We start from the raw sequence: 52,310 nt of genomic DNA, 5'->3' as shown, positions 1-52,310 counted from the left end.
GTTGTCCCTTTGGCATACAAAAACACCCCATTTCCTAAACAGTATACCATACTGTCTAACAAATAGGGTGCAGTTCAGTAAGGCTGAGAGGGGATTTTTCCTTTATTGGGGCACCCTCCTTGAGGGAGTTTACTTGACGCAGGTCGAACAGGGCGTATACCCCGCCGCCACCGCCTCATCGTAGCTGGAGAAAAGGATCTGGTTCTTCTCCGCCGGGAGGTTCGGGCAGGTGGGCAGGTGGAACTTTTTCGAGTTCACATTGCCGATGTACGCTTGCTGGGCCGTGCCGGACGCCGCCGGATCGGTGGGGTTCAGCTCGGCATCGGTGGCCGTCTTGTCGGTGCGGATGGTGTAGTTCTGCCCATCCGACCCGATGACGACGGTGCCCAGCAGGTCGGTGCGGTAGACGTCCACCCCCGCATCCCGCAGGATGCTCAGGGTCTCCTCGTGGGGGTGTCCGTACTTGTTGTTCACGCCGCAGGAGATGACGCCCATTTCGGGCAGGACCGCGTTCAGGAAGATGTAGCTCGTCGAGGTGCTGGAGCCGTGGTGCCCCACCTGAAGGACATCGGCCTTCAGGTTCGCCCCGCTGTTCACAAGGTCGCGCTCGGCGTCGGCTTCCATGTCGCCGGTGAGGAGGAAGCTCGTGGAGCCGTAGTCTACCCGCAGGACAAGAGAGGTGTCATTCGTCTCGCTGTATTGCGCCACCGGGCCCAGCAGGGTGATGGTCGCGCTGCCCAGCTGCCAGACGGTGCCCACTGCGGGCACCTCCACCTGCAAGCCCTGCTGCTGCGTGTATTTGACGAAATCTTGGAAGCACTTGGTGGAGGCATCCGTCACCGGGCTGTAGACATGGTTGGCCGGGAAGTAGGCCAGTGCAGCGGCCAAACCGCCCACATGATCCTCGTGGGCGTGGGAGCAGAAGACGTACTGCAATTCCTCCACGCCCTGATTCTGCAGGTAGCTGACCACCATGCTGCCATCGTCCACATTGCCGCCGTCGTAAAGCATGTATTGCCCGTCGCACTCCACCAGAACGCTCAGCGCCTGTCCCACATCGAGGAAGTGCATCTGGAAGCTGTCGTTGGCAGGGTCGCCGTCGGTCTGGGCTGTGCTGGACGGGTTCGGGATGACATCGGCGCTGCCGCCGGGCACCACCGAGGAAACATCACAGGCGGCCAGCCCCAGTGCCAGCGCCGCCGCCAGCGCAAGAGCCGCAAGGCGGCGGAAGGGGGTTCGCCAAAAGCTTACTTTTTCCGTTTTGTAGTTTTCCACGTCGTATTCTCTTTCTGTTGATTGTTTTTCGGCTTGTGGCCGGGGGCCGCGTGGGGCGCGAACCGCGCACCGGGGCTGGGCTGGCGGCCCGCCGGGGCAGCAGCACGATTCGCGGTCTTCCCCTTCCCGCCCTTGCCGTTGGGCCGGACGGTATAGGTGCCGTCGTTGTGGATGGTCACCTCTGCCGCCTCGGCCCGGCGTGCCGAGCGCTGGACGGCGCGGCGTCCCTCGGCGGGGACCAGCAGCGGGATGAGGTCCTCCCGGTGGGTCATCTTGAGCGCCTTGATGACCTTTTCGGCGTTGCGCGGCTCGTAATACTGGAGCAGCGCCCGCTGCAGCGCCTTGCCCTCGGCGGTCTTCTCCACGAAGACCGGCTTCAGGGTGTAGGGGTCAAGACCGGTGTAGAACATGCAGGTGCTCACGGTGCCGGGGGTGGGATAAAAATCCTGCACCTGCTCCGGGCGCATGTGGTTCTTATAAAGGTACTCGGCCAGATAGACCGCGTCGTTCAGGGTGCTGCCGGGATGGCTGGACATCAGGTAGGGCACGAGGTACTGCTTCTTGCCCGCCTTCTTGCTCAGCTCATAGAACTTGTCCTTGAACTTGTTGAAGGTCTGGATGGGCGGCTTGCCCATGTAGGCCAAGGTGTTGGGGGCGCAGTGCTCCGGGGCCACCTTCAACTGGCCGGAAACGTGGTACTCCACCAGTTCCTTGAAGAAGGTGTCGTCCGGGTCGGCCATCAGGTAGTCGAACCGGATGCCGCTGCGGATGAAGACCTTCTTGACGCCGGGCAGCTCCCGGACACGGCGGAGGATCTTCAGGTAATCGCTGTGATCCACGATCATGTGGGAGCAGGTGGTGGGGGCCAAGCAGTGCTTGCCGCCGCTGCACATGCCCCGCAGCATCTGCTCGCGGCAGGACGGGAACCGGAAGTTGGCCGTCGGGCCGCCGATGTCGTGGATGTAGCCCTTAAAATCCGGTTCATGGGTCATCCGCTCCGCCTCGGCCACGATGCTGTCGGCGCTGCGGCTGGTGACGCGGCGGCCCTGATGGAGCTGGATGGCGCAGAAGTTGCAGCCGCCGAAGCAGCCGCGGTTCTGGATGATGGAGAACTGCACCTCCCGGATGGCGGGCACGCCGCCCATGGCCTCGTAGATGGGGTGATACCGGCGGGTGTAGGGCAGGGCGTAGACCTTGTCCAGCTCCCAGCGCACCAAGGGCTTTGCCGGGATGTTCTGGACGAGGTACTTCTCACTCTGCTTCTGGACGATGATCTGGCCGCTGACGACATCCTGATTGTCCATCTGGATGCGGCACGCCTTGGCGTAGGCCACCTTATCGGACGCCACCTTCTTGAAGCCCGCGCACTCCACGTACTTTTCGGGCAGGTGGTCGAAGTCGGTCAGGTAGCAGGTGCCGTCCACATCGGTGATGGAGCTCACAGGCTCCCCCGCCGCCAGCCGCTTTGCGATGGCGACGGTCTGGTGCTCGCCCATGCCGAAGCTGATGAGGTCGGCCCCGGAGTCCTCGGCGATGCTGGGCAGGACGGTATCCAGCCAGTAGTCGTAATGTGCGAACCGCCGCAGAGACGCTTCCAGACCGCCCAAGATCACGGGCAGATCGGGGTAGGCCTCCTTGGCGAGCTTGGTGTAAACGGTGGCGCTGCGATCCGGCCGGGCCCCGCCGATGCCGCCGGGGGAGTATTCGTCCTCGGCGCGGGGGATCTTGGCCACCGAGTAGTGGCTCACCATGCTGTCCACATTGCCGCCGCCGATAAAGAAGCCGTATTTCGGCTTGCCGAACCGCTTAAAGTCCTCGCAGTCGGTATAGCGGGGCTGGGCCAGCACGCCCACCTTGTAGCCCTCGGCTTCCAGCAGACGGCTGATGATGGCAGTGCCAAAGCTGGGGTGATCCACATAGGCGTCGCCGCCCACGACCACAAAGTCCAACTGGTCCCACCCCCGCGCTTCCATGTCCGCGCGGCTGATGGGAAGGAATTCGGTGTAGACCGATTGGGAAGAAGGGGTGTTCTGCTGCATTGTTTTATTTCGTATCCTCATCCACTTTTGTATGTGTATTGTTATGTAGAATTATACGGACAAATCCAACGGGAGATCAGAAATGTCCTTGAGTCTTTTCCCTTGTACCAAGGTGTTCAGTATCTCAATTGCATCTTCTGATCCTACCTCTTTAACCGCACGAATCAATTCATAGAGAGCAAAGTGATAAACACAATCAATATCTCCGGTTCCCAATGCAAGCGACGCCAAACGCCCCGGCATCGGTTCTGCTGTTACAACGACAATGTGCGGCAGATGTCCTTTTCGATTTCGAATCAGGTTCAGAGCTTCCGTCCGACTGTTCTGTGCGCGGTCACTTCTCATCGTGTATTTGGCAGAGATACTCGCATGAAGGATTGGTTTTCCACCATTTCTTTTTCGAATATCTGCCATTTTAGAAACTGTATCATCTACGATTTTTCTGCTCTCGTTGATTTCTTCATCTTCACACAGATCTCTGTATATGACCACATCTGGAGCAACAAGGTAATCGTTCCCTAACGCTGCCGCTAACTGTGCGTTCTGTTCCGTGAGCGCATTCAGATATGCAAGGTGTTCATACTGAGCGAAGTCACTCGTCTTTAGTCGATTGTTATTTCCAAGCTGGAGAATCGTCCATTTACCGGGGCGCAGCGACTGCATCTGAGGAAATGTGTCCCGTAAAAATTCCATTGTCAGTTTTTCAAACTGTTTACCGAGCGTCTGCCCCGATACTTTGTCAATCACTGCCACTTCATGATGCTGTTCATCCACCAAAATATCTACAACTTTTCGCGAGATCGCCTTTGACGGACGACTGCTTGTATCTGCATTTGATGCCACACCCGATGTTGTCAAAGTTAACGTGTTCGTTTCAAACAGCCTTTTGTGAAACTGGTGTCTCGCTGCCGCAATCAACGCATCCATATTCTAAACACTCCTTTATTTTTTTTCCAACTGCTTCAGCAACCGGTGGCGGAAAAGCATTTCCAATCATTCGGCACGCAGCAGTCTTTTTTGTTCCAAACGTCCACGTATCTGGAAATCCCTGAATCCGGGCCATCATCCGGCTGGTCAATCGCGGCATCCCTTCAAAATCAGGCGCGGGTGCTTCATTTGCAATGCCTTTACCATCCACGCCCAATTCAGCCCATGCAGTCTTTGCTCTTGTCGGCCCCAAATCGGGTCCTCCATGTTTCTTGGAACCACCAACTAAGGTTGGAGCGATTTTATTTGCGCCCACTGCCCACTGCTTAGCTTTTTTCCATCCATTCCCAGCCATCAAATCACAAAGTGTTTCCCCGACAGATTTTGCTGCATCTGGCTTTTCCTCTGGATATTCGAATGCTCCGCACTGATCTTTTCGTATCCCGATAATCACTACCCTAGGTCGAAGCTGAGGAACTCCATAATCCGAAGCGTTCAAAAGTTTTATGTGCGTAGCATACCCAAGCTTCTGAATCGAAGTGAAAATGTGATTCCTGTACTCGTCAAAGTCTGCATCTAAAAATCCACGAACATTTTCCAACATCACCGCACGTGGCCGAATCTCTTCAATCAAACGGATTGCCTCTGGAAAAAGATCGCGCTCATCATCCTTTCCCAGTTGCTTTCCCGCTATGGAAAAAGGTGGGCATGGAACACCACCCGCTAAAAGATCCACTCCTCTATAAGGCTTTCCATCAAAGTCATGAACATCTGAACAAAGAACGTTCCATTCAGGGCGATTCATTTTTAATACATCACAATATTCCGGTTCATACTCCACAAGCGCAACATGGACAAACCCTGCCATTGCAAGGCCCAATGCCTGTCCACCTGCACCAGCACATATTTCAACACAAGTCAATGGTCGTTGCATTTGGCTCTCCTGTTTATGATTCATCCGGCTGGTTCATCTGCATTTCCAGCCACTGCTGGCGGCTGATGAGGACGGCGCGGGGCTTAGCGCCCTCGTAGGGGCCGATGATGCCCTTCTGCTCCATCTCGTCCATGATGCGGGCGGCGCGGGCATAGCCCAGCTTGCACCGCCGCTGCAAGAGGCTCGTGGAAGCCTGACCGGCGTCGATGACCACTTCCACGGCCTGTTTCAGCATCGGGTCGCTGCCGGTTTCCTCGTCGGCGTCGGCAGAGGAGGTGCCCTTCTTGCCGTCCATGATGGCGTGCTTCTCCATGGCTTCGATCATGGCCTCGTCGTACTGCACGGTGGCGCTCTGCTTGATGAAGTCCAGCACGCGGCTGATCTCCTCATCCCGCACGAAGGTGCCTTGGATGCGGATGGGCTTCGGGGCACCCACGGGCATAAAGAGCATATCGCCCATGCCCAGCAGCTTTTCGGCACCGGCACCATCGAGGATGGTGCGGCTGTCCACCTGACTGGACACCGCGAAGGCGATGCGGCTGGGGATGTTGGCCTTGATCAGGCCGGTGATGACGTCCACGCTGGGGCGCTGGGTAGCCACGATCAGGTGCATCCCGGCGGCACGGGCCTTTTGGGCGATGCGGCAGATGGAGTCCTCGACGTCCTTGCCCACCACCATCATCAGGTCGGCCAGCTCGTCGATGATGATGGCGATGTAGGGCATCTTTTCCAGCATCGGGTCGGTGGCAGCCAGTTTATTGAAGGATTTGATGTCGCGGACATTGTTCTCCGCGAAGAGGTGGTAGCGGCGCTCCATCTCCTGCACGGCGCTGCTCAGCGCACCCGCCGCCTTTTTCGGTTCGGTGATGACCGGCATCAGCAGGTGCGGGATGCCGTTGTACTCGGCCAGCTCGACCACCTTCGGGTCGATGAGGATCAGCTTGACGTCCTCCGGGCTGGAGCGGAACAGCAAGCTCATGATGATGCTGTTGACGCAGACAGATTTGCCGCTGCCGGTGCTGCCCGCGATGAGCAGGTGGGGCATCTTGCACAGGTCGGCCACCTGTGCCACACCCGCGATGTCCTTGCCCAGCGCAATGCCCAAGGGCGAGGTCATCCGCAGGAAGGCCTGACTCTCAAACACGCTGCGGATGTAGACCGGGGTCTTTTTGTGGTTGGGTACCTCGATGCCCACCGCCGGTTTGCCGGGGATGGGCGCTTCCATGCGGACATCGGCCACGGCAAGGTTCAGCGCGATGTCGTCGGCCAGCGAGGTGATGCGGCTGATCTTGACGCCCGCCATGGGCTGCACCTCGTACCGGGTGACCGAGGGCCCGCGGGAGATATCCAGCACGCGGGTGCGGACGCCGAAGCTTTCCAGCGTGTCCACAAGCTTCTGGGCGTTGGCCTTCAGCTCGTCCTGCGCGTTGGGGTCGCTCTCCTCCGGGGCCTTCTCAAACAGGTCGATGCCGGGGTATTGGTACTGGTAGCTCTCCGCCGCTTCCGGCTCCTCGGCGGGGGCCGTGGCGGCGGCCTGTTCGCCCACGGCGGGCTTCTCCATAGCCGCTGCCACCAGCGTATTGATGTCCTTTTCCTCCACCGGTTCGCTGGTGATGCTGATCCAGCCGTCCTCATCCGGTGCCGAGCGCATAGCCATCACGTTGTCGGCCATCACCCGCACCGGCACCGACGGCTCGTCGGTGGTGGGCAGGGTCGGCGTCCGGAAGATGCTGTCCGGCCCTTCGGCTTCGGGCTGTTCCGCCGCCTCAGGCTGCACCGGGATGCCGGGCGTCACCACCGGGGCCGGAGCCTCTGGGGCCACGGTCTGCACCGGCTCCTCCGGCTTTGCGAAGAAGTCCTCCGCCGCCGTCTCGACGGCGTCCGGCACCACCGGCTTCACGATGGCGCGGGGCGCGGCCTTGCGCAGGGGATCCTGCCCGAAGGTGCCGCCGGGCCCGACGATGAAGGGTTCGATGGGCTCACTGCCCCCCTCCACGACGGGGGTGCTGTCCGGGCCGAGGTCGATGTCAAAGGAAGCGCGGGGGTGGGGCGTGCCCACCTGAACCGGCGTAAAGGCCGGGGCTTCCTGCGGTGCGGCGGGCGTCGGCGCGGGAGCGGGGGCCGGTTCCTCGTAGCCGAGGGAGTCGTCCACCGGTTCGGGTTCCGCCTCGCCCTCCAGTTCTTTCGTCACCTTGTGGCCCCAGCTGAAAACGCCGGACAGCCAGCCGGGGGCCGCAAAACCGGACGGTTCCTCCGCGTCGTCGGATGCTTCCGGCTCCTCTCCGGCTTCCAGCGCGGCAGCTTCCTCCTCAGCCTGACGGGCTGCGGCCCGCTCGGCGCGGCGGGCGGCGTTCTGCTCGTAGACGGCCACGCCCTTTTCATGGACGCCGCCGCCCAGTTCGCACACCCACTGCCACAGCTCGGCGGGGGTGATATCAAAAATGTACAGGCTGGCACAGAGCGCCAGCACGACCATGACAAGGTTCGCCGCCGGACGCCCGCAGAGCAGCAGCAGGTTGCCGCCCAGCAGAGCCCCCAGCGCGCCGCCGCCCAGCCATGCGGTCACGCCGTTCTGGTAGCACTCAGCCACCATCCGGGCGGCAGGGATGTCGGCGGGGATGTCCGAAAATACGATGACCGTGCCGCTGGCGAAGATCAGCCCCAGCAGCAGCTTGAACACCTGCCCCAGCAGGTCTTCGCCCCGCGTGTACAGAATGGCCAGATAACACACCGCCGCGCCCAGCACGAAGCTGCCACAGCCAAACAGGCCGAACAGCACCTCGTGGAGACTCTTCCACACCGAACTGCCCTCCACAAAGGCCAGCACGATGAGCAGCAGCCCCGCAAACAAGGTGCCCAGCCCTGCGGGCATCCGCTCCTGTGCCCGGCTCTTTCTCCGCGCAGGTGCGCGTCTTGCTGTCGATTTTCGTTTTTTTGTTGCCATCTTCCGTTAAAACCCTGTATCCTTCTCGCAGATTATTCGATTCTTTTATTGTACCACGGAAACAGAAACTTGGCAACGAAAACAGAGCCCGCTTATGCCCTTTTGCGACCAAGCAGCCAGCAGGGCCGACCCGATATGCCAAGGGCCCCCCTACTAGGGGAGCTGTCGAGCGAAGCGAGACTGAGAGGTTATTTCCCTTCGATTTCCCGATACAGCCACCCCAGCGCATCCGAGATGCCGCCGAGGCTGTCGATGAGCTTTTCACGCACGGCCTTGCGGCCATCCAGCACCGTGCCCACATCCATGACCAGCTCGCCGGTGCGGAGCATCAGCTCGGTATAGCGCTCGGCGGAGATGCCGCTGTGGGCCGCCACGAAGCCGGTGATCCGCTCCTGCATCTGCTCGAACCAGCGCATCGTCTGGGGCACACCCAAGATCATGCCGGAATGCCGCACCGGGTGGACGGTCATGGTGGCGGTGGGCACGATGAAGCTCCGCTGGGCGCTGACGGCCAGCGGGATGCCGATGGAGTGCCCGCCGCCCAGCACCACGGCGGCGCTGGGCTTCGAAATGCTGGCGATGAGCTCAGCCAAGGCCAGCCCCGCTTCCACATCGCCGCCCACAGTGTTCAAGAGCACCAGCAGCCCTTCCACCGCCGGGTCCTCCTGCACCGCCACCAGCTGCGGGATGACATGCTCATACTTGGTGGTCTTCTGGCCCTGCGGCGCTTCCACGTGGCCCTCGATCTGGCCGATGACGGTCAGGCAGTGGATGGCGTGGGCCCCTTTGGTGCGGTATACGCTGCCCATGTCTTCGATCTGCTCTTTTTCCAGCCGCCGTTCTTCGACGGGGGCGTTTTTTTCGTCTGCCATATGCTCCTCCGGATCTCTTTTTTTCAGTGTCCCCCGCCCGCCGGATGGTTATGCGGCAGCTAAGATTTCTTAAGTTTGCAAAAAATTGTCCCAATCCATTTGACATTCTGCGCATCCGCTGTATACTTTAGATAAGAAATAGATTGACAAAGATGTATCATTATTGTGCAAAACTCTTTGAATCTGCCGGTGCGCCACGATGGGCGCAGGGAACCCGGCACCTTAGGATGAAAGGAGAACCCATCCATGAACACTCCCGGTAAAGCATCTCTTCCGGTGATCAAGCGTCTGCCCAAGTATTACCGCTATCTGCGCACGCTGAAGACCGACGGCATCACCAGCATTTCGTCCCGTGAGCTGGCCGCCCAGATGGGCACCACGGCCTCGCAGGTGCGGCAGGATTTCAACTGCCTCGGCGACGTGAATGGCCGACAGGGCATCGGCTACTCGGTCGAAAACCTGCTCAACATCTTGGAGCACCTGCTGTTCGGCAACGGGGACCTACTGCCCACCATCCTCATCGGCTGCGGCCGCTTGGGCAAAGCGGTCAGCCGCTTCATCACCACCGACACCAACGGCTACAAGCTGATCGCTGCCTTCGACAACTCCCCCGAAGAGGTGGGCAAGGAGATCAATGGCATCCAGATCCTGCATGTGGACCAGTTGGAAGACTTCTGCGCCGAGCACAAGCCGGAAGTAGCCGTTCTCTGCGTGCCCCGCAGCGGAGCCGAGGAGCTGAGCGGCCGTCTGGTCGGCATGGGCATCAAGGGCTTCTGGAATTTCTCCCACTATGACCTCTCGGTGCCCTACCCCGAAGTCGTGGTCGAGAACGTCCACCTCGGCGACAGCCTGATGAGCCTCGGCTATCGACTGCGCAATCAGGATTGAGTCTATACTGTAATAGGAACGATCGGCTGTTGCAAACACTCCTTCCGTCATCGCTTACGCGATGCCACCTCCCTCTAGGAGGGAGGCAAGGCCCTCTCTCCGAGGAGGCTGTCACGGCAGGTGCCGTGACTGGGGGAGTTTTGCAGCAGCCTCTTTATAAGGAGACTTCATGGCAAAGCTATATTTCCGTTACGGCGCAATGAACAGCGGCAAGAGCACCGCCCTGATGCAGGTGGCGCACAACTACGAAGAGCAGGGGATGCAGGTGCTGATCCTGAAACCGCAGGTGGACACCAAGGGCGGCGACGAGCTGGTGAGCCGCCTCGGCGTGCGGCGCAAGGCCGACCTGCTGGTTCCGCCGGAGGTAGACGTCTTCGAGGCGGTCCGCACGGCCAGCCGCCAGCAGAAGCTGGCCTGTGTTCTCTGCGACGAGAGCCAGTTCTTCACCCCCAAACAGGCCGAGCAGCTCTTCATGGTGACGGTGGATCTGAACATCCCGGTCATTTGCTACGGTCTGCGGTCGGATTTTTCCCTCAAAGGCTTCCCCGGTTCCACCCGGCTGCTGGAGCTGGCCCACACCATCGAGGAGATGAAGACCATCTGCACCTGCGGCCGCAAGGCCACCTGCAACTGCCGCAAGGTCAACGGCCAGTTCGTGTTTGAGGGCGAACAGGTCGCCATTGATCTGGAAAACGACGTCCAGTACGTCAGCATGTGCCCCCAGTGCTACTTCCGGGAGCGGCGCGCCTTCTACGCCCGCCGCGCCGCAAAGTAAGCGGTCTGGCGTTCTTGTTTGGCCTTTTCATGAAAATTCTATTCGTTTTGGAGCGTTTCCCTTTTGCGTGGGAAACGCTCTTTTTCATGTCCTTTCCGCAAGGTGATATATCAGTTGTATCCAACTTCGCGCGTTTTTTGCGCTATTGATATATCAGTTTGCGTTTCGCGCGTGTCGTAAACTTTTCCACATGTTGTACACAACACAACCACGCATTTTTCTGAAAAGATTACAAAAATATTGCATTTTTAGGGGGTTTTCCCGACTCTCTTCCCCATTTTCTATGCAATCTGTCGAAGTATACATGTTGCACAGTTTTTTCGCTCAAGTTTATTCATTTCGGCAATGACGTCAAATCAGCGAATTTTATGAGAGCAATATTTGTTCGTTTTTTGAGAGCTTCTCTTCAATTTACATCTTTCTTTTTCCAGTTTCTTTTGTTATCATAATTGTATACAACGAGCCTTTTGCAGATAAGGCCGTGAACAATGTTTTCTGTATTAGGAGGAGAACAAAAATGAGCAAGGCAATTTCTCGTCGTGATTTCCTGAAGGTCACCGGCGCTGTGGGCGCTGCCGGTCTGCTGGCCGCATGCGGCGGCAGCTCCAACTCCACCGCAGCTTCTTCTACTGCTTCTTCCGCAGCAGCTGCTGAGTCCGTTGCCGGTCTGAGCACGGATCCTGTCACCCTGACGATGAGCTGGTGGGGCGGTGAGTCCCGTCACAACGCTTATCAGGACGCCATCAAGGCTTTCTCTGCTGAGCACAGCAACATCACCGTCAACCCCACCTTCGCTGCATGGTCCGGCTGGGAGGACACCATGTCCACCAAGTTTGCAGGCGGCGTGGCTGAGGATGTCTGCCAGATCAACTGGAACTGGCTGTACAACTACTCCGGCAACGGCCAGACCTTTATTGATCTGAACAGCGTCACCGATTACCTTGATCTGACCCAGTGGGACGACGCCAAGCTGGGTGCCTGCAATGTGGCAAATGCACAGCAGTGCGTGCCCATCTCCATGACCGGCCGTATCTTCTACTGGAACATGACCACCTTTAACAAGGCCGGCATCACCGAGGTTCCCAAGACTCTGGACGACTTGATGAATGCCGGTAAGACCTTCAAAGAGAAGCTGGGCGATGATTACTATCCCCTGCACCTCGGCGCATACGACCGTATGATCCTGATGGTGTTCTACCTCGAGTCCAAGTACGGCAAGGACTGGGCAGATCCCACCACCTCTACCCTGAACTACACCGCTGATGAGATCGCCGAGGGCATCGACTTCATCAAGAGCCTCGTCGATGGCCACGTCATCATGCCGCTGCCCACCTACTACGGTGCAAACGGTGACGGTGCTACCCACCAGTCCAACGAGTGGATCACCGGCAAGATTGCCGGCATCTTCGAGTGGGATTCCGCTGCTTCCAAGTATCAGGACGCTCTGGACGAAGACAACAAGGCTGGCTTCACCGTTGGTGAGGAGATCAAGTTCGGCGATTACAACGGCGGCTTCTCCAAGGTCTCCATGGGCATGGCCATCACCAAGACCTGCAAGAACCCCGCTGAGGCTGCTACCCTGATCGAGTACCTGTGGAACGGTGACGGCGCTGCCATCATGGGCTCCGAGTGCGGTGTCCCCGCTTCCAAGGCTGGTCTGGCTACCGCTCAGGCTGCCGGTAAGATCAACGATCTGGTCGCCGAGGCAAACGACAAGGTCATGAGCTTTGTTTCCTGCCAGCTGGATCCCCTGTTCGAGTCTTCCGATCTGAAGGCTACCGGCACCGGCGTGTATCAGGAAGTCTTCGATACCGTCGATTACGACAACGCTTCCGGCGCAGATGTCGTTGACACCCTGCTGGATGGCATGTCCGCTGTGGGTTACAACGTGTGATCTCTGCACTCCTGACCTGATTTTTTAGGTACATACAAGGGGCATCGACCGCCCGTAGGCCCGATGCCCCTTTTTTGTCAGGAGCTTGTAACAATTCTCTGACAAATCTGTTTCCAATGTGTGACGCGCGGAATTTGTCACACATGAATTCCCACAAAAAGGAGGATTCCCGGATGAAAGAAAGCAAAGCCCCCTCTCTGGGGCGCACCCCGGCCCAGAAGTTCTTCGATAAGTGGCAGGGCCTGTTCTACCTGATCCCTTGGATCATCGGCTTCGTCGTGTTCAAGGCCATCCCCTTCGGTCAGTCGCTGTACTACAGTTTCACCGACATGAACTTCTTCAACGGCATCCATGAGTACGGCGTGATGAACTACATCGAAGCCTTCACCGATGCCAAGATCACCAAGGCGCTGATCACCACCTTCAAGTACGCCTTCGTCACCGTGCCCCTGAAGCTGATCTTCGCTCTGTTCATCGCCTACATCCTGAACTTCAAGATCGCATGCGTGAACCTGTTCCGTACCGTCTACTACATCCCGTCCATTCTGGGCGGCTCCGTTGCCATCGCCGTTCTGTGGAAGGCGGTCTTCCGCGATGACGGTCTGGTCAACACCATCATCCGCGCCGTCACCTTCGGCAACGCACAGGGCCCCTCTTGGCTGAGCGACCCCAACTATGCGCTGTGGATCATCTGCTTCCTGCGCATTTGGCAGTTCGGCTCCGCCATGGTCCTGTTCCTCGCTGCTCTGAAGGGCGTGCCCGCAGACCTGTACGAAGCAGCCACCATCGACGGCGCTGGCAAGTGGAAGCAGTTCTTCTCCATCACCGTTCCCATGATCACCCCCATCATCTTCTACAATCTGGTCACCCAGATCTGCCAAGCATTCCAAGAGTTCAACGGCCCCTTCATCATCACCAACGGCGGCCCGCGCAACTCCACCACCCTCATTTCCATTCTGGTTTACAACTACGCCTTCAAGTCCAACCAGATGGGCATGGCTTCCGCTCTGGCATGGATCATGTTCGTCATCGTCTGCATCCTGACGATCATCGCCTTCACCAGCCAGAAGAAGTGGGTCTACTACTCGGATGAAAGGTAAGGTGTGACAGTATGGGAATGAAAGCATCCAACGCCATCGCGACGTTTTTCAAGTACTTCGTCCTGATTTTGGTCGGCCTCATCATGATCTATCCCCTGCTGTGGATGGTCAGCGCCACCTTTAAGGACAACAGCGAGATCTTTGCAGGCATCGGCCTGTGGATCAAGAACCCCACGCTGGAGGGTTATAGGAACGCGCTGAACAACTTCGGCGGTTCCATCAACATCCTGCAGGCCATGCTGAACACCTACTCTTACGTTCTGCCCAAGGTCATCTGCACGGTGGTCTCCTCCTGCATCGCAGCCTACGGCTTCGGCCGTTTCGACTTCCCCGGCCGGAAGATCCTGTTCAGCATCATGCTGGCCACCCTGTTCCTGCCGCAGGTCGTTCTGAACGTTCCTCAGTTCCTGCTGTACACCAAGTTCGGCTGGGTCAACAGCCCGTTCTATCTGGCCATCTGGGTCCACTGTGCATTTGCAACTGAGACCTACTTCGTCTACCAGTTGGTGCAGTTCATGCGCAACGTCCCCCGTGATCTGGACGAGGCTGCCGCCATCGACGGCTGCAACTCCTTCCAGACCCTGTACAAGGTCATCGTCCCCATGCTGATGCCCGCTCTGGTGTCCTGCGCACTGTTCCAGTTCATGTGGAGCTGCAACGACTTCATGGGCCCGCTGCTTTATGTGCAGACCCCCGCAAAGTACCCGATGTCCCTGTTCGTCAAGCTGTCTATGGACGGTGATACCGGTTTTGCATGGAACCGCATTCTGGCTCTGTCCCTGATCTCCATCCTGCCGCAGCTGATCGTCTTCTTCTGTGCACAGGATCAGTTCGTCGAGGGCATCTCCGCCGGTGCTGTCAAGGGCTAAGCGCTCCTCTTCCTGCGGAACTTTCTGACGTAACGCAAAACGCCCCCTGTGCACACGGCACAGGGGGCGTTTCTTTTCAGCGGTTGCTCTTGCGGTACTGCAATGGCCCCACGCCCATCGTCTCGCGGAAGACGCGGCGGAAGTGGGCGGCGGAGGCAAAGCCCGTCTGCTCGGCCACGGCGCTGATGTTCAGGTCGGTGGTCTCCAGCAGGTGCTGCGCCGCCTCGATGCGGCGGCCATTGATGTAATCCACGATGGACTGGCCCGTGACCCGCCGGAACAACCGGCTCAGGTAGTAGGGCGAGAGGTAGAACCGCGCCGCCACATCGGTAAGGGAGAACTTCTGCGGATAGTTCGCGGCGAGGTAGGCGCAGATCTGTTCCACCGTCTCGTTCCGTGGCCGGGCCGAGGAGCGCTCGGCCTTGCACTCCTGCTCCACATAGTGCAGCAGCAGCGACAGGTAGATCATGCCGGGGCTGTCCGGCTCGCCCGCCGCGCTCCGCATCAGGTTCAGCAGGGTGCGCAGACGGCTGGACCACTGCACCGGCCCGTACAGCACCATCTGGCTGCCCGGCTCGAACAGTGGGCCGAAATCCCGCTGCATCACGCCCTTCAGCTCCGGCAGCACCGCCGCCGGGAACCGGCAGCCCGTCAGCTCCGGGGGCAGATGGCCCGTCTGGCGCAGCACGCCGCCCCCCGGCCCCAGCAGCAGCACGCAGCCGGGGTTGACCAGCACCGCTTCCTCCCCCCGCTGGAGAGTGCAGCTGCTGGCGGACACCAGCAGGATGCGGCAGATATCCTCCCCTTCCTGCAGCTGGTATTCGCCGTTGGTCAGCCGCAGCTGGGCCGCCACGGTCTTTGCGTTCAGTTTTTCGCGTTCCGCCTTCATTGGTACTTCCCCGCTTTTCGCATTTTCTTCAGTGTATCACGTCCGCCCCGTGCGGGCAAGCCGAAACCCCAAGGAGGTTCTGATTTTATGAAACTGTCCCTGATCCGCTCCATGACCCGCAGCGCCGTTTTCGAGCTGGAAAACGGCCTGTGCTTCCGCCCCGCCCACCCCTTCCGGGTGCTGCTGAACGGCGAGGCCGTCTATGAGGCGCAGAACACCAACGTGTTCTCCCTCTTCTCCCTCGCCCCCGCCACCGACTACACCGTCTCCGTGGAGGCCGAGGGCGAGACCCTGACCCTTGCCTTCCGCACCGAAGACGAGAGCTTCTTCGTGGATGCCTCCCGCTACGGCCTCGTGGCCGACGGCGAGACCGACAACACCGGCAGACTGCAGGCGGCCCTCTCCACCTGCCCCAAGGGCGGCACAGTCTATGTTCCCGCGGGCCGCTACCGCACGTCCAGCCTGTTTCTGAAGAGCTGCACCACCCTCTACCTCGAAAAGGGCGCGGTGCTGCTGGGCGACAACGACCGCACCCACTACCCCATCCTGCCCGGCGTTCTGCCCAGCGAGAACGAGGTGGACGAATACTACCTCACCGGCTGGGAGGGCAACCCCCTGAGCAGCTTTGCAGGGCTGCTGAACATCACGCAGGTGCACGACGTCGTGGTCACCGGCGAGGGCACCCTTGACTGCGACGCCCAGAACGGCGACTGGTGGGTGAACCCCAAGGTCAAGCGGATCGCATGGCGGCCCCGCGCCGTCGCCATGGTGGACAGCGAGAACGTCTGCCTCCACGGCATCACAGTGCAGAACAGCTACTCGTGGACCATCCACCCCATCTTTGTCAAGCACCTTGATCTGCTGAACTTCAACATCAACAACCCCTACAACGCCCCCAATACCGACGGCATCGACCCCGAAAGCTGTGAGTACACCCGCATCATCGGCGTGAACATCCACGTCGGCGACGACTGCATCGCCATGAAGGCCAGCAAGGTCTTCCTCGGCATGAAGCTGAAAAAGAGCTGCGAGCACACCGTCATCCGCAACTGTCTGCTGGACAAGGGCCACGGCGGCATCGTCATCGGCAGCGAGATGAGCGGCGGCGTCAAGGATATGGTGGTCACCCAGTGCCTCATGGACCACACCGACCGCGGTCTGCGGGTCAAGACCCGCCGGGGCCGCGGCAACACCGCCGTCATCGACGGGCTGGTGTTCCGCAACGTGGAGATGCGGGGCGTCAAGGCCCCCTTCGTCATCAACATGTTCTACTTCTGCGACCCGGACGGCCACAGCCCCTATGTCCAGTGCCGCGAGGCCATGCCGGTGGACGAATACACCCCCAAGCTGGGCAGCTTGACCATGGAGGACATCGTGGCCACCGACGCCCAGTTCGCGGGCTGCTACTTCGACGGTCTGCCCGAACAGCCCATTGAGCGGGTCTCCATGAAGAACGTCACCATCACCTTTGACCCCAACGCCGAGGCCGGTCAGGCCGCCATGGCGGACAACCGCCCCCACGTCAAGAAGCTGGCCGTCTACGCCGAAAACGTCAAGGAAATCGACCTGCACAACGTCAAGATCGAAGGCTACGAGGGCGAGCGTCTGCGCTTTGCCAACGTCGGCCATTTTGAGGAGGACTAAGCTATGACCCACGAAGAGATTCTCACCATGCTGGGCGATTATGTGGACTACCTGATCGCCAATTCCAGCGCCGAAGCCCCCCTGTGGAACATCGAAAAGGTGCGCAGCGGCAAGCCGAACAAGTGGAACTACATCGACGGCTGCATGGTCACCGCCACCCTGAGCCTTTACCACACCACCGGCGACAAGAAGTACCTCGATTTCTCCAAGCAGTTCATCGACTACTTCGTCCAGCCGGACGGCTCCATCAAGACCTACGACCCCAAGGAATACAACCTCGACAACGTGAATCAGGGCAAAAACCTGTTTATTTTGTACGATCTCTACGGAGAGGAAAAATACCGCAAGGCCATTGAGCTGATCCGCAGCCAGCTTGCCACCCAGCCCCGCACCAAGGAGGGCAACTTCTGGCACAAGGACATCTATCCGTGGCAGGTCTGGCTGGACGGCACCTACATGGCCCAGCCCTTCTACATGGAGTACGAGACCCGCTTCAACAAGATGCAGGGCTGCATCGACAGCTACAAGCAGTTCATGAACATCCAAAAGCATATGCGGGACGAGAAGACCGGCCTGTATTACCACGGCTACGACGAGAGCCGCCAGATGTACTGGGCCGACCCCGTCACCGGCTGCAGCCCGAACTTCTGGCTGCGGGCGATGGGCTGGTTCATGGTGGCCATGGTGGACGTGCTGGAGCGGATGGACGAGCAGTTGTACAACGAGTACCGCGGCATTCAGGCCATGCTGAAACAGACCATTGAGGATGTGCACAAGTTCCAAGACGAGGAGACCGGCATGTTCTGGCAGGTCATGGACCACCCCGGCATCGAGGGCAACTACCTTGAGACCAGCGGCACGGCCCTCTTCGCCTACGCCGTGCTCAAGGGCGTGCGGCTGGGTCTGCTGCCCAAGCGAATGGCCGCATGGGCTGAGAAAGCCTTCTACGGCACCTGCGACAAGTACCTGTCCAAGAACCCGGACGGCAGCTTGCAGCTGGGCGGCATCTGCCTCGTCGCCGGCCTCGGCGGCAAAGACCACCGCGACGGCTCCCTCGCCTACTACTTCAGCGAACCCGTCGTCTGCAACGACGCCAAGGGCGTCGGCCCCCTCGTGCTGGCCTATACCGAAATGATCGCCAGCAAATAAACTGATTCTAGCAGAAAAAACCCCGTACAGCGGCCCTCCGGTCGTCTGTACGGGGTTTTCTTGCTTGTTGATAGAGGGGAAAGGATCAGCCGCCCAGATAGGCGCTGCGGACCCGCTCATTGGTCAGCAGCTCGGCACCGGTGCCGTCCATGACGACGCGGCCGGTCTCCAAGACGTAGGCGCGGTCGGCCACGGAAAGGGCCATCTGCGCGTTCTGCTCCACCAGCAGGATGGTCATGCCCTCCTTGTGGATGTTGCGGATGATGTCGAAGATCTCCTGCACCAGCAGGGGCGACAGGCCCATGGAGGGCTCGTCCATCATCAGCATGGAGGCGTTGCTCATCAGAGCGCGGCCCATGGCCAGCATCTGCTGCTCGCCGCCGGACATGGTGCCGGCCAGCTGCTTACGGCGCTCCTTCAGGCGGGGGAACAGCTCAAAGACCTTCTCCTTGTTGGGGCCGATGGTGGAAGCGGGCTGGGTGTAGCCGCCCATGTCCAAGTTCTCCTCCACGGTCATGTGCAGAAAGACGTGGCGGCCTTCCGGCACATGGGCAAGGCCCGCTTCCACGATCTTATGGGCGCGGACGCCCTTGATGCTCTTGCCCTTGTACAGCACATCGCCGGTCTTCGGGTGGAGCAGACCGGAAATGGTCTTCAGGGTGGTGGACTTGCCCGCACCATTCGCGCCGATCAGGGTGACGATCTCGCCCTCGTTGACTTCGAAGGAGACGTTCTTGACGGCGTGGATGTTGCCGTAATAGACGTTGATGTTCTCCACTTTCAACATAGATTCTGCCATCTGTCAGCCCTCCTTCTTGCCCAGATAGGCCTCAATGACCTGCGGGTTGTTGCGGATCTCGTCCGGGGTGCCCTTGGCGATGATGCGGCCAAAGTTCAGCACCGCGATGCCCTCGCAGATGCCCATGACGAGGCTCATGTCGTGTTCGATCAGCAGCACGGCGATGTTGAAGTCGTCACGGATGCGGCGGATGGTCTCGGTCAGCTCAGCGGTCTCGGAAGGGTTCATACCGGCGGCAGGCTCGTCCAGAAGCAGCAGCTTCGGGCTGGTGGCCAGCGCGCGCATGATCTCCAAGCGGCGCTGTGCGCCGTAGGGCAGACTGCCCGCCGGAACGTTGGCGAGGTCCGCCATGTGGAAGATGTCCAGCAGCTCCAGCGCACGCTCGGTGCACTTCTTCTCTTCCTTCCAATAGTTCGGCAGACGGAGGAGGGAGGAGGCCAGATCGTACCTCAGGGACTCGTGCAGACCGACCTTGATGTTGTCGATGACGCTCAGTTCCTTGAACAGGCGGATGTTCTGGAAGGTGCGGGCCACGCCCATCCGGTTGACCTGATAGGTCTTCTTGCCCGCCGTGGGCATCCCGTCGATCAGGATGGAGCCGCGGGTGGGCTGATAAACGTTGGTCAGCAGGTTGAAGACGGTGGTCTTGCCCGCGCCGTTGGGGCCGATCAGGCCGGTGATCTCGCTGCGGCCGATCATCAGGTTGAAGCCGTCCACAGCGGTCAGGCCGCCGAAGTCGATGCCCAGCTCACGCACATCGAGGATAGGCTTTTTGTCCTTGTCGCGGTCGGTCAGGAAGCCGCCGGAGGGGACACTGTTCAGTCTTGTCTGGAACTCACTCATGGTCTTCGCCCTCCTTTTCCTTCTTGCGGAACAGCTCACCGTTCATGATCTTCTCCACGATGCGGCTCATGGAGAAGTCGTAGCTGCCCAGCAGTCCGCCGGGGCGGAAGATCATCATCAGGATCAGCACCAGCGAGTAGACCACCATGCGGTAGCTCTCAAAGCTGCGGGTCGCTTCGGGCAGGATGGTCAGCACGGTAGCGGAGAGGATGGAACCCAGCATGGAGCCCATGCCGCCCAGAACCACCATGACGAGGATCTCGATGGACTTCATGAAGCCGAAGGTGGAAGGGTCCAGAACGCCCAGATAGCAAGCGTACAGGCCGCCCGCCAGACCGGCAAAGGCTGCCGAAAAGGCAAAGGCCATGACCTTATAGTAGGTGGTCTGGATGCCGCAGCTCTCGGCGGCGATCTCATTGTCGCGGATGGCGAGGACCGCGCGGCCATGGCGGCTCTTCATCATCGCATGGATGGCGAAGCAGGTGATGACCACGCAGAGGAAGACGTTCCAGTAGTTCGAATATTTGGGGATGTTCTTCAGGCCCTTGGCACCGTAGAACAGCTTGAAGCCCAGCACGTCATCGATGTTGTTCAGGGTGATGCGGATGATCTCGCCGAAGCCCAGCGTCAGGATGGCGAGGTAGTCGCCGGTCAGGCGCAGAGCCGGGATGCCGATGAGCACGCCGAACAGGCCCGCCACGACGCACGCCAGCGCCAGACCGAGGGCGAAGGAGATACCGCCCGGCAGCGGGCAGTACTTGGTGAACAGGGCGCAGGTGTAAGCACCCACGGCCATGAAACCGGCGTGGCCCAGCGGCAGCTGGCCCAGATAGCCGGTGGCAACATTCAGGGAGACCGCCAGAATGATGTTGATGCCCACGGTCAGCAGGACCTTGTTCTGGTAGGTGGACAGCACGTTCTGGGTCAGGTAGGACAGCCCCACGAAGAGCAGCGCCACCAGCACTGCGTTCATCAGGTAGCGGACCGGCATTTTCAGGGTTTTGCGTTTCGTATTCATCTTCCAATCCCCCTTACACCTTTTCCTGCACCTGACGGCCAAGGAAGCCCGTGGGCTTGACCAGCAGCACGATGATCAGGATCGCAAACGTGACGGCGTCCTTCCAAGCGGAAAGGCCGATGGCGGAAACAAAGCACTCGCACAGGCCGATGGCGATACCGCCGATCATAGCGCCCGGCATGGAACCGATGCCGCCCAGAACGGCGGCAACGAAGGCCTTCAGGCCCAGCATGGAACCCATGGTGGGCGTTGCCTGCGGGTAGGAGCAGCAGTACAGCACCGCGCCGATGCCGGCCAGCGCCGAACCCACCGCAAAGGTGAAGGAGATGGTGCTGTTGACGTTGATTCCCATCAGGCGGGCGGCGTCCATATCCTCCGAGACGGCGCGCATGGCCTTGCCGAGCTTGGTCTTCTGGACAAGGAAGGTCAGCACCAGCATGGACAGCACCGTGACCACCAGCGTGATGATGGAGGTCAGGCCCACAGGCACCTTGCCGACATAGAAGGTCTTGGGGGCGAAATAGGCCGGGATGACCTTGGCACCGGACCCCATGATGAGCTCTGCGGTATACTCCAAGAAGAAGGAGACGCCGATGGCCGTGATCAGCAGCGAGATGCGGGGCGCGCTGCGCAGCGGGGTGTAGGCGATCTTTTCGATCACGACGCCCAGCAGCGTGCAGACGATGATGGTGGCGCAGACTGCGGTCACCGGGCCGAGGCCAAGCTGGTTCATCACGAACCAAGACATGTACGCGCCCACCATAATGATATCGCCGTGGGCAAAGTTCAGCAGCAGGATGATGCCGTACACCATGCTGTAGCCCAGCGCGATCAGTGCATAGATGCTGCCGAGCGAAAGACCGTTGATCAGCTGGCTAAAAAACACTGTCATGGATGGATACTTCCTTTCTTTTCGGCGTTTTCACGCCTTCGGGGGATCACACTTTTTTACCAAAAAAGCGGAGACAACCCGTTCCGGCGGTCTCCGCAAATGGTTCGATGGGAAATCAGAACATTTCCTTCAGTTCCGGCTTGCCATCAATGTAGGTCAGGATGGCGGTGCTCTTAACGGGGTCATGGTGCTCGTCGAAGGTGAAGGTGCCGGTCAGGCCCTCGATGGTGCCGCCCGCGATGGCGTCGATGACGGCCTGCTTGTACTCGTCGGAGCCAGCCTCCAGACCGGCGTCCTCCGCAGCCTGAATGCCGTACAGCACGGTGGTGGCGGCGTCGTAGCCCAGAGGAGCGAAACCGTTGGGGTAATCCTCGCCGTACTCAGCCTTGTAAGCGCTCTCGAAGTCGGCAGAAGCGCCCTTTGCATAGTTTGCGCAGAAGTAGCTGTCCTTCAGCTGCTCCGCGGTGGCGTAGCCTTCCAGACCATCCCAGCCGTCGCCGCCGAGGAAGGGAACAGTCAGGCCGATGCTCTCAGCCTGAGCAAGGATCTGGCCCACTTCCTGATAGTAGTTGGGGCAGAAGACGGTCTCCGGGCCCTTGCCGAGGATGCTGGTCAGCTGGGTCTTGAAGTCCACGTCGCCGTCGGAGTAGCTCTCCTGATCGACGATGGTGCCTCCCTGTGCCTCAAACTCCTTGACGAAGTTCTCCGCCAGACCCTCGTTGTAGTCGGCACCCTTCTTGAAGATGACGGCAGCCTTGGTGTAGCCGAGCTTCTGGCAAGCGTAGTCCGCCATCTTCACACCTTGGAACGGGTCGGTGAAGGTGGCACGGAAGACATTGCCATTCACGGTGTCGGTCTCGGCATCGTAAGTGACGGACTCTGCGGTAGCAGAAGCGGTGACCATGGGCATGTTGTAGTCCGCGCTCTCAGCAGCAACGGCCAGCGTGGGGGCGGTGGTAACGTCGCCCACCAGAGCGGTGATGCCCTGATCGCACATCTTGGTGAAGCAGGTGACAGCCTGCGTGGGGTCGCCCTGCTCATCCATGGAGATGATCTCGATCTGCTTGCCGTTGATGCCGCCTTCCTCGTTGGCCTGCTTCAGGCGCAGGGTCGCACCGTTGACAACGGCCTGACCGTAAACGGAAACATCGCCGGTCAGGGGTCCGAGGACGCCGACCTTGATGGTGTCGCCGGAAGCAGCAGCACCGGAAGCAGCACCGGAAGCAGCAGCGCTGCTGGAAGAACCGCCGCATGCAGTCAGAACACCGGCAGCAGCCACAACACCGGCAGCAGCCAGAAAGTTACGACGAGTGATCATCTTTTTCATAGTGAATATCCTCCTGTTTGGAAGTATTTGCAGAAAATGCAGAAAGCAGAGCCCTTCCCTCAAAGCGGCTCTGCTCTCGGTGGTTTCATTATAGCCCCCTTTGGAAAAGTCCGCAATTCACAAACCGTCCATACTTTCGGCGGACATTTCCGTCAAATCATGTGAAAATAAACAAAATTTCCCTGTTGCTTTTGGATGTTTTTTCATCTTGTTCACTTTGTTTCACCCTGAAATGAACGCTTTTCACGGATGTCAAAAAAGTTACAGCGCCGTATTTTTGTCCTTCCGGGTGCAGATGGAGGTACGATAAAATACCATGAGAAGCCATTTTCATGCAAGAAGCGTACAAAGCCGCTGGATAGCTCCCGGTGCGGCGGGGCACTCTTATAATGTTTACAGCCGCAAACATCCGTTTTCCCTCTTGCGCCGGGGCGCAGGACGTGGTAGGATAAAGGCGGTTAGTTAGTACTGACTATCTATAGCTTTCAAAACATTACCGGGAGGTTTTCGTATGAACTATCTGGAAATCGAATCTGTTGTCGGCCGCGAGATCTTGGACTCCCGCGGCAACCCCACTGTGGAAGCCGAGATCACGCTGGCCGATGGCACCGTGGCCCGCGGCTGCGCCCCCTCCGGCGCATCCACCGGCGAGTTCGAGGCGCTGGAGCTTCGCGATGGCGACAAGGGCCGCTATCTTGGCAAGGGCGTGACCAAGGCCGTTGAGAACATCAACACCGTCATCGCCGATGCTGTGGTGGGGCTGGACGCTTCCGACATCTACGCAGTCGATGCTGCCATGCTGAAGGCCGACGGCACCAAGGATAAGTCCAATCTGGGGGCAAACGCCATTCTGGCCGTGTCCATCGCTGCATGCCGCGCCGCTGCCGCTTCGCTGGACATGCCCCTCTACCGCTTCCTCGGCGGTGTGAACGGCAACCGTCTGCCCGTCCCCATGATGAACATCCTGAACGGCGGCGCACATGCCACCAACACTGTGGACACGCAGGAGTTCATGATCATGCCCGTGGGCGCACCCTCCTTCAAGGAGGCCCTGCGCTGGTGCGCTGAGGTCTTCCATGCCCTCGCCGCCATCCTGAAGGCCAAGGGTCTGGCCACCTCCGTCGGCGATGAGGGCGGCTTCGCACCCAACCTCTCCAGCGACGAGGAGACCATCGAGACCATTCTGGCCGCCATCGAGAAGGCCGGTTACCTGCCCGGCAAGGACTTCATGCTGGCCATGGATGCTGCCTCCTCCGAGTGGAAGAGCCCCAAGGGCAAGGGCTTCTACAAGCTGCCCAAGGCTGGCACCGAGTACACCTCCAGCGAGCTGATCGCCCACTGGAAGAGCCTCGTGGAGAAGTACCCCATCATCTCCATTGAGGACGGTCTGGACGAAGAGGACTGGGAAGGCTGGCAGGAGATGACCCGCGAGCTGGGCGGCAAAGTCCAGCTTGTCGGCGATGACCTGTTCGTCACCAACACCGAGCGCCTTGCCAAGGGCATCCAGTTGGGTGCGGGCAACGCCATCCTCATCAAGCTGAACCAGATCGGTTCCGTCTCCGAGACCTTGGAGGCCATCAAGATGGCACACAAGGCCGGTTACACCGCCATCAGCTCTCACCGTTCCGGCGAGACCGAGGACACCACCATTGCCGATCTGGCCGTGGCCCTGAACACCTGCCAGATCAAGACCGGTGCTCCCAGCCGCACCGAGCGCGTGGCCAAGTACAACCAGCTGCTCCGCATCGAAGAGCATCTGGGTGCCAGTGCCGTTTACCCCGGCATGTCCGCCTTCAACGTGAAGTGGTAACATTTTCCAGCAATCGAGGGGCTGTTTTCTTCGTATTCATCACGGGGTGCCTGTTGCGGGCCGCTCCCAAATCGAATGCAAAGGAGACGCTCCCCCATGCTGTCAGTTTCGTCCTCGATCCTGCTTTGGCTGCTGAAACAGGCCGGTGTGCCCGGCTTTCTGCTCTGGCTGCTGGAAAAGATTTTAGGATAACAAAAGAGGCTGCTGCAAAACGCCTTCCGACATCGCTTGCGCGATGCCGGAGGGAGTATGCAGCAGCCCCTTTTTCGTTATAGCCGGATCTGCCGTTTCGCCGTTTGCAGCGCAGTGCGCAGGGGGCGGTAGAGCAGCAGCATGATCACGAAGTTGCCCGCGCCGTGCATGACGTCGTAGGACAGGCCGCTCAGCCACCAGCTCAGCGCGAACGCCGGGGTCTTAGCCACCAGATACACCGCTGCGCACAGCCCGCCGAAGCAAAGGCCGTAGGCCCCGCTGAACACGGCCCAGCCGAAAGCGTTGTCCATCCGGCGGAGCAGCCACGCCAGCACCGCCAGCAGATACCACACATACAGGTACATCGCCCACCACAGCCCGAAGCCGTACAAAACGCCCTGCAGTACCAGAAAGACCGTAACGGCCCCCGGCGTCTCGCGGGGGAGCTCCAGCGCGAAAAGGATGATGAGCAGGGTCACCGGCTCTACGTTCGGGATGCCGCTCATGGCCTGTTTGCTGACCACCAGCAGCGCCCCCATCAGGCCGCTGAGCACCAGCCGCAGCACCTTGTTGTGCATCGGTTCCTTACTTCGTGTAGGTGAAGGCATAACTGTCTCCATCGTGCAGCTGGATGTCGGCCACGCCCACGGCGGTCATCTCGCCGGAAGCGTCGGTCAGGCACCACCAAGCGGCGTCCTTGTCCCAGTCGGCGGTCTCGCCGTTCACGGTGGTGACGAAGCCCGCAGCGGCCTCGTCCTCGCTGATGATGCCCGCCTCGGCCAGCGCGTCGCTCAGCTTCTCGCCGTCGGTCGCCTCAAGGTCGAAGGTCTGGCTCTCGCCATCGGCACCGGTCACCGTGAACTGGGCCTTGATCTTGGCGTCCGAAGCCTCAGAAACCGCCTCGCCGGATGCGGCCACAGAGGAAACGGCTTCGCTGGACGCAGCGGAAGAGGCGGTGCTGCTGGCAGCCGAAGACGCGCCGCAGCCCACCAACAGGCTGGCCGCCAGTGCGGCCGCTGCCGCAGCGAAAAAAATACGATCCATGATCTTCATAAAAAGAATGCTCCTTGGTCTTATTTTCACATGTACAGAACATGCAGTGCTTATCATATCATCCGCCGGGGAAAATTGCAAGAGGAAGCGTTCGACGTCTTGACAATCTCCCCAAATTCGATAGAATGGGATCAGAAAAGGAGAACCGTTGCAAGCAATTGCAGCAGTGCGATCACAGGATCACAACACAAAAGCCGCCGTGCAGCGTTCTGAACTGCACAGCGGCCTTTTTGTTTGATATAGGGTGTGCCTTACAGCTTCTTGCCGGTCAGCATCTCATAGGCTTCGAGGTACTTCTCGATGGTCTTATCGATGACATCCTGCGGCAGGTCATAGTTGCTGTCGGGGTTGGCCTTGAGCCAGTTGCGGACGAACTGCTTGTCGAAGGAGGGCTGGCCGTGGCCGGCTTCGTAGCCCTCCAGCGGCCAGAAGCGGGAGGAGTCGGGGGTGAGCATCTCGTCGCCCAGCACCACATTGCCGTTCTCGTCCAGACCGAACTCGAACTTGGTGTCAGCGATGATGATGCCGCGGCTCAGGGCATACGCGGCGCACTTCTTATACAGGGCAATGGTGTAGTCGCGCAGCTTGGTGGCGTACTCCTCGCCGTGGCCGGGGAACTGCTTCTCCAGCACGGTGATGCTCTGCTCGTAGGAGATATTCTCGTCGTGGTCGCCGATCTCAGCCTTAGTGGAAGGGGTGTAGATCGGCTCCGGCAGCTTTTCGGACTCCTTCAGCCCTTCGGGCAGCTGGATGCCGCAGACCTTGCCGGTCTTCTGGTAGCTGGCCCAGCCGCTGCCGGTGATGTAGCCGCGGACGATGCACTCGATGGGCAGCATGGTCAGCTTGCGGCACTTCATGCACTTGCCCTCGAACTGGGGCTGCTGGAAGAACTCCGGCATATCCTTGGTGTCCACGCTCAGCATATGGTTGGGCAGGACATCGCGGGTGTAGTCGAACCAGAATTTGCTCATCTGGGTCAGGACCTTGCCCTTGTTGGTCACTTTATTTTTCAGGATCACGTCGAATGCGGAAATGCGGTCGGTCGCGACCATGATCAGGCTGTCGCCATTGTCATAGATCTCGCGAACCTTTCCCTCTTTGATAGGCTGAAACTCCTGCATAGCAAAACACTCCGTTTCCTTAATAGTGGTTTTCTTCTGCTTAAAGTCTACCATACTTCCTGTCCGTTGGGAAGAAACAGAATGGAAGGAAAATCGGGCCGTTTTTCAGATTTTATCGTGAAAACTGCAAAAATTTCGCTCTGATTTTCGTCAAAATGACGGAAATAGTCATACTTTCGTCCTTGAATGGCCCCGCAGAACATGGTAAAATGAGGGTAACGACATTATGAACAGGAGGTAATTTTCCATGGGCAGATTCCCGAAAGACTTTTTGTGGGGCGGTGCCACCGCCGCCAACCAGTGCGAGGGCGCATACAACGAGGGCGGCCGCGGGCCGGCCAATGTGGACGTGGTCCCCTTCGGGGAGGACCGCTTCCCGGTGATGTTCGGCAAGCTGAAGATGCTGGACTGCGACGCGGAGCACTACTACCCCTCCCACGAAGCCATCGACATGTACCACCATTTCAAGGAGGACATCGCTCTCTTCGCCGAGATGGGCTTCCGGTGCTACCGGCTGTCGATCGCGTGGACCCGCATCCTGCCGAACGGCGACGACGCCGAACCCAACGAGGAGGGCCTCGCCTTCTACGATGCCCTCTTCGACGAGTGCCACAAGTACGGCATCGAACCGCTGGTGACCATCTGCCACTTCGATGCACCCATTGCTCTTATTAAAAAGTACGGCGGCTGGAAAGACCGCCGGATGGTGGACGCCTACGTCCACTACTGCGACATCCTCTTCCACCGCTACAAGGGCAAGGTCAAATACTGGCTGACCTTCAACGAGATCAATATGCTGCTCCACATGCCCTTCATGGGGGCCGGTCTGCTCTTCGAGCCGGGCGAGAATGTGGAACAGGCCAAGTATCAGGCCGCTCACTACGAGCTGGTGGCCAGCGCCAAGGCCGTCAAGCTAGCCCATGAGGTCATGCCCGGTTGTATGGTGGGCTGTATGCTGGCTGCGGGCGAATTCTACCCCCGCACCTGCGCACCGGAGGACGTTCAGGCCGCTGCCGAGGCCGACCGCGACAACTACTTCTTCATCGACGTCCAGTCCCGCGGGGCCTACCCCGTCTGGGCCAAGAAGCGGATGGAGCGGGCCGGCATCGCGCTGCGCACCGAGCCGGAGGATGACCAGACCCTGCGGGAGGGCACCGTGGACTTCATCTCCTTCAGCTACTATTCCAGCCGCTGCATCACGGTGAACAAGGAGCTGATGGAACAGGCCGACGGCAACGCCATCGGCGCGGCCGCTAAGAACCCCTACCTCAAGACGAGCGAGTGGGGCTGGGCCATCGACCCGGTGGGCCTCCGCATCACCATGAACACCCTCTACGATCGCTACCAGAAGCCGCTGTTCATCGTGGAGAACGGTCTGGGCGCTGTGGATACCGTGGAGCCGGACGGCTCCATCCACGACTCCTACCGCATCGACTACCTCCGCGCCCACATCGAACAGATGGAAAAGGCCATCAACGAGGACGGGCTGCCCCTGCTGGGCTACACCACATGGGGCCCCATCGACCTCGTTTCCGCCTCCACCGGCGAGATGAAGAAGCGCTACGGCTTCATCTATGTGGACAAGGACAACGCCGGAAACGGCACTCTGACCCGCAGCCGGAAGGACAGCTTCTACTGGTACAAGAAAGTCATCGCCTCGGACGGTGAAGACCTTGCCTGAGATCATCGCGCACCGTGGGGCAACTTACCTTGCACCCGAAAACACCCTGACCGCCTTCCAGAACGCCATCGTCCTCGGTGCCGACGGCGTGGAGATGGATGTGCAGCAGACCAAGGATCAGGGTCTTATCATCCATCACGACTACCTCATCGACCTCGGCACCAAGATCTCGGCCAAGATCTACGACCTGACCCTCGGTGAGCTGGAAGACATCGACCTGACCAAGTGGAACGGGGTGGACTTCACCACCGAAAAGCTGCCCACGCTGGCCGAAGCGCTGGCTTTTTGCAGCGGGCTGGAGGGCTGCACCGTCCAGCTTGAACTGAAAGCTCCCATCCTGCCGGATCCGGCCTTCGTGCCCCGCGTGGTGGAGCAGATCCGGGCCTCCGGCCTTGGGGAGCGGCTGCTCCTCGTCTCCTTCCGGCACGACCTGCTCCAACAGGCCAAGGAGCTGATGCCGGAGCTCCGGGTCGGCATCCTGACCCTCGGCTCCCTGCCCAGCATGATGCTCCCGCCGCCAGTCCTCTGGAAGGACCTCGGCCTTGTCAACAGCATGGACGGCGAGCTGGACGAGGAGAACTGCCCCTCGCTGAAAAAACAGGCCGGGCTGGTGGCCAGCACCATTTCAGACAAGCTGACCCTCATTGCGGCCCTCTACCCTCAGATGAGCGTCCGGCAGATCGTGGGCACCTTGGCGGATCAGGCCGACCCCGCCGCCTATGTCCAGTCCCTTTCCTTCCCGGTGGACTACGTGAGCTGCGAGTACCACACCGCGTTCCAGAACCCGGAGCTGGTCAACCAGCTCCACGCCGTCGGCTGCAAGGTCGCGTTCTGGACCGTGAACAGCAAAAATGTGGTCCGCTCCCTCCTCCCGCTGGGGCCGGACTGCTTCGTGACCGACCGCCCCGACAGCATCCGGGTGTGGATCGCGGAAGCCGAAGCAGAATAAATTCAACTCCCCCCGTCACAGCTGCGCTGTGCCAGCCCCCTCGGTGAGGGGGCCTAAAAAGCCTCCCTCCTAGAGGGAGGTGGCATCGCGCAGCGATGACGGAGGGAGTTTTCTTGTTTCCTCTTGACTTTCTTGTATCCAAGCGCTAGAATAGTATTGTATCGAACAGTTTTGTTCAAAACAATCCATTTCCCAACAATTCAGAGGATGAACCATCATGTGTGACGAAACCACGAACCACGGCTGCTGCGAGCCGAACCCGCCATGGGAACCGCCGCAGGTCATCCCGGCCCAGATGCGCCGGGTCAACAACCTGATCTTCCGCAAGATCAACCAGTTCCACCGCGAAAACGGGGTCGAGAACGTGACCCCCATGCACGACTGGATCATGAGCTACCTGTACTGGCACAAGGAGGAGCCCGTCTACCAGCGGGACATCGAGCGGGAGTTCTCCATCACCCGCTCCACCGTGACCAACATCTTACAGCTCATGGAGCGCAAAGGCTACATCGAGCGCCAGAGCGTGCCGCGGGACGCCCGGCTCAAGCGCTTGGTTCTGACTGAGGAGGGGGCCCTGCTCCACGAAAAGACCATGCATTCCCTCCACCAGACCGACGAATTCGTCTCCGGGCTGCTGACGCCGGAGGAGAACGCCGAGCTGCTCCGCTTGCTGAACAAGCTGCGGGAAGGTCTGCGCTGAAAAACGGAACCGTATGATTTTTCAGCTTTCATGACATTTTTACGAACTTTGGAAAATCGTATTGACATTTTAATTGTTCTGTATAGAATTGTTCCATGTCAAACAAATTATTTCACAGGAGGTCTACCAGATGATCAAAAAGCTCGTGTCACATCTGGGCGAGTACAAGCGCGCCGCGATCCTGACACCCCTCTTTTCCGCGCTGGAAGCGATCATGGACGTTCTGCTGCCCACCATCATGGCCTTTATCATCGATCAGGGCATTGAAAAGGGCGATATGAACGCCATCATCAAATACGGTCTGCTCACCTTCTTGGTGGCAGCGTTGGCGCTGCTGCTGGGCGTGCTGGCCGGTAAATTCGCCGCAGAGGCTTCCACCGGCCTTGCCGGCAACCTGCGCGATGCAATGTACGAGAACATCCAGCATTATTCCTTCTCCAACATCGACAAATACTCCACCGCGGGCCTTGTCACCCGCATGACCACCGACGTGACCAACGTGCAGAACGCCTTCCAGATGATCGAGCGGATGTGCGTGCGCGCCCCGGTCCATCTGGTCTTCGCCCTCATCATGGCGTCGGCCATCAGCGGCTCGCTGACCATGGTGTTCGTGGTGGCCATCCTCTTCCTCGTGGCGGTGCTGGCTTCCATCATGATCCCCACCTTCGGCATCTTTGACCGGGTGTTCAAGAACTACGACAACCTGAACGCCTCGGTGCAGGAGAACATCTCCGCCATCCGCGTGGTCAAGAGCTTCGTCCGCGAGCACTTCGAGAACGAGAAGTACACCAATGCCTGTGAGAGCCTGTACAAGCAGTTCGTCCGCGCCGAGAGCCGCCTGAGCTTCAACAACCCCGCCATGCTGGTCTCGGTTTATGGCTGCAACCTCGCTCTGAGCTGGTTCGGCGCCCACTACGTGCTGAACGGCTCCATTACCACCGGCCAGCTCAACGCCCTGTTCGGCTACATCATGAACATCCTCATGGCCCTGATGATGCTGAGCATGGCCTTCGTCATGATCTCCATGTCCGCCGCTTCCGCCCGCCGTATCGTGGAAGTGCTGGACGAGACCACCGACCTGCCCGCCCCCAAGGCTCCGGTCAGCACCGTAGCCGACGGCGGCATCGAGTTTGACCACGTCACCTTCAAGTACAAGCACGGCTCCGGCCAGCCGGTTTTGAACGATATCACCTTCACCATCAAGCCCGGCGAGACCTTGGGCATCATCGGCGGCACCGGCAGCGCCAAATCCAGCCTTGTGCAGTTGATCCCCCGCCTGTACGACCCGGAGACCGGCAGCGTCAAGGTCGGCGGCGTGGATGTCCGGGATTACAACCTCGACGTCCTCCGCCGGGAAGTCTCCATGGTGCTGCAGAAGAACGTCCTGTTCTCCGGCACCATCCTCGACAACCTCCGCTGGGGCGACGAGAGCGCCAGCGAGGAAGAGTGCATCCGGGTGGCAAAGCTCGCCTGTGCCGATGAGTTCATCGAGCGCTTCCCCGACAAGTACAATACATGGATCGAGCAGGGCGGTTCCAATGTGTCCGGCGGCCAGAAACAGCGCCTGACCATCGCCCGCGCTTTGCTGCGCAAGCCCAAGGTGCTGATCCTTGACGACTCCACCAGCGCCGTGGATACCGCCACGGACGCCAAGATCCGCAAGGCGTTCCGGGAAGAGATCCCCGGCACCACCAAGATCATCATCGCACAGCGCATCTCCTCCGTGCAGGATGCGGACCGCATTCTGGTGCTGGACAACGGCCAGATCAACGGCCTTGGCACCCACGAGGAGCTGCTGAAGAGCAATACCATTTATCAGGAAGTTTATAACAGTCAGACCCAAGGCAGCGGCGACTTCGACAAGCAGGGAGGTGAGCAGTAATGGCACAGGCAAAAGAAGTACGCGGCCCCGGCCCCCGCGGCGCAGGGCAGCCCCGCCCGAAGGTGGAAAACCCCGGCCTTCTGCTCAAGCGGATCATGGGCGAAGTGTTCCAGCACTATCTGCCCCACTGCATCATCGTGCTGATCTGCATCGTGGTCAGCGCACTGGCCAATGTTCAGGCCAGCCTCTTCCTCAAGAGCCTCATCGACGACTACATCGTCCCCATGACCCAACAGGCCGCTCCCGACTTCGGCCCCCTGACGGCGGCTCTGATCCGGGTGGGCTGCATCTACGCGGTGGGCGTGCTGGCCGCTTGGCTCAATGCCCGCATCATGGTCAACGTAACGCAGGGCACCCTGCGCAACCTGCGCACCCAGCTTTTCACTCACATGGAAAGCCTCCCCATCAAGTACTTTGACCAGCACCCCCACGGCGACATCATGTCCGTGTACACCAACGACGTGGATACCCTGCGCCAGATGCTCAGCCAGAGCATCCCGCAGCTGGTCTCCAGCGCCATCACCATCGTCTCCGTCTTCGCCAGCATGGTGATGATGAGCTGGCAGCTCACCGTCGTGACCATGTGCATGGTGGCCCTGATGCTGTTCTGCTCCAAGAAGATCACCTCCATGAGCGGCAAGTACTTCATCGCCCAGCAGCGGGACCTCGGCAAGGTGAACGGCTATATCGAAGAGATGATGGAGGGCCAGAAGGTCGTCAAAGTCTTCACCCACGAGCAGAAAACGCTGGCCGGTTTCCGCGAGCTGAACGATAAGCTCAAGGACAGCGCAAAACAGGCCAACGCTTACGCCAACATCATCATGCCCGTCACCGCCCAGCTGGGCAATATCAGCTACGCGGTCTGCGCACTGGCAGGTGCAGCCATGGCCGTCGGCGGCATCGGCGGCACCACTCTGGGCACCGTCATGGCCTTCCTCGCCCTGAACAAGAGCTTCAACATGCCCATCAGTCAGGTGTCCATGCAGGCCAACAGCATCATCATGGCACTGGCCGGTGCGGAGCGCATCTTCAAGCTGATGGACGAACCCAGCGAGACCGATGAAGGCTACGTCACCCTCGTCAACGCCAAGTATGACAAGGACGACAACCTCGTGGAGACTTCCGACCGCACCGGCATCTGGGCGTGGAAGCACCCCCACCACGACGGCACCACCACCTATCACAAGCTGGAAGGCGACATCACCTTCACCGGCGTCGATTTCGGCTATGTGCCGGAAAAGACCGTCCTCCACGACATCAACCTCTATGGCCGCCCCGGCCAGAAGATTGCCTTCGTCGGCTCCACCGGCGCGGGCAAGACCACCATCACCAACCTCATCAACCGCTTCTACGACATCTCGGACGGCAAGATCCGCTACGACGGCATCAACATCTCCAAGATCAAGAAGGACGACCTCCGCCGCTCCCTCGGCATCGTGCTGCAGGAGACGCACCTGTTCACCGGCACGGTCATGGAGAACATCCGCTACGGCCGCCTCGAAGCCACCGATGAGGAGTGCATCGCCGCCGCCCGTCTGGCCAACGCCGATGGCTTCATCAAGCGTCTGCCCGACGGCTACAATACCATGCTGACCAACGACGGCGCCAACCTGTCGCAGGGCCAGCGCCAGCTGCTTGCCATCGCCCGCGCGGCGGTCGCTGACCCGCCGGTGCTGATCCTCGACGAGGCCACCTCCTCCATCGATACCCGCACCGAAGCGCTGGTCCAGCGCGGTATGGACGGCCTGATGTATGGCCGCACCTCCTTCGTCATCGCCCACCGCCTGTCCACCGTCCGCAATGCCGACTGCATCGCGGTTCTGGAGCAGGGCCGCATCATCGAGCGCGGCAGCCACGACGAACTGATCGCCAAAAAGGGCAAGTATTACCAGCTCTACACCGGCAATCTGGCCGAGAACTAAAACCTTCAACAACAACGCCCCGCAGAGTGGAAAACCCTGCGGGGCGTTGTGCTGTTATTGTAACGCTTATTCCAACCCGATCTGCTGGGCGTATTCCTCCAGCAGCTCCCGCTCAAGGAAGGGGGTCTTGACGCCCATCCGGTCGCGGTAGGTCTCGTGGCCCTTGCCGATGACGGCGATCAGATCGCCCTCCTGCGCGTGGTCCACGGCGTAGTGGAGCGCGTCCAGACGGTCGGGGATCTCCACGAACTTGGCGTCCGGGTTGCCCTTGTTCATGCCCACCCGGATGTCGGCGAGAATGTCCTCGATCTTCTCAAAGCGGTTGTTGTCCTCGGTGAGGATGGAGAGATCCGCCATCTTGGCGCAGATCTCGCCCATGCCGTAGCGGCGCAGCTTGGAGCGGTTGCCGCCGCAGCCGAACACCACCACCAGCCGGTGCGGCTTGTAGGCCCGCAGGGTGGTGAGCAGACTCTCGGTGGAGACTTCGTTGTGGGCGTAGTCCAGCAGGATGGTGAACTTCTTGCTGATGGGCACCAGCTCCACCCGGCCCTTGACCACGCACTTGCCGAGGCCCTCGTGGATGGCGGCGTCGGGCAGACCCAGCACCTTGCCCACGGTCAAGGCGGCCAGCGCGTTGTAGACGCTGAACTCGCCGGGCATGTTCACCTTCACATCCATATTGTCCCTGCCGGAGACATGGAAGGCCACACCCAGAAAATCGTGGGTGCGGAGCAGCTCACAGCCCTCGGCGCGGTAGTCGGCGGCTTCGCTGCGGCCATAGGTCACCAGCTTGCAGGTATGGCCCTCCAGCAGGGCTTCGGTGTTCTCGTCGTCGATGTTCACGACGCCCACATCGCACCGCTTGAACAGCTGGCCCTTCCAGCTGCGGTACTCCTCAAAGGTCTTGTGCTCGCCGGGGCCGATGTGGTCGGGCGAGAGGTTGGTGAAGACGCCGATGTCGTAGTGGATGCCAGCCACACGGTCCATCATCAGGCCTTGGCTGGACACCTCCATCAGGGCCACATCGCAGCCCGCATCGAGGAACTGGCGGAAGGTCTTCTGCAGCTCGTAGCTTTCGGGGGTGGTGTTGGCGGTCTCCTGATGGCGACCCATGAAATAGATGCCGTTGGTGCCGATCATGCCCACCTTTTTGCCCGCGGCTTCCAGCACGCTCTTGATCATGTGGGTGGTGGTGGTCTTGCCCTTGGTGCCGGTGACGCCGATCATGGTCATCTGCTTGGCCGGGTTGCCGAAGAGGTTGCAGCTCATCAGGGCCATGGCATAGCGGCTGCTCTCCACCTTGACGACGGTGGCCTCCGGCACGGCGGACAGGTCGATGTCATGCTGGATGACCAGCACGCTGACGCCTTTGGCGGCGCAGTCGGCGGCGAACTCGTGGCTGTCCCGCTGGGTGCCCACGATGCAGACGAAGGCAAGGCCCGGTGCGGCCTTGCGGCTGTCATAGATGATATCGGTCACTTCGGTCTCCATACTGCCCTGCACGAGAGTAAAGGGGACCCCTTCCATCAATTGTTCCAGTTTCATAGATGAACCTCGCTTTTTTGTCAGTTTGCGGCCCCGGTGCCCGCCGGTTCCTGTGCGGCGGGGGCGGGGTCTGCTTCTGCGGAAGTTTCGGCTTCGGGGACGGCCTGTTCAGCAGCTCCGTCGGCGGGGGGCTCCGCCGCAGCATCGCCCTCCGATGCAGCGGTCTCCTCTGCCGGGGCGGCATCGTCCGCTGCGGTGTCCTCTGCTGCCGGTTCCGGGATCACATAGCCCGATGGCAGCTTCGGCTCGCCCTGCGCAAAGGTGAATTTGCGGGTGGAGGACATGCTGATGTGGGTGAAGTCCAGCGTGCCGGTGTCGGTGGCCGCGCAGCCGCTGCCGTCCGCATTCAGCAGCACATGCTGGGCCAGTTTGAGCTTGTAGTCCAGCTCGTTCAACGTGCCCAGCAGGACGCTGATCCGATCCTGATACAAAAACGACATCTCCTCCGGGTCGGCGAACTCAATGCGGGTCACGTCGCCGCGCATCCCTAGGGCATCCAGCGCCGCCAGCAGGGTGTTGAGGGAGTCCAGCCGCTTGTCGCCCGCCTCTTCGGCGGTGCCGGAAGCGCTGTCCGACGCGGCGCTGTCCGACGCAGCGCTGCTGGCGGGGGCGGGCTGCTCAAAGCTGAGCTGGGTGCCGGGGGTCTGGCTCACCGGTTCGCCGCCGTAGAGGGTGGGCAGACCGGCGGGCTGCGCCCCATCGGAGGAGAGGATCTTCAGGCTGGCCGAGAGGGTCAGCCACCCGCCCGACGTCTGCATGGTGTAAGCGGGCTGGGCCTCGGTCACCTGAATGACCACGGTGCCGGGGTAGTCCCGCTCCACCCGGATATTCTCCAGCATGGGGAAGACCTGTTCCAGCGCGGCGGCCTTGGACGCGGGGTCAAAGCTGAAGATGTTCTCTTCGAGGTTGACGCCCAGCGCCTGAACGATCTGCTCGCTGGAATAGCCCCCCGCCTCGCTCACCACACCGTCCGCCGTCCGCACCTGAATGGCGCTGATCTTGAACAGCATGGTCACGGTGAGGTAGATGCCCGCCGCAATGACGCAGAGCAGCATGGCCAGCGCGGTCAGCCGCCGGATGATGCGGCGGCGGCGCAGCACCTTCCGGGTGAGCTTCCGCTTCTTTTTGCCCTCCCGGCGGACGGGGTCCCGCAGGTTCGCCTCGGTGGGGCGGAGCCGCTGGGGATTCCGCCCCGGCTGGGGGTTCCGGCTCTGGGGGCGGCTCTGGCCGGTGCGGGCGGCATTCCGGCTGCTGCGGGGGCGCTGCCCGGCCCGCCCATTCTGATTTCGGCCGTTCTGCGGGCGGCGGTTCGGATCGCGGTTTTGGTTTCGATTTTGATTCTGGGCGGGGCGGCCTCCGGTGGGGAACTGGATGCTGTTGTCCGGGTAGCCGCTGCCATAATCTACGCTGCGCTCGGTGTACCGGCTGGGCCGGGGGGCGTCAGGGTCGAAGTTCGGGTTGGTGATGGGATGGCTGCTGTTCTGGCTGCGCACCCCGTTTGCACTCCGGCGGCGCTGGGCGTCCTTGGCCTGATCGTAGGCCGGGCGCTTTTTGCGGCGGCGGTTTCGGTTTTCTGTCATTGGGCCGCACCTCCTTTCCTTTGGATTTTCGCTTCTCTTACGGGGTCTTGACGAGCTTCAGCAGCGCATCGGCAATGCGGTCGAGGCTGTCGTCCACCGAGAGCTCCCGGGCGTTCTGGCCCATGGCGGCCAGCTTGCCGGGCTCGGCCAGCAGCTCGGACACGGTGGAGACCAGCTTCTCGCCGGTCAGATCCTTTTCCTCAATGACCACCGCAGCCCCGGCTTTTTGTAATTCCAGCGCGTTATAATACTGATGGTTTTCGGCCACGTTGGGACTGGGGATGAGGACCGCCGCGCGGCCCACGGCCTCCAGCTCGGCCAGCGTCAGGGCACCGGCGCGGCTGATGACGAGGTCCGCCGCCGCCAGCAGCTCCGGCATGTTGTTGATGTATTCCTTCACCACGAGGCTGTCGCCGGGGGCGAAGCCCTTTTCCTTTTCAAGGTTCTGGAACAGCTCCACGCCGTACTGGCCGGTGGCGTGGAGGTGCAGCACGGGCTTTTGGTTCTTCTGTTCCCATGCGCAGAGGTCGGCCACCACCTCGTTGACGCGGCGGGCACCCAGACTGCCGCCGAAGGAGAGGATGACCGTCCGGTCCCCTGCCCCCAGCTCAGCGCGGATGGCGTCCCGGTTCTTGGCCTGCGTGAAGACCTCCGGCCGCACCGGGTTGCCCACCACGATGGTCTTTTCGGGGGCACCCAGCTTCTCCACGGCGGCGGGCACAGCGGCAAAGACGATGTCCACGTCCGGGGCCAGCAGCTTATTGGTCACGCCGGGGAAGGCGTTCTGCTCGTGCAGAGCGGTCTTGATGCCCATCTTGGCGGCGCAGCGCACCACCGGGCCGGAGACGTAACCGCCGCAGCCGATGACGAGGTCGGGCTGGATGTCCCGCATCATCTTCTTGGCCACCGGGCCGGACAGGGCCAGATTCCACAGGGTGATGAGGTTCCGCTTGATGTTATGGAGCGAGAGCTTCCGCTGGAAGCCGGTGATCTCGATGTGGTGGAAGGGGTAGCCCGCTTGGGTCACCAGCCGGTATTCCATTCCCTCTTTCCGGCCCGCGAAGTGGATCTCGGCGCTGGGGTCTGCTTTTTTCAGTGCACCGGCAACGGCCAGCGCGGGGTTGATATGGCCGGCCGTGCCGCCGGCTGCGATCAGAACACGCATCTTGGTTCCTCCTTATGATTCGGCCCGCGCTTTCCGCGCGGATGCTAGATCGATGGTCTTTTCCTTCCGGCGGGCCTCCTGCTCCTCGTGGGCGCGGCGGCGTTCCTGCCGGACCCGCTCGCCGTTGCGGCCAATGTTGACCATGACGCCCATCTCGGCCAGCAGCAAGATCAGGCTGGTGCCGCCGGAGGAGAAGAAGGGTAGCGAGATGCCGGTGTTGGGCAGGGTGTTGGTCACGACCGCGATGTTGCAGAACACCTGCCACGCGATCTGGGCCATGATGCCGATGCCCACCAGCGTGCAGAACCGGTTCTCAGCGTGGAAAGCCAGCCAGAACCCCTGCACGAGGAAGAGCACGAACAGCAGGATGACCAGCACCGCCCCCACGAAGCCCAGCTCCTCGCAGACGACGCTGAAGATGAAGTCGTTGGTGCTTTCGGGCAGCCAGAGCTGCTTTTCGATGCTGTTGCCAAGGCCGAGGCCGGTCACGCCGCCGGAGCCAATGGCGTAAAGGCTCTGCAGCGTCTGGTCGGTCATCTTGGTCAGGTCCTGCGTCCAGCCGTCGAGGCGGCTTTGCAGGTAGGGGATGGAGTCGATGTGCTGCAGCACCGTTTCCAGCAGCAGCACACCGGCGGCTCCGCCCACCCATGTGATGATGCCGCCGTTGCCGCCCAGCAGCAGGATGGTGCCCACCATGGCGGTGGTCAGCACGATGCCGGACATGTGGGGTTCCATGATGAGCAGCGCCACCACGAGCACCAGCGGCAGCAGGGGCAGGATCAGCTCCCGCACCAGCCGCTGCTGGAGCCACACCCTCACCGGCACCCGGCCGCTGCGGCTGGGGTCCAGCTTTTCCAGCTTCGGGGCCTTGGCCGCAAGGTGGGCCGTGAGCAGGATCATTTCAAACTTTGCGATCTCGGAGACCTGCACCGTCTGCCCCGCGATGCGCAGCCAGCGGCGGCAGCCGTTCAGCGGCGTGCTGAACAGTACCAGCACCAGCAGCACAAGGCAGACGATGTACCCCGGCCAGACCATTTTGCGCAGAAAGCGGTGATCCACATAGGAAAAGGCGATCATCACCAGCAGCCCAAGGCCGAGGCAGAGCACCTGCGATTTGATGTAATGGAGGCTGTCCCCAAAGCGGAGATAGCCGGTGGTATAGCTTGCACTGTAGAGCATCACGAGGCCGAACACCACGATGATGCCCAAGGTCGCCAGCCAGTACAGCAGAAGCGGCGACCACGGGCCGGGGTCCCGCTGCAGAAGGGAAAACGGCTCGGTTCTTTTTCGGCGGACGGTTGCCATGTGCAGCACCTCCTCAACTGATTTTTGCCCATTGCAGGGCCAGCGCCGCGCCCAGCAGGGCCGCTGCGCAGAACGCATAGAAAATTTGTACGCTGCCGCTGCCCCGCACTTCCATCCAGCGATGGAGCGGCGCGGTGCGGAAGAGCTGCTTCCGCCCGTGGGAGAGCTTGTAGATCACGATCTGTAAGAACACCATCCCGCCCTCCAGCCAGTAGGGCAGCCCCAGCGGCAGAGCGAGGTCGGGCCAGCCGATGCACAGCGGGATGCAGCCCAGCGCACCGGCCAAGAACAAGCTGCCCACGCTGCCAAGCCGCAGCTTTGCAGGCGGGAAGTTCCAGAGCAGGAAAGCCATCAGCGCGCCGGCCAGCGCCGCCGGGAGAACGGCCAGCGGGAACCAGCCGAGGACGGTCATGCAGAGCATCAGCCCCAGCATGGCCGCAAAGGCTGTACCGCAGCAAAGGCCGTCCATCTCGTCCGTGATGCGGACACTCTCGGCCAAGGCCACGAGATCCGCTTCCCACAGCAGCGGGGCCAGCACGCCAAGCCCCACGTACCCGGCCCCCGGCAGGGCCATGCCGCCCGCAAGGCAGCCGTTGGCCCCCAGCAGGACCAGCACCACAGCCCCGGCCCCCGCTTCCAGCAGCAGCCGGGTGCCCCGGCGCAGCCCCAGCGGGGAGCGGCGGCGGATGCGGGCGATATCATCGGCCAGCCCCACGCCGCCGAAGAGCAGCGCCCCGAACAGGGCGATGAGCAGCCGGGTGGAGAGCAGCCCCTCCGCACCCAGCAGCTGCGGCTCGGCCACACAGGCGGCGGTCCAGCCCACGCCTACAGCGGCCAGCACCCCTACCATCAGGCAGAGACCTCCCATGGTGGGCGGCTGGGCCGGGCGTTCCAGCTCCGGATCCGCGTTTTCCGGTCTATCGGGTCCCGGCGCTTGCTGCGTCTGGGCCGGGCGGTTCCGGTTTTGGAGGGATCGCAGCAGCGGCACCATCAGGTTCCCCATCGCCGCCGTGAGGAGGAACCCCAGCGTCGAAGCGACGATCAAGGCGAAACGGATCATATCACGGCTGCTCCTTGTAGAAGAGTTCCAGCACCTTTTCCAGCGCCATGCCGCGGCTGGCCTTGACCAGCAGCGCGTCGCCGGGCTGCATCAGCTTGAGCAGCGCATCGGCGGCTTCGCGGTAGGTATTGGCGTGCAGGGTGGTCAGGCCCTTGGCCGCCGCCACAACGGCGATGCGCTTGGCCTGTTCGCCATAGGTGATAAGGGTATCGAGGCCGCTTTCCGCAGCTTCCCGGCCCACCTCTTCGTGGGCTTCCCGGCTCAAGTCGCCCAGTTCCAGCATATCGCCCAGCAGCGCGAACCGGCGCTTGCAGGGGTACTCCTTGAACATGGCCAGCGCGGCCTTCATGCTGTCGGGGTTGGCGTTGTAGCAGTCCTCGATGACATCGATGCCCTTGCTGTGGACGACCTTCTGGCGCATACCGGTCTGCTCAAAATTGCCGATGCCCCGGACGACCTTCCGGGCGTCCAGCCCCAGCCGGGTGGCGGCGCAGTAGGCAGCCAAGGCGTTGGCGACGTTGTGGCGGCCCATGGCGGGGATCTTCACGAGGAAAGTCCCCTCTTCGTGGTCTTCCAGCACGAAGCTCATGCCGTCGGCCTCCTGCTGGATGGACAGGGCGCAGACATCCGCGCTCTCGTCGCCGAGACTGAACCAGACGGGCCGGATGTGCTCCGGCAGCTTCGCTTTCCGCAGGAAGGGGTCGTCGCCGTTCAGCACGAGGGGGGCCCCCTCCGGCAGACCGGCGCAAATCTCCAGCTTCGCCTTGCAGATGTTCTCCTGACTGCCCAAGTTGCCGATGTGGGACACGCCGATGCAGGTGATGATGCCCACATCTGGGCGGGCGCACCGGCTCAGCCGCTCGATCTCGCCCCGGTGGCTCATGCCCATCTCCACCACGGCGTACTCGGTATCCCTGCCGATGCGGAACATGGTGCGGGGCAGACCCAGCTCATTGTTCTGGTTGCCCTCGGTCTTGATGGTATTCCCGAAGCCCTCGATGGCGGCGTAGCACATCTGCTTGGTGGTGGTCTTGCCCACGCTGCCGGTCACGCCCACCACCTTGGGGTGGAACTGGCTGCGGTAGTTCGCGCCCAGCACCATCATGGCGTGGTAGCTGTCCGGGCAGAGGACGGCCTTTTCCGCCGGGACGCCCTCGACCGGATGGTTCACCACCACGCAGAGGGCCCCTTCTTCCAGCGCCTTGGCCGCGAAGTCGTGGCCGTCGAACCTTTCCCCCGGAAAGGCCACGAAGATGCAGCCGGGGCGCACCTCGCGGCTGTCGGTGGTCACGAGGGAGACTTCCGCCTCCCCGAACATCATGCTGTCCGGCACAAGGCCGTGCAGCAGCACACTTGCTTTGATACGTTCCATAAATACCCTATCCCCTTTTTCCAATATTGCTCGATCGTCTCACACGCGAGATGCCTGAGAAGGCGTTACCCGCAGGTAATGGTCACGATGGTGCCGCGCTGGACGCTGGAACCGGCGGCCTCACTCTGCGCTTGGACAAGGCCGTTTCCGTCCCCTTCCACCACGCAGTTCAGGCCCGCCGCCGCCAGCATCTGCCGGGCAAAATCCGCGCTCTTGCCCGAAACGTCCGGCACCTCCGTGTGTTTGCCCTCGTATGTATCCGTATACAGGTAGATGGTCGTGCCATAGGCCACCTCTGCCCCCGCACGGGGGTACTGGTAGGTGACCACCGCGCCGGTCTGGCCGGAATCGCTCTCGGCCAGCTGGTGCTTCAGGCCCTTGATGTTCAGCGAGACCTGCGCGTTGCTCCACTCGTTGCCCACAAGGTTCGGCACCTTGACCATGGTGCTGCTGCGGTCGGTGCCGTCGGTGGCGATGCCAAGATAGGGCGCGATCTCGCTGATGATGTTGCCGACGACAGGCGCGGCCAGAATGGACGAGTAGTCCGTCTTGGCGTTGTTGGGGTCGTCCAGCATAACGTAGACGAGGATCTCCGGGTCGTTGGCGGGCAGCACGGCGGCGAAGGAAGCGACCTTCTTGTAATCGCCGTCGCTGCGGCGGTCCATGTTCAGCTGCTCGGACGTGCCGGACTTGCCGCCGATGCGGTAGCCCGCCACATAGGCGCGGCCGCCGCCGCCCTGCGTGCCATCGGCCACCTCGTATTCCATGATCTGCCGGATGGTCTCGCTGGCGCTCTCGCTGATGACCTGACGGCGGACGTTCGCGCCGACTTCCTCGATGACGTTGCCGTTCTGGTCGGTGATCTTATCCACCACATGCGGGGTCACGAGGTAGCCGCCGTTGACGGCTGCCGAGATGGCGGTGCAGACCTGCAGCGGGGTCACCGCCATGGCCTGACCGAAGGCCGAGGAGGCCAGCTCCACTTCGCCCAAGCGGCTCTTGCTGTAATACTGCATGAAGCTGGTCTCGTTGGGCAGGTCCACGCCGGTCCGCTCGGTAAAGCCGAAGGCGTCGAAGTAATCGTAGAACAGGCTGGAGCCAATCCGCTGGCCCAACTGGATGAAGTAGATGTTGCAGCTGTTCCGCAGGGCCTCGGCCAGATTCTGCACACCATGGGCCTTTTTGCCCGCGCAGTGGTAGGTCTCCTTGGCGACGCCATAAGCGCCGGAGCAGTTCAGGGTGGTGTTGAAGGTCGCCTTGCCGGAGTCCACACCCATGGCCGCCGTGATGACCTTGAAGACGCTTCCGGGGTAGTACAGCTCGGTGATGGTCTTGTTCTTCCACTGGATGTCGCGGTAGTAGCCGGAGTAATCGCCCTCCGGGTCAAGAACTTTGTTGCCGTTAGCATCGGTGACGTAGCTGCCGTCTTCATTCTTGAGGTAGACGCCGTAGAGTTCCGGTTCCGCGTGGACCAGCTCGTTCAGGTAGGCCTCGTTGGTGGTGTAGTTCAGCGGGTCGTTGGGGTCGAAATCAGGCTTCGAGGCCATGGCGAGGATGGCACCGGTCTTGACGTTCATGACGATGGCCGCGCCGCGGTTCTCCACATTGTTGGCCGCGATGGCTTCGTTCAGGTAGCGTTCCACCACTTCCTGCACGTTCACATCCAGCGAAAGGACGAGGTTCGAGCCGTCCTTCGCGGCGTAGGTGGTGGCGTTTTCGTCCGCGATGGCGTTGCCGTAGGCGTTGCGCAGGGTGATGGTGCGGCCGTTGACGCCCGCCAGCGTGGACTCGTAGGATTTTTCAAGGCCGTAGGTGCCGTAGCCGTCCGCATCGCAGAAGCCCAGCACCGACGCGGCAAACGCGCCGTAGGGGTAATCCCGCTGGAAGCTCTTGGTGGAGGAAACGGAGATGCGCCCTTTGCGGATGCCCTGTTCGGCGTCCGCCTTCTTGTGGGTCTTGTTGTACTCGGTGACGTACTTCTCGATGGACAGCTTGATGGCGTTGTTCACCTTGGTGGCCAGCGTCTGATAGGCCGAGTCGCTCTTGGAAAGGGCATCGTACACGGTCTGGTACTGGGTCTGGTACGCCTCGGAGGAGGTGTCCACGCTGTCCAGACTCTCGCCGTCGCCGGAGAGCAGCCGCAGGGTGAGCTGGGTGCTCACTTCCTGCAATGCCGCCGGGTCGGCGGTCTTGGCCACCCCGCCGGTGTCGTCGTTCTTGGTGCTGGTGAACAGGGCCGTGCTGTAGCTGGGGTCAGCCCAGATGGTCCAGACCACGCTGGTGGACGCCAGCGTGATGCCGGAGGTATCGTAAATTTCACCGCGGGTGGCCTGAATGGTGCTGTCCAGCAATTGCTGCTGGGCCGCATACTGGCGGAAGGTGGCGCCGTTCCGGATCTGGATGTTGTACAGGCTGTGGATGACGATGCCCGCTGCCGCCAGCACGAAAAGCACGGCGGCCACGAAGCTGAAATGCCGCAGCCTTGCGTTAAGGCGTTCATGCGGGTCGGTGCGGCGCAGCCGGTAAAGGCCCTTCTTGGGCTTGGAGGATGGTTCCTGCATTGCTTGTCTTACTCCTGAGAAACCGAAAAAGCGTGCGCTGCCGCACGCTTTTCCTGTTTTATTTTAGTTTGCGCGGTTCACGCTGCCCATGATCATCATCGCGCCGTCGTGCAGCAGGTCGGTCCACTGCCGCACAGCGGACTCCTTGCGGACGAGGACGCTGCCCCCGTCCAGACGGATGTAGGTGATCTGGCTCTGGTCGATCTTCATCAGGCCGAGGCGGGTGGCCGTCTCTTCCACGCTGGTGATGTTCGTCCGGTTGTTCAGTGCGCTGTTGTAGTAGGTGTACTGGCTCTGGGTGCTCACGAGGTCAGCCTTGGCGTTCTGGATCTGGCTGTTCAGCTCCACCAACTGCGACTCGCTCCACAGCAAGCTGACCGCAAAGCCCACCAGCAGCGCCGCCGAAAGCAGCTGCAGCGCGTGCTGCATAGCGGCCCGCACCGGATTCAGCCGGGGCTTGCCGCCCTTTTCTACCCGCAGCGGAACTTTGCGCTGCGTCTGAGGCGCTCTTCTGCGGCGCACCTCTGTCATATCATATGCTGCCTGACCCATGGTACTCTCCTCCTCACTGATTCTCCGCGGTGGTGTTACAGTTTTTCAAGAACGCGGAGGTGTGCGGACCGGCTGCGCCGGTTCTCTTCCAACTCCTGCGTATTGGCTTCGATGGGTTTGCGGGTGATGAGCTTGGCCTTGGCCTTGCCGCCGCAGACGCAGACCGGGAACTCCGGCGGGCAGGTGCAGGCGGTGGACCAGCGGCGGAACTTGTTTTTCACCAGCCGGTCCTCAAGGGAGTGGAAGGTGATGATGCAGAAGCGTCCGCCCGGTGCCAGATGCTCAAAAATGGTGTCCATGCCCTCTTCCAGCGCGTCCAGCTCGTGATTGACCGCAATGCGCAGCGCTTGGAAGGTGCGGCGGGAAGGGTTCTTGTTCTTGCGGCGCTCGGCGGCGGGCATGGCGCTGGCCACGATGTCGGCCAGCTGCAAGGTCGTCTCGATGGGGGATGTTTCCCGCGCCTCCACGATCTTCCCCGCGATCTGCCAAGCAAAAGGCTCTTCGCCGTAATCCTTCAGGATGCGGGCCAGCTCCTCCCGGCTCTCAGTGTTCACGAGGTCGGCGGCGGTCTCGCCCTCTTGGCTCATCCGCATATCCAGCGGCGCGTCCGCCCGGTAGGAAAAGCCTCTGGCCGCGTCGTCCAGTTGATGACTGGATACGCCGAGGTCCAGCAGCGCCCCGTTGATCCGCTCGATGCCCAATCGTTCAAGGGCTTGTCCCGCACAGCGGAAGTTGATCTGCACCACCGTGGCGGGGAGCCCGGCCAGCCTTGCGCGGGCCGTCTGCACCGCGTCGGGGTCCTGATCGAGGGAAATGAGCCGCCCGCCCTTTTCTGCGTCCAGACGGAGCGCGATCTGGCGGGAATGGCCCGCCCCTCCGGCGGTGCCGTCGAGGTATATGCCCGCCGGGTCGATGGCAAGGCCGTCGAGGCACTCGTTCAGCAGTACGGGCACATGCTCAAACGAGGCCGGGTCAAAGGCTTGTCCGTGTTGTTCGTTTTCCATAGGGCCCAGCCTCCTTTCTGTTGTTTCAGTCCTTCATCCTGTGCGGTGAGCCGTCATTTTTTCATTTTTCAGACCCCGCCGGGCGCCCTGAGGGGCACACTGCCCCAAGCACCTTTTCGGATTCAATTTTATTTTAACAAAACCCGTGTGCGAATGCAAGGCTTTTGGCGGTGCTTTTTCCTCAAAAATCACCAAAAAAATCCCCTGCAAGCCGTGTACTTTGCTTGCGGGGGACGTCCTGTTTTTTTGACAAACTCCGCAGGGGCCCAATTACATGGGTTTGCGGGGGCTCTGGCGGAGGTTTGCACGCACACTTTTCACCTGTGCGGCGTTCTCGGCCATGGTCTCTTCGGTGGTCTTGAGCATATTATCACAGTAGTCGGTCACGGTCTGGCGGACGGTGCGGGCCTCGGTCTGGGCGGCGGAGACGATCTCCGACGCGCGCTGCTGGGCCGCCTTGACGATCTCGGCCTCGCTGACGAGGATGCGGGCCCGCTCCTCGGCCTTTTTCACGATGGCCTGTGCCTGTGCGTTGGCCGAATCGATGAGCTGGGCACGGTCGCTGACGATGGACTGTGCCTGACGCAGCTCCACCGGTAGATTCTGGCGGATCTCGTCCAGATAATCCCGGATCTGCTCCACGTCCACGATCCGCTTGCCGCCCGAAAGGGGCATCCCGGCGCTCTCTTCGAGAGCGTCCTCAATGGTATCCAAAAGCTCGTTTACGTTCATTCCGCATCTTCCTCTCCGGCGGGCTGCATGGGCTTTGCATATTTCCACAGCAGCACCTTGCCGTATTTATACTGTTTCTTCAAGGTCAGCTCCCCAGCCTCGGCGGGCAGCACAAGGCCTGTCTCGCTCTCGCACAGGACGATGCCGCCGGGGGCCACCACCTTGTCCACGCTGGGAAGGATCTTTTCCAGCGTACCACCGCGGAACGGCGGGTCCAACAGAACGAGGTCGAACTGCTCATGGCACGCGGAAAGATACCGCGCCGCCTCGCCGATGTTGACCCGGCTGCAGTCGAACACGCCGCAGGTCTTGCAGTTCTTCATCACGATGTTCACGGCCTCGCGATTCTCGTCCAAGAACACGCACCGCGCTGCCCCGCGGGAAAGAGCTTCGATGCCCAGCTGGCCGCTTCCGGCGTACAGGTCCAGCACCCGTGCACCGGGCAGGTCGAACTGGACGATGCTGAACATCGCCTCCTTGACCTGATCGAGGGTGGGGCGGGTGATATCGGTGCCGGGCAGGGCCTCCAGCCGTCTGCCCCGTGCGTCTCCTGCAATGACTCGCATGTGGTTGCCTCCTTTTTGCATCCGTTTGTGTATCTTTATATTATTGTCAAGACACCGCACTTTGTCAAGGGTTGCGTTGCACTCCGGCGGCAAATGTGCTAAAATCAGCCCAGAGCGCGGTTTTTCTCCGCGCACCGTCAAAAGGAGAGAGTTACTATGAATGTCCTGCTCATCAACGGCAGCCCCCACGAGAAGGGCTGCACCTACACCGCCCTGACCCTCATCGCCGGGGAACTGAACGCCGCCGGCATCGATACCGAGATTTTGAATGTCGGCACCAAGCCCGTCGGCGGCTGCATCGGCTGCGGCGGCTGCGCTGCGGGCAAGGGCTGCGTCTTCGGGGGCGTGGTCAACGAGGCCATCGAAAAGGCCAAGACCGCCGACGCCTTCGTCTTCGGCACCCCGGTCCACTACGCTTCCGCATCCGGCAACATGACCAGCTTTATGGACCGGCTGAGCTACGCGGGCGGCAAGTATCTTGCCTACAAGCCCGCCGCCATCTGCTGCTCGGCCCGCCGCGCCGGTACTACCACCACCCTTGACCAACTGGTGAAGTACCCGGAGTTCTTCCACATGCCCCTCGTCAGCGGCTCCTACTGGCCCATGGTCCATGGCTCCAACCCGGAGCAGGTCTTACAGGACCAAGAGGGCTGCGCCGTGATGCGGGAGCTGGGCCGCAATATGGCGTGGCTGCTCCGCTGCATCGAAGCGGGCAAGGCCGCGGGCATCTCCCACCCGGAGAATCCCCGCCGTCCGATGACAAATTTTATAAGATAAATGCTTTTTTCGTTCACAACTTTGTGGTAGCATTAGGATAAGTATTTTTACCACGACGGAGGGCGGACTATGGAACATTACGATTGGAACGACGGCTGGCTGTTCACCCCCACCTTCGACCCCGCCATCGTGCGGCCGGAGTGCCCGGAGCTTGCGCTGGAACCCGTGCGCATCCCCCACACGGTCAAGACGCTGCCCTACAATTACTGCAATGAAAACGATTACCAGCGCCTTTGCGGCTACCGGCGGGAGTTTTTCGCCCCGAAGGAGTGGCAGGGCCGCACCGTGCTGCTCACCTTTGACGCCGTGGCCCACGACGCCACCGTGTTCTGCAACGGGCGGCGGGTGTTCCACCATGGCTGTGGCTACACAGCCTTCACAGTCGATCTCACCGAAGCCCTCCGTCTGGGGGAGAAAAACGTCCTCGCCGTCCGCTGCGACAGCCGCGAGGACCTGAACATCCCGCCCTTCGGCGGCCAGATCGATTACCTGACCTACGGCGGCATCTACCGCGCCGTCTCGCTGGACGTGAAAGAACCCGCTTATCTGCGCGATATCTTCATAGAGGCACAGGCTGAGGGCGATTTCCGCATCTACACCTCCACCGTGGGTGAGACCGTGGGCTGCACCCTCCAAGCCGAGATCCGCAGCCCCGCCGGGAGCCGCGCCCTCTACGACGGGGAGCTGTCCCTGCCCATCGTGGGCACCCTGAACGGCGTCCACCCGTGGAGCATCGACCACCCCTTCCTCTACACCCTCACGGTGCGGCTCATCCGCCCCGGCACCGGCGGTCTGCCCGACCGGGTGCTGGACGAAAAGTCCACCCGGTTCGGCTTCCGCACCATCCAATTCGTCGCGGGCGGGCTTTACCTCAACGGCCAGCGGGTCGAAGTGCGGGGCCTGAACCGCCACCAGAGCTACCCCTATCAGGGCTATGCCATGCCGGACAGCATCCAGCAGCTTGATGCCCACATCCTGAAAAAGCAGCTGGGCTGCAACGCCGTCCGCACCAGCCACTACCCCCAGAGCCCCGCCTTCCTCGATGCGTGCGACGAGCTGGGGCTGCTCGTCTTCCTCGAAATGCCGGGCTGGCAGTACATCGGGGACGAAAGCTGGAAGGCCCAAGCGCTGCAAAACTGCCGCGAGATGGTCTGCCAGTGCCGCAACCACCCCAGCGTCTTTTTGTGGGGGGTGCGGGTCAACGCCAGCGCCGACGACGAAGCCTTCTACAAGCGCACCAACGAGGCCGTCCACCGGCTCGACCCCACCCGCCCCACCGCCGGGGTCCACATCCGCCGGAAGGATCAGCTTCTGGAAGACGTCTACGCCTACAACGACCACTCCTACGCCGGGCGGGGGCCGGGGTGCGAGAACCGAGCCAATGTCACCCCCGACATCCGCAAAGGCTACCTCATCAGCGAATTCGGGGGCCAGCAGTTCCCGGCCAAAGCCTTTGACGACGAGCCGCACCGGCTGGTCCAAGCGCTGCACCACGCCGCCGTCCTGAACGACGCCATCGCCCAGCCGGGCGTGGCCGGGGCGCTGGGCTGGTGCATGGCCGATTACAACACCCACAAGGAGTTCGGCAGCGGCGACCGCATCTGCTACCACGGCGTGCTGGACATGTTCCGGAACCCGAAGCTCTCCGCCGCCGTCTACGCCAGCCAGAAAACGCCCCGCTCCCCTTCGGACATCGTGCTGGAAGTTTCGTCCAGCATGGCGCTGGGGGATCACCCCGGCGGCTTTGCGGGGGCGTGCTGGGTGTTCACCAATGCCGAGAGCGTCCGGCTCTACCGCGGCAACGATTTCATCGCCGAGTTTACCCCGGACCGCCGGGGCCGCTTTGCCGCGCTGCCTCATCCGCCCATCGAGGTGCAGGACTTCGTCGGCTCCCTGCTGGAAAAGTACGAGGGCCTTGACCCCGTGGCCGCCCCGCAGGTGGCCGCCATCCTCAATGAGATGCGCCGGGACGCGCTGACCCTCTCGCCGTTGAGCCGGGCCCGGCTGCTGTCGCTGCGGCTTGGCTGGAACGACCTGCTTCGGATGTACTACAAGTACATCGGCGTGCTGGGTTCCCCTTCCAGCGTCTACCGGTTCGAGGCCGTCTGGCACGGCCGGGCTGTCCGCACCGTGGTCAAGGAGCCGGTGCAGAGCGTCCGGCTGGAGTGCACTGTCCTGAATCCCTTGCTGACCGACGGCCCCACATGGGACTGCGCCGCCGTCAGCCTCCGGGCCATCGACCAGAACGGCAACCTCCTGCCCTACTGCGGCGAGGCCGTCCAGCTTTCCGTCGAAGGCCCGGTGAAGATCCTCGGCCCCAGCGTGGTGCCGCTGCGGGGCGGCATGGCGGGCACCTACCTCGCCACCACCGGCGAAGCGGGCCGGGCCGTCCTCCACTGCAAAATGGAGGGTGCGCTGGACACCGAAGCCGCCCTCACCGTGCGCAAACGCGGTTAAACGCCGTCCTTTCATGATAGATTTGCACTCCGTTCAAAGTTTTATCATGTTTGGCTGATATTCTATCCTTGTAAAGAACAGCAGGACGGCCTCGGCCGTCCTCTTTTAAAGATATCTTGAGGAAAAAGGACTGTAAGACTATGAGAGAAAAACTTCGCCGCTTCATGATCGGCCGCTACGGCACCGACGGCCTGAACCAGTTCCTGAGCATCGCTTCGCTGGTGCTGCTGCTGATCGCCATCGTCAGCCGGGTCAGCCTGTTCACATGGCTGGGTGTGGCTCTGCTGGTGTTCTGCTACTACCGCACCTTCAGCCGCAACATCTCCAAGCGGACGGAGGAGAACTACAAGTTCTACACCCTCAAGGATCGTGTGGGCAGCAAGTTCCGCAGCTGGAAGGAGCAGTGGGCCAACCGGAAGGTCTACCACTACTACCGCTGCCCCCAGTGCCACCAGAAGCTGCGGGTGCCCCGCGGCCGGGGCCGCATCCAGATCTCCTGCCCCCGCTGCGGCACCCAGTTCATCAAGAAGAGCTGACCCATGTTCGGCTATGTGATCCCGAATCAGGCGGCCCTCTCCCCCGAAGCACAGGCCCGCTACCGCACCGCCTACTGCGGGCTCTGCCGCCGCATCGGCGCACTGCACGGGCTGCGGGGGCGGCTGACCCTGAGCTATGACCTGACTTTCCTGAACCTGCTGCTCTCCAGCCTGTACGAGGGCGAGAGCGAGCTTGCTGCCGGCAGCGGCCACTGCCCCATCCACCCCATCCGGAAAGTGGATTGGCGAGCCAGCGCCCCCACGGACTACTGCGCCGACCTGAGCGTCGCGCTCCACTACTACAACGCCGCGGACAAGTGGAAGGACGACCACAGCCTCCTCGGCCTTGGGTTCCAGCAGCTGCTGGCCTCCCCCACCGAAGCCGCAGCGGCCCGCTGGCCCCGGCAGTGCGGTGCCATCCGCGCCTGTCTGGACCGGCTGGCCCAGTATGAGGCCAAGGGCAGCGAGGACCTCGACGCCGTATCCGGCTGCTTCGGCGAGCTGATGGCGGAACTCTTCGACTACCAAGAAGACCACTGGTCGCCGGAGCTGCGGAGCATCGGCTTCAACCTCGGCAAGTACATCTACCTGCTGGACGCCTACGACGACCTCGCCAAGGATACCCGCAAGGGGGCCTACAACCCTTTGCGCTCCCTGAGCCAGACCCCCGGCTACGAGGAAGAGATGCGGGAAATTTTCGAGCTGCTGCT

44 protein-coding genes (1 of these 44 only partly in view) are annotated in these 52,310 nt (G+C 61.2%); 17 read left to right on the top strand and 27 right to left on the bottom strand.

Annotated features, from left to right (window positions below; genetic code table 11):
- Positions 1–129: 129 nt before the first annotated feature.
- The 6 genes from C4N23_RS09545 to C4N23_RS09520 all read right to left on the bottom strand — a co-directional run bounded on the left by C4N23_RS09545 (position 130) and on the right by C4N23_RS09520 (position 8,991).
- On the bottom strand, positions 130–1,275 hold the full coding sequence (locus C4N23_RS09545; protein ID WP_112145632.1) for a ComEC/Rec2 family competence protein: 1,146 nt from the start codon (positions 1,273–1,275) through the stop codon (positions 130–132).
- Positions 1,248–3,314: a YgiQ family radical SAM protein gene (locus tag C4N23_RS09540; protein ID WP_112145630.1), complete on the bottom strand. Its 2,067-nt coding sequence runs from the start codon at positions 3,312–3,314 to the stop codon at positions 1,248–1,250. Before C4N23_RS09540 ends, C4N23_RS09545 begins: the two co-directional genes overlap by 28 nt.
- Before the next feature lie 51 nt (positions 3,315–3,365).
- On the bottom strand, positions 3,366–4,241 hold the full coding sequence (locus C4N23_RS09535; protein ID WP_097791433.1) for an NgoMIV family type II restriction endonuclease: 876 nt from the start codon (positions 4,239–4,241) through the stop codon (positions 3,366–3,368).
- Positions 4,189–5,175 carry a DNA cytosine methyltransferase gene (locus C4N23_RS09530; protein WP_112145628.1) on the bottom strand — a complete coding sequence of 329 codons (987 nt, stop codon included), beginning with the start codon at positions 5,173–5,175 and terminating at the stop codon, positions 4,189–4,191. The genes C4N23_RS09535 and C4N23_RS09530 overlap by 53 nt, the downstream gene beginning before the upstream one ends.
- A 13-nt stretch (positions 5,176–5,188) precedes the next feature.
- Positions 5,189–8,119, bottom strand: a complete 2,931-nt coding sequence (locus C4N23_RS09525) for a DNA translocase FtsK (RefSeq protein ID WP_112145626.1) — start codon at positions 8,117–8,119, stop codon at positions 5,189–5,191.
- Positions 8,120–8,307: 188 nt separating this feature from the next.
- The gene (locus C4N23_RS09520; protein ID WP_097839936.1) at positions 8,308–8,991 is read right to left on the bottom strand and encodes a ClpP family protease; all 684 of its coding nucleotides are present in this window, start codon (positions 8,989–8,991) and stop codon (positions 8,308–8,310) included.
- Positions 8,992–9,237: 246 nt separating this feature from the next.
- On the opposite strand from C4N23_RS09520, the gene C4N23_RS09515 reads away from it, so the two are divergent.
- From C4N23_RS09515 to C4N23_RS09495, 5 genes are all read left to right on the top strand, one after another.
- Positions 9,238–9,879, top strand: coding sequence for a redox-sensing transcriptional repressor Rex (locus C4N23_RS09515; protein WP_112145624.1), 642 nt, complete (start codon positions 9,238–9,240; stop codon positions 9,877–9,879).
- A 169-nt stretch (positions 9,880–10,048) separates the two neighbouring features.
- Positions 10,049–10,654, top strand: a complete 606-nt coding sequence (locus tag C4N23_RS09510) for a thymidine kinase (protein WP_097839935.1) — start codon at positions 10,049–10,051, stop codon at positions 10,652–10,654.
- A gap of 517 nt (positions 10,655–11,171) precedes the next feature.
- A complete protein-coding gene (locus C4N23_RS09505) occupies positions 11,172–12,548 on the top strand; it encodes an ABC transporter substrate-binding protein (RefSeq protein WP_112145622.1) in 1,377 nt (458 codons plus the stop codon).
- Positions 12,549–12,721: 173 nt separating this feature from the next.
- Positions 12,722–13,648 (top strand): carbohydrate ABC transporter permease, encoded by a 927-nt coding sequence (locus C4N23_RS09500; RefSeq protein WP_112145620.1) that lies wholly within the window; start codon positions 12,722–12,724, stop codon positions 13,646–13,648.
- Between the two features lie 11 nt (positions 13,649–13,659).
- Complete coding sequence (locus C4N23_RS09495) at positions 13,660–14,517, top strand: carbohydrate ABC transporter permease (protein ID WP_112145618.1); 858 nt, start codon at positions 13,660–13,662, stop codon at positions 14,515–14,517.
- A 76-nt stretch (positions 14,518–14,593) separates the two neighbouring features.
- Here the strand turns inward: C4N23_RS09495 and C4N23_RS09490 are convergent, their stop codons facing one another.
- The gene (locus tag C4N23_RS09490; RefSeq protein ID WP_112145616.1) at positions 14,594–15,406 is read right to left on the bottom strand and encodes an AraC family transcriptional regulator; all 813 of its coding nucleotides are present in this window, start codon (positions 15,404–15,406) and stop codon (positions 14,594–14,596) included.
- An 87-nt stretch (positions 15,407–15,493) separates the two neighbouring features.
- On the opposite strand from C4N23_RS09490, the gene C4N23_RS09485 reads away from it, so the two are divergent.
- Both C4N23_RS09485 and C4N23_RS09480 read left to right on the top strand, forming a co-directional pair.
- Entirely contained in the window at positions 15,494–17,050 is a 1,557-nt protein-coding gene (locus C4N23_RS09485) for a glycoside hydrolase family 28 protein (RefSeq protein WP_112145614.1), read from the top strand.
- Positions 17,051–17,053: 3 nt separating this feature from the next.
- On the top strand, positions 17,054–18,199 hold the full coding sequence (locus C4N23_RS09480; RefSeq protein WP_055190794.1) for a glycoside hydrolase family 88/105 protein: 1,146 nt from the start codon (positions 17,054–17,056) through the stop codon (positions 18,197–18,199).
- 85 nt (positions 18,200–18,284) lie between these two features.
- On the opposite strand, the gene C4N23_RS09475 is transcribed toward C4N23_RS09480, so the two are convergent.
- The 6 genes from C4N23_RS09475 to C4N23_RS09450 all read right to left on the bottom strand — a co-directional run bounded on the left by C4N23_RS09475 (position 18,285) and on the right by C4N23_RS09450 (position 23,487).
- Positions 18,285–18,998: an ABC transporter ATP-binding protein gene (locus tag C4N23_RS09475; RefSeq protein WP_181567106.1), complete on the bottom strand. Its 714-nt coding sequence runs from the start codon at positions 18,996–18,998 to the stop codon at positions 18,285–18,287.
- Between the two features lie 3 nt (positions 18,999–19,001).
- A complete protein-coding gene (locus tag C4N23_RS09470) occupies positions 19,002–19,841 on the bottom strand; it encodes an ABC transporter ATP-binding protein (protein WP_055190792.1) in 840 nt (279 codons plus the stop codon).
- Positions 19,834–20,859, bottom strand: a complete 1,026-nt coding sequence (locus C4N23_RS09465; RefSeq protein WP_055190790.1) for a branched-chain amino acid ABC transporter permease — start codon at positions 20,857–20,859, stop codon at positions 19,834–19,836. Before C4N23_RS09465 ends, C4N23_RS09470 begins: the two co-directional genes overlap by 8 nt.
- 13 nt (positions 20,860–20,872) lie before the next feature.
- Complete coding sequence (locus tag C4N23_RS09460; RefSeq protein ID WP_055190788.1) at positions 20,873–21,751, bottom strand: branched-chain amino acid ABC transporter permease; 879 nt, start codon at positions 21,749–21,751, stop codon at positions 20,873–20,875.
- A gap of 115 nt (positions 21,752–21,866) precedes the next feature.
- Positions 21,867–23,078 (bottom strand): ABC transporter substrate-binding protein, encoded by a 1,212-nt coding sequence (locus C4N23_RS09455; protein ID WP_112145612.1) that lies wholly within the window; start codon positions 23,076–23,078, stop codon positions 21,867–21,869.
- 157 nt (positions 23,079–23,235) lie between these two features.
- Positions 23,236–23,487, bottom strand: coding sequence for a hypothetical protein (locus tag C4N23_RS09450; RefSeq protein WP_112145610.1), 252 nt, complete (start codon positions 23,485–23,487; stop codon positions 23,236–23,238).
- Between the two features lie 102 nt (positions 23,488–23,589).
- Between C4N23_RS09450 and eno the strand changes: the two genes are divergently transcribed.
- Complete coding sequence (gene eno / locus C4N23_RS09445; RefSeq protein ID WP_112145608.1) at positions 23,590–24,888, top strand: phosphopyruvate hydratase; 1,299 nt, start codon at positions 23,590–23,592, stop codon at positions 24,886–24,888.
- Positions 24,889–25,157: 269 nt separating this feature from the next.
- Here the strand turns inward: eno and C4N23_RS09440 are convergent, their stop codons facing one another.
- The 3 genes from C4N23_RS09440 to C4N23_RS09430 all read right to left on the bottom strand — a co-directional run bounded on the left by C4N23_RS09440 (position 25,158) and on the right by C4N23_RS09430 (position 27,254).
- Complete coding sequence (locus C4N23_RS09440) at positions 25,158–25,688, bottom strand: hypothetical protein (protein WP_242983764.1); 531 nt, start codon at positions 25,686–25,688, stop codon at positions 25,158–25,160.
- Complete coding sequence (locus C4N23_RS09435) at positions 25,666–26,133, bottom strand: DUF4430 domain-containing protein (RefSeq protein ID WP_055190780.1); 468 nt, start codon at positions 26,131–26,133, stop codon at positions 25,666–25,668. Before C4N23_RS09435 ends, C4N23_RS09440 begins: the two co-directional genes overlap by 23 nt.
- 251 nt (positions 26,134–26,384) lie before the next feature.
- Positions 26,385–27,254 (bottom strand): phosphoribosylaminoimidazolesuccinocarboxamide synthase, encoded by an 870-nt coding sequence (locus tag C4N23_RS09430; protein WP_055190778.1) that lies wholly within the window; start codon positions 27,252–27,254, stop codon positions 26,385–26,387.
- 247 nt (positions 27,255–27,501) lie between these two features.
- Between C4N23_RS09430 and C4N23_RS09425 the strand changes: the two genes are divergently transcribed.
- From C4N23_RS09425 to C4N23_RS09405, 5 genes are all read left to right on the top strand, one after another.
- On the top strand, positions 27,502–28,935 hold the full coding sequence (locus C4N23_RS09425) for a 6-phospho-beta-glucosidase (protein WP_112145605.1): 1,434 nt from the start codon (positions 27,502–27,504) through the stop codon (positions 28,933–28,935).
- Complete coding sequence (locus tag C4N23_RS09420; RefSeq protein WP_112145602.1) at positions 28,919–29,884, top strand: glycerophosphodiester phosphodiesterase; 966 nt, start codon at positions 28,919–28,921, stop codon at positions 29,882–29,884. The genes C4N23_RS09425 and C4N23_RS09420 overlap by 17 nt, the downstream gene beginning before the upstream one ends.
- Positions 29,885–30,101: 217 nt before the next feature.
- A complete protein-coding gene (locus C4N23_RS09415; protein ID WP_055190771.1) occupies positions 30,102–30,584 on the top strand; it encodes a MarR family winged helix-turn-helix transcriptional regulator in 483 nt (160 codons plus the stop codon).
- Positions 30,585–30,714: 130 nt separating this feature from the next.
- Positions 30,715–32,466 (top strand): ABC transporter ATP-binding protein, encoded by a 1,752-nt coding sequence (locus C4N23_RS09410; RefSeq protein ID WP_112145600.1) that lies wholly within the window; start codon positions 30,715–30,717, stop codon positions 32,464–32,466.
- Positions 32,466–34,388, top strand: coding sequence for an ABC transporter ATP-binding protein (locus C4N23_RS09405; RefSeq protein ID WP_112145598.1), 1,923 nt, complete (start codon positions 32,466–32,468; stop codon positions 34,386–34,388). The genes C4N23_RS09410 and C4N23_RS09405 overlap by 1 nt, the downstream gene beginning before the upstream one ends.
- A gap of 66 nt (positions 34,389–34,454) precedes the next feature.
- On the opposite strand, the gene C4N23_RS09400 is transcribed toward C4N23_RS09405, so the two are convergent.
- The 11 genes from C4N23_RS09400 to rsmD form a co-directional block, all read right to left on the bottom strand.
- The gene (locus tag C4N23_RS09400) at positions 34,455–35,933 is read right to left on the bottom strand and encodes a UDP-N-acetylmuramoyl-L-alanyl-D-glutamate--2,6-diaminopimelate ligase (protein ID WP_112145596.1); all 1,479 of its coding nucleotides are present in this window, start codon (positions 35,931–35,933) and stop codon (positions 34,455–34,457) included.
- A gap of 20 nt (positions 35,934–35,953) precedes the next feature.
- Positions 35,954–37,513 (bottom strand): cell division protein FtsQ/DivIB, encoded by a 1,560-nt coding sequence (locus C4N23_RS09395; RefSeq protein WP_112145594.1) that lies wholly within the window; start codon positions 37,511–37,513, stop codon positions 35,954–35,956.
- 37 nt (positions 37,514–37,550) lie between these two features.
- Entirely contained in the window at positions 37,551–38,678 is a 1,128-nt protein-coding gene (murG, locus tag C4N23_RS09390; protein WP_112145592.1) for an undecaprenyldiphospho-muramoylpentapeptide beta-N-acetylglucosaminyltransferase, read from the bottom strand.
- A gap of 12 nt (positions 38,679–38,690) precedes the next feature.
- Positions 38,691–39,983, bottom strand: coding sequence for an FtsW/RodA/SpoVE family cell cycle protein (locus C4N23_RS09385; protein ID WP_112145590.1), 1,293 nt, complete (start codon positions 39,981–39,983; stop codon positions 38,691–38,693).
- Between the two features lie 13 nt (positions 39,984–39,996).
- Complete coding sequence (locus tag C4N23_RS09380; RefSeq protein ID WP_112145588.1) at positions 39,997–41,043, bottom strand: MraY family glycosyltransferase; 1,047 nt, start codon at positions 41,041–41,043, stop codon at positions 39,997–39,999.
- Position 41,044: 1 nt separating this feature from the next.
- A complete protein-coding gene (locus C4N23_RS09375; protein WP_112145585.1) occupies positions 41,045–42,415 on the bottom strand; it encodes a UDP-N-acetylmuramoyl-tripeptide--D-alanyl-D-alanine ligase in 1,371 nt (456 codons plus the stop codon).
- Between the two features lie 65 nt (positions 42,416–42,480).
- Positions 42,481–44,976 (bottom strand): peptidoglycan D,D-transpeptidase FtsI family protein, encoded by a 2,496-nt coding sequence (locus C4N23_RS09370; protein WP_112145583.1) that lies wholly within the window; start codon positions 44,974–44,976, stop codon positions 42,481–42,483.
- Between the two features lie 63 nt (positions 44,977–45,039).
- The gene (locus C4N23_RS09365) at positions 45,040–45,528 is read right to left on the bottom strand and encodes a cell division protein FtsL (protein ID WP_097839913.1); all 489 of its coding nucleotides are present in this window, start codon (positions 45,526–45,528) and stop codon (positions 45,040–45,042) included.
- Positions 45,529–45,563: 35 nt separating this feature from the next.
- Positions 45,564–46,532, bottom strand: a complete 969-nt coding sequence (gene rsmH / locus C4N23_RS09360) for a 16S rRNA (cytosine(1402)-N(4))-methyltransferase RsmH (RefSeq protein WP_112145581.1) — start codon at positions 46,530–46,532, stop codon at positions 45,564–45,566.
- Between the two features lie 270 nt (positions 46,533–46,802).
- Entirely contained in the window at positions 46,803–47,264 is a 462-nt protein-coding gene (locus C4N23_RS09355) for an ATP synthase subunit B family protein (protein ID WP_055190744.1), read from the bottom strand.
- A complete protein-coding gene (gene rsmD, locus C4N23_RS09350; RefSeq protein WP_112145579.1) occupies positions 47,261–47,851 on the bottom strand; it encodes a 16S rRNA (guanine(966)-N(2))-methyltransferase RsmD in 591 nt (196 codons plus the stop codon). The genes C4N23_RS09355 and rsmD overlap by 4 nt, the downstream gene beginning before the upstream one ends.
- A gap of 135 nt (positions 47,852–47,986) precedes the next feature.
- On the opposite strand from rsmD, the gene C4N23_RS09345 reads away from it, so the two are divergent.
- The 4 genes from C4N23_RS09345 to C4N23_RS09330 form a co-directional block, all read left to right on the top strand.
- The gene (locus tag C4N23_RS09345; RefSeq protein ID WP_112145577.1) at positions 47,987–48,607 is read left to right on the top strand and encodes a flavodoxin family protein; all 621 of its coding nucleotides are present in this window, start codon (positions 47,987–47,989) and stop codon (positions 48,605–48,607) included.
- A gap of 69 nt (positions 48,608–48,676) precedes the next feature.
- Positions 48,677–51,064: a glycoside hydrolase family 2 protein gene (locus tag C4N23_RS09340; RefSeq protein WP_112145575.1), complete on the top strand. Its 2,388-nt coding sequence runs from the start codon at positions 48,677–48,679 to the stop codon at positions 51,062–51,064.
- Between the two features lie 140 nt (positions 51,065–51,204).
- Entirely contained in the window at positions 51,205–51,600 is a 396-nt protein-coding gene (locus C4N23_RS09335; RefSeq protein ID WP_055190737.1) for a hypothetical protein, read from the top strand.
- Between the two features lie 3 nt (positions 51,601–51,603).
- Positions 51,604–52,310, top strand: the 5' portion of a protein-coding gene (locus tag C4N23_RS09330) for a DUF5685 family protein (protein WP_112145573.1). The gene runs 133 nt beyond the window's last position; 707 of the gene's 840 nt are visible here — the first part of the coding sequence; it begins with the start codon at positions 51,604–51,606; the stop codon falls past the right edge of the window.

The organism is Faecalibacterium hattorii, from assembly GCF_003287455.1.
In the GTDB taxonomy this organism is placed as follows: Bacteria; Bacillota; Clostridia; order Oscillospirales; family Ruminococcaceae; genus Faecalibacterium; species Faecalibacterium hattorii.
Note: the sequence above shows the minus strand (reverse complement) of the source record. Positions and strands in the feature narration are given on the sequence as shown.

Coding starts and splice junctions, on each gene's coding strand:
- C4N23_RS09540 (WP_112145630.1), bottom strand. CDS start 3,314: ATGCAGCAGAACACCCCTTCTTCCCAATCGGTCTACACCGAATTCCTT.
- C4N23_RS09535 (WP_097791433.1), bottom strand. CDS start 4,241: ATGGATGCGTTGATTGCGGCAGCGAGACACCAGTTTCACAAAAGGCTG.
- C4N23_RS09530 (WP_112145628.1), bottom strand. CDS start 5,175: ATGCAACGACCATTGACTTGTGTTGAAATATGTGCTGGTGCAGGTGGA.
- C4N23_RS09525 (WP_112145626.1), bottom strand. CDS start 8,119: ATGGCAACAAAAAAACGAAAATCGACAGCAAGACGCGCACCTGCGCGG.
- C4N23_RS09520 (WP_097839936.1), bottom strand. CDS start 8,991: ATGGCAGACGAAAAAAACGCCCCCGTCGAAGAACGGCGGCTGGAAAAA.
- C4N23_RS09515 (WP_112145624.1), top strand. CDS start 9,238: ATGAACACTCCCGGTAAAGCATCTCTTCCGGTGATCAAGCGTCTGCCC.
- C4N23_RS09510 (WP_097839935.1), top strand. CDS start 10,049: ATGGCAAAGCTATATTTCCGTTACGGCGCAATGAACAGCGGCAAGAGC.
- C4N23_RS09505 (WP_112145622.1), top strand. CDS start 11,172: ATGAGCAAGGCAATTTCTCGTCGTGATTTCCTGAAGGTCACCGGCGCT.
- C4N23_RS09500 (WP_112145620.1), top strand. CDS start 12,722: ATGAAAGAAAGCAAAGCCCCCTCTCTGGGGCGCACCCCGGCCCAGAAG.
- C4N23_RS09495 (WP_112145618.1), top strand. CDS start 13,660: ATGGGAATGAAAGCATCCAACGCCATCGCGACGTTTTTCAAGTACTTC.
- C4N23_RS09490 (WP_112145616.1), bottom strand. CDS start 15,406: ATGAAGGCGGAACGCGAAAAACTGAACGCAAAGACCGTGGCGGCCCAG.
- C4N23_RS09485 (WP_112145614.1), top strand. CDS start 15,494: ATGAAACTGTCCCTGATCCGCTCCATGACCCGCAGCGCCGTTTTCGAG.
- C4N23_RS09480 (WP_055190794.1), top strand. CDS start 17,054: ATGACCCACGAAGAGATTCTCACCATGCTGGGCGATTATGTGGACTAC.
- C4N23_RS09475 (WP_181567106.1), bottom strand. CDS start 18,998: ATGGCAGAATCTATGTTGAAAGTGGAGAACATCAACGTCTATTACGGC.
- C4N23_RS09470 (WP_055190792.1), bottom strand. CDS start 19,841: ATGAGTGAGTTCCAGACAAGACTGAACAGTGTCCCCTCCGGCGGCTTC.
- C4N23_RS09465 (WP_055190790.1), bottom strand. CDS start 20,859: ATGAATACGAAACGCAAAACCCTGAAAATGCCGGTCCGCTACCTGATG.
- C4N23_RS09460 (WP_055190788.1), bottom strand. CDS start 21,751: ATGACAGTGTTTTTTAGCCAGCTGATCAACGGTCTTTCGCTCGGCAGC.
- C4N23_RS09455 (WP_112145612.1), bottom strand. CDS start 23,078: ATGAAAAAGATGATCACTCGTCGTAACTTTCTGGCTGCTGCCGGTGTT.
- C4N23_RS09450 (WP_112145610.1), bottom strand. CDS start 23,487: ATGTTTGCGGCTGTAAACATTATAAGAGTGCCCCGCCGCACCGGGAGC.
- eno (WP_112145608.1), top strand. CDS start 23,590: ATGAACTATCTGGAAATCGAATCTGTTGTCGGCCGCGAGATCTTGGAC.
- C4N23_RS09440 (WP_242983764.1), bottom strand. CDS start 25,688: ATGCCTTCACCTACACGAAGTAAGGAACCGATGCACAACAAGGTGCTG.
- C4N23_RS09435 (WP_055190780.1), bottom strand. CDS start 26,133: ATGAAGATCATGGATCGTATTTTTTTCGCTGCGGCAGCGGCCGCACTG.
- C4N23_RS09430 (WP_055190778.1), bottom strand. CDS start 27,254: ATGCAGGAGTTTCAGCCTATCAAAGAGGGAAAGGTTCGCGAGATCTAT.
- C4N23_RS09425 (WP_112145605.1), top strand. CDS start 27,502: ATGGGCAGATTCCCGAAAGACTTTTTGTGGGGCGGTGCCACCGCCGCC.
- C4N23_RS09415 (WP_055190771.1), top strand. CDS start 30,102: ATGTGTGACGAAACCACGAACCACGGCTGCTGCGAGCCGAACCCGCCA.
- C4N23_RS09410 (WP_112145600.1), top strand. CDS start 30,715: ATGATCAAAAAGCTCGTGTCACATCTGGGCGAGTACAAGCGCGCCGCG.
- C4N23_RS09405 (WP_112145598.1), top strand. CDS start 32,466: ATGGCACAGGCAAAAGAAGTACGCGGCCCCGGCCCCCGCGGCGCAGGG.
- C4N23_RS09400 (WP_112145596.1), bottom strand. CDS start 35,933: ATGAAACTGGAACAATTGATGGAAGGGGTCCCCTTTACTCTCGTGCAG.
- C4N23_RS09395 (WP_112145594.1), bottom strand. CDS start 37,513: ATGACAGAAAACCGAAACCGCCGCCGCAAAAAGCGCCCGGCCTACGAT.
- murG (WP_112145592.1), bottom strand. CDS start 38,678: ATGCGTGTTCTGATCGCAGCCGGCGGCACGGCCGGCCATATCAACCCC.
- C4N23_RS09385 (WP_112145590.1), bottom strand. CDS start 39,983: ATGGCAACCGTCCGCCGAAAAAGAACCGAGCCGTTTTCCCTTCTGCAG.
- C4N23_RS09380 (WP_112145588.1), bottom strand. CDS start 41,043: ATGATCCGTTTCGCCTTGATCGTCGCTTCGACGCTGGGGTTCCTCCTC.
- C4N23_RS09375 (WP_112145585.1), bottom strand. CDS start 42,415: ATGGAACGTATCAAAGCAAGTGTGCTGCTGCACGGCCTTGTGCCGGAC.
- C4N23_RS09370 (WP_112145583.1), bottom strand. CDS start 44,976: ATGCAGGAACCATCCTCCAAGCCCAAGAAGGGCCTTTACCGGCTGCGC.
- C4N23_RS09365 (WP_097839913.1), bottom strand. CDS start 45,528: ATGGGTCAGGCAGCATATGATATGACAGAGGTGCGCCGCAGAAGAGCG.
- rsmH (WP_112145581.1), bottom strand. CDS start 46,532: ATGGAAAACGAACAACACGGACAAGCCTTTGACCCGGCCTCGTTTGAG.
- C4N23_RS09355 (WP_055190744.1), bottom strand. CDS start 47,264: ATGAACGTAAACGAGCTTTTGGATACCATTGAGGACGCTCTCGAAGAG.
- rsmD (WP_112145579.1), bottom strand. CDS start 47,851: ATGCAAAAAGGAGGCAACCACATGCGAGTCATTGCAGGAGACGCACGG.
- C4N23_RS09345 (WP_112145577.1), top strand. CDS start 47,987: ATGAATGTCCTGCTCATCAACGGCAGCCCCCACGAGAAGGGCTGCACC.
- C4N23_RS09340 (WP_112145575.1), top strand. CDS start 48,677: ATGGAACATTACGATTGGAACGACGGCTGGCTGTTCACCCCCACCTTC.
- C4N23_RS09335 (WP_055190737.1), top strand. CDS start 51,205: ATGAGAGAAAAACTTCGCCGCTTCATGATCGGCCGCTACGGCACCGAC.